Below are 57215 nucleotides of genomic sequence, written 5' to 3'. Positions count from 1 at the left end.
TTGGCCGCTGACGTTCGTGTCAAGCATGGCCGCCTGCTTGTTTCCTACCGGAGCGACACCATCGTGCTTGCGTGCCAGACGCTCGAGACCTAAATTGGCGAAATGCTTGATCATTCGTCTCGACAGCTGTCGCCGTCAAATATCCCAATGGATGCGCTAAGCGAAGTCCTACAAGACTTTCGCTTGAATGGGGTCAACTATGGGCGGTGCGAACTCCAACATCCATGGAGCATCGCCTTTTCGCACCAACAACTGCTTCGCTTTCACTTCGTCAGCCAAGGTCCGTGCTGGATCCATACCGAAGCCCAAGGATGGCAGGAGTTGCACGATGGTGATCTGGTGCTACTGCCGCAAGGTATCGCACATCGATTGGCCAGCGCGCCAGATGTTGAGGGCGACTCGCTCGAAAGCTGTCAGATAACAAGGTTGGGCAGCAACGTTTGCGAAGTGTTACGGGAAGGAACGGGTACGACCAGCACGCTGTTCTGCGGCTCCATGGCTTTGAGCGCATATGCCCTCAACCCTCTGATCGCCTTGATGCCGCCCATCATCAAGGGCTGCGATGTAGCCGGCAATGACCCGATCGTTGGTCCGCTGCTGGCGGCCATGACGGCAGAGGCTTCACAGCCTCAGATGGGCAGCGCTACTGTCCTGTCCCGCATGGCGGACTTGCTCGCAGCGCGGCTTATCCGCTGCTGGGTCAATTGCAGCGGAGCCTCGACCACCGGCTGGCTCGCCGCCATCCGCGACCCCCACCTCGGTCGTGTGTTGGCAGCTATGCACCGAGACCCAGGCCATAACTGGACCCTAGAAAGCCTCGCCAGTGTGGCAGGCCAGTCGCGCTCGATCTTTGCCGAGCGCTTCAGCGCTGTCTTAGGAGAGGGTGCGGCACACTATCTTGCCCGTCTGCGGATGCAGCTTGCCCGCGAATTGCTAGGTCAAAGCGGCATGTCGGTCGCCGAAGTTGCCTCCCGGTTAGGTTACGAATCCGAGGCATCCTTCGCGCGCGCCTTCAAGCGCATCACAAGCGTCTCGCCCGGCGTTGTGCGTCGCACAAGTTCCGGACGAATAGACATGGATTTCGGATTTTAAGACACATATCATCCCAATAAGTTCGTCTATGAAATCTCCGAACGCAGGAGATGACTCAATGACGGACACGAGATCACAACTAGACGACGCGGCGATAGACTTTCATACCGCCGAGCCAGCCGCGTGGAGCGTGGCTACTTGGTTCGCCGTTCTTTCGATGGCGGCTACCAGCTTTGCGCTGGTGTCAGCTGAGTTTTTGCCGGCAGGCCTGTTGACGCCAATGGCGCGCGATCTTAGCATTAGTGAGGGAACAGCCGGGCAGGTCGTGACCGCGACCGCTTCCATCGGCGCGGTGACCGCCTTGTTGAGCAATGTTCTCATCGGCAGAATGAACCGCAAGACCGTACTCGTTGGTCTCAGTGCGTTGGCAATTGGCTCTAACATACTTGCGGCGCTAGCGACTGATTTTTGGTTATTATTGTTGGGTCGAGCCGGATTGGGCATCGCGCTTAGCGGGTTCTGGGCGCTTTCGGTTGCCGTCGTGGCGAGGCTGGTGGGTGCGAATGCGACGGGTCGGGGGATGGCTATCGTCACCCTCGGGGTCTCGCTCGCCACCATAGCTGCACCGTCGGTGGGCGCTTTGATCAGCGACTGGCTGGGCTGGCGTAGCGCCATGGCTATGACAGCAGGGCTTGCGGCGCTTGCCATGCTGCTGCAGGTACTCAGCTTGCCGACGCTGCCCGCAAGCACAGGCAACAGTCTTGCCGATGTTTTTAGCCTGACAGGGCGGCGTGGCGTTCAACTCGGAATGCTTGCCATCCTTTTGCTGATGACGGGGCATTTTGCTGGTTCTGTTTATGTGCGTCCGTTCCTCGAAAAAGTGACGCTCCTGGAAACCGGGCCGATTGCCATGGCGCTGCTCGGGTTTGGTATCGCCGCCGTGATCGGAAATATTGCGGGCGGCCGAGTGGCCGACGTCAATATCCGCATGGCACTCGCCATTACGGCAGCACTAATGGCATTTGCGGCGCTCGCGCTGGTGCTTTGGGGCGTCCACATCGGCGCTGCCTTCGGTTTCGTTACGCTTTGGGGCTTCGCCTTCGGCATGGCGCCGGTGGTGCTGCCCACCAATCTTTCCCGCGGAGCACCCGACGCTCTGGAGGCAGCGGGGAGCCTGATGGTCGTCTCTTTTCAGGTTGCCATTAGTATCGGCGCGGTTTTCGGCGGCTATGTCGTCGATCATTACGGCGCCGTTGGGCCCTTGACCCTTACCTCCGCCCTGGCCGCATCGACCGTCGCTTTGGCGCTGACGCAGCCGCGCAGCTGATCTTCGCTGCCGGGTTGAGCAACCAGGCGCAATCGGCCTGACGATGGTGTTGAGACGCCTGTGCATCTCTAAGGCACCAGCTGGGCGCATGCCGGGGCCGAGTAGCGCTCCTGGCGCTCTGGAAATGAGGCCGCCGGCAATCGTCGGCGGCCTCGATCGTGTCAGGTTATAATGACGTCCTTACCTTCTGCCTTGAGGCGCGCGAGGCCGTCCTTCATCTGCTGCAGCTGTTCAGCCGAGTGGAGTTGCCAGTCCGCGACTTCGCCCACGACGCGAAGCGGTTCGCGAAAGCGATCTGACCGGGAAAACGTCTTGTCAGTCAGGTGTGCAAAGAGCGAAAGCCTACAGGAGCGGACCGGTCTCTTCGAGGAGGACATCCCTAGCGGGTGCCCGCGCCCGATTTCAGCCTTGCCACGGGTCGATTACGATCACGCCGGTATCACCGAAATCCTGAACATTACGCGTGACCATAGTTAAACCGTGAACCAGCGCGGTAGCGGCGATCAAAGCATCAGTCTCGTTGCGGCGGTCTGGAATATGTAAGTGGGCACAACTCGTCGCTATCGCGTCATCAATTGGCAGAACCCGCTCGGCGAATTCAGGGCGAACACGGCTATCCATCCATCCCCGCAAGCGAGAACCCTGGGCGGCGTCGCGACGCTGGATGGTTAATATCCCGCGCTCAATTTCCAGGATCGTAATCGCGGAAATGAACAAGTCATTGGAATCTTGCGCACCGACCCACTTCGTCACATTGGCATCTGCTTTACCGTCTCCAACTTTGCGCAGCTCGGAGACGACGTTTGTATCCAGCAGGTACTTCAAGACAGATCGACCTCGCGAGGTGCAATTTCGGCTCTCAGTGGCTCCCATTCGATCGTCGACAAACCAGGCATTGAAAGAGCCTCGACGAGATTCCGGCGCTTGCCGGTCAAGCGCTCGAATTCGCTGTACGTCATCAACACATGGGACGGCTTCCCGCGATCTGTAATAATTACAGGTCCTTTTTTGGCAGCCTTCTTTGCCCTACTGACGTCATGGTTCAATTCCCGGCTAGACAAACTTGTGGTGCTCATGGAATGTCTCCATGTAGGAACATACCTACATATATGATGTTATTGACTGTAGAGCAATATCCAAGATAGCCGCCTTGATGGGGATCGAGCCGGCCCAAGAGGTTGTTTTATATAACAAACATACACCACCATACGCACGCCGGGCAAAGCCGTCAAAGTATAACGTTTGAGAAAACTGCTACGCGACGCCGTACAGATCGCGGTACGCGGCATCGGCAATCCGGGCCTTAGTGCCGACCTGGGGCTTGAACGGCATTTCAGGGATGTCCAATCCGTGCTCGTCCATGCGCCGCAGGAAGATACATCCATTTCGATGCTAGGCCGGACCGCGTTCGATCGATGGAATCGGGAAGCCACCCCCTCGAGCTATCCGACCGGGCTCGCCGTGGTCAAAACAGCCTAACGAAACAGGAGCCTCACCCGATTACCGCCCTAGATCTCATGCCATTCTGATCGTTTGTGCATGCGGCATCCGCCCCTGGCTGCAACCTGCTTTGCATGACCGAGACGAACTCGCAGAAGGAATTTAGATGAGCAATGATCTGATCGTCGGCTACTCGGGCAATATCTCCCCCGTCGCGCACCAGGCGTTTCGCGGAGAGCCTAGCAGCTTCACTGGCGAAGCAGCCGGCCTGCAGCATACCGTCTTCGACGTCGGAGACCTCGGCACATCGCTGGCGGCCGCAAGGTCGGTGGCGGACCTCGATCCGGCCGCAAGAAAGGTGATCCAAACAATCGTCGAGGCCGAAGCCTCGTCATCGGTTCTCCAACCTAAACAGGGAATTACACGGGCCTGTTCAAGCATGTCTTCAATTTACGGGATGCAGCAGACTTGCGCGGTAAAACCCGTCATCCTGACGGGAGCCGGCGGGGGCGATCGACACTTGCTCGTTGTCGAGCATCAACTTCGCCCCCTATTCGCTTTCTTTGAGGCTTGTTCTGCCAACGGCAATCTACCCCTCGAGCCGCGATTTCACCGATGGCAAACCGTCAACGGCTATACTCGGTCGCGTAAACCAGGTGCTGGCGGAGGCCTCCATCCTCGTGCAGGCGCGCTCCGCAGCAGACGCAATTGCAGCGGAATAAGTACTCGGCCGGCAAGGGCCTGATCGCCGCCGGCTTCGTGGGGAAACTGAAATATCCTCTCTGGTGCAAAGTCAAAACGTCACTTTGCGCTGTGATCTGACCGGCTGGTCCGGGTTGCAAGGGACGGATCGGGGCGGGCGGATCGCTCGCCAATGGCGTTGCCAGTCAGGAGACCGCATCACTCTGCGGCAATGAGGCGATATTCCCGGCGTCGAACTCCGGCTCTCCCTGGAATGCGTTCCGGAGAAGACGTTGCCACGCGATTTGGAGAGGGAACGAGGACGCGAACCCCCTGCTGTTCATCACAGCTCGTCAAAAGGACCAAATCGCGCTTTGGACGTCGCCGCTGCTTCTCAATCTGGACGGAGTGTCTACATTGCTGCCTGCGCACGCATAGCCTCCATTGGCGAGAAAGTGATTGAAGAATAAATTGCAATATATACAATATGATAGTTAGCTTTCCGATAGTTAAAATTTAACTCCCGACAACACACGACATCAAAAACACGCGCTGATTCAACATGAGAAACGTGCGACTCTGCACCGAGCTTGAAGATGAGGTGCAGTCCTATTTTGAGGCTTCCGGCCCTCGAGCTGCCGTGACGAGTTCTCTACCCATGCAGCAATGTAAAGGGGCTACGACGTCCGTGCCAACAGCCAGGTTTGCGTGGAACAAACGCGGTGCCTACATCCGGTCTGGACATGAGCGGCCTGCCGGAAAAATACCATAGATGGGCTAATCGGCTTCGTGCCCTATCCCATCCGTAGGGAGCAAGGGCCTGCACCACCTGCCGATGATACAGTCGCGTGTCGGAAACCAGGCACAACCATCATGCAGAGGAGCGCAGCCATGAAACACTATGCCGGCCTCGATGTCTCGGTCAAAGAAACGAACGTCTGTATCGTCGATGAAAGTGGGAAGCTATTCCGTGAACGGAAGGTGGCATCTCACCCGGAGGACCTCGTCGCCATGCTGAGTGATCCGGAGTTCGGCTTGGAGAGGGTGGGCGTTGAGGCTGGCCCCTTGTCCCAATGGCTGTTTGAAGGACTGGCAAAGGCGGACTTGCCCGTCTTCTGTATCGAGACGCGCCATACCAAGGCATTCCTGGACGCCCTGCAACAGAACAAAAGCGACAGGAACGATGCACGCGGTATTGCCCATATGATGCGGGTCGGCCTGTTCAAGGACGTGCATGTGAAGACGCTCACCAGCCAGAAGCGCCGCGCCTTGCTAACGGCCCGATCGCTACTGCAGGAAAAGGCTATCGATCTGGAAAACGAAATGCGCGGGCTTCTGCGCAACTTCGGACTGAAGGTAGGTCATGCCTCGGGTGGCACCTTCGAGAGAAGGATACTTGAGCTTGTCGAAAACGACGCTGATCTGAGGGAGATCATGGAGCCACTGCTCGCCGGACGACGCAAGTTGCGAGAAGGGCTCGCAAGACTGGAAAAGAGGGTTCTAGCCGAGGCGAAGCAGGACGAGGTTTGCAGGAGGCTGATGACGGTGCCCGGCGTCGGTCCGATCGTCTCGCTGGCCTATGTTTCGACGATCGATATTCCCAGCAGGTTTCGTCATTCCCGATCGGTCGGAGCGATATTGGGCCTCACCCCTGTCCTGAAACAGTCCGGCGAAATGAGCCGGGTCGGCCACGTCTCTCTGCGCGGGGACGCGATGATGCGGCGACTGCTGTATGAGGCCGCCCAGTCGATGATGACGCGCGTGGTGAAATGGCGCTGGCTGAAGGCTTGGGCCATGAACATTGCCAAGCGGCATGGCAGCAAGAAGGCCAAGGTCGCGTTGGCCCGCCGTCTCGCTGTCGTCATGCACCGCATGTGGATTGACGGCTCGGAGTTTCGCTGGTCAAGGGAGGACACTGTCTCAACTGTTGCGGCATAACGATCAACCATAGAGCCGTTTAAGGTATTCGAATCCAAGCTTCCGCGTAGCAGCGGAAGACGTCCTTCGCGGACGACGGTGATGTGAGCTCGTGGCGGCGTTTATTCCGATGATCCGTCATCAGGATGCAGCATAGATTGGACCACATCATCTACTGGACCCCATCATGGGAGGGCCGAGTGCCGATCCCGGAGAGAAGCGCGGGCCGCGAAAAGACGTTAACGCTGCATGAGCCGGACGCAGATAACGCCGGCTCCTGTCGAGCAATGCTTTCGGCTGGAAAGCGCCACAAGCGGACAAACCAAAGAGCGTCGCTCCATGCCGCGGCAGGAGAAAATTGACGTGCAAGATCGCCTCGGCGGAGCGCCAAGGTTTTCCACGAACTGTTTGAAAGATCAGCCGACTAACCGGGTCGTTGAAAAGACCGACAGGAATTCAGCTTTTCACAAAGTCCGCCGCGCTGAGGGGAACAGGTCTGTAGCCGTCGACGTCGGCAATGTCATACTCCCGACCCAGCTCTGCCGCGACCAGGACACGCCCGGATTTCGACATCAGCGCAGGGTCCCGCCAAAGTCCGGCGATGACATGGCCGATGAACCTCGGGGACTCGGAGTTGGACAAGTCGAAATATTCGGCGTTCTGCATGACGGCTTCGGTGCGTACCAGCCCGGGATAGAGTGCGACGGCGGCGACTTTATGTGGACGCAGTTCATGTGCGAAGTCCGCGGCCATCTTGTCGGCGGCGGCTTTGGCCATGCCGTAGATCGTGTTGCCGTCGTAGAATTGAGCTGCCCAGAATGAAATATTGACGATCAGACCGCGCTGCGTCGAGATCATCGTCGGCGCCACTGCGCGCGACATCATGAAAGCCGCCCTCAGCGCGGTGCCGATCATTGCGTCCCACCGCCAGACGGGCTGCTCCCAGAAAGGGCGCGGCCAGGTAAAATCGCCATCCTCGACCATGTTTTCATAGCCGGGCCATGCATTGTTCACCAGAATGTCCAGCCTGTTGGCGGCCCTGATCTCTTCAGCCACGCGCTCGGTTTCGGCGTCGTTGCTGTGGTCGCAATGATGAACGACTAGTCGTCCGGGTAATGCCGCAGCCTCAAGCGCAAGGCCCTCCAGCGATCCCGCGCGTTTACCTCCCAGGCTTGCTTCCGCCTCGGAACGGGTCCTGCCGGTAACGTGGACCGTGGCTCCCTCGGCGAGCAGCGACAGCGCAATCCCGCGGCCGACACCGCGGCTTGCGCCCGTAACCAACGCGACGACATCTTTCATACTGGCTAGCCTCCCATACGATGGCTGTTGCAGGCAGGGGACATCGGAATTCTGCTGCGGGCAGAAAACGGATGCTTGCCGCATGAAACCCTAGGGAGCAGTCAAATACAATCTCGCGTAGTCTGCCCGATTAGGGCCGACTGCCGCCATGGCACAGATGCGCCAATTGCGGTCATTGCGACAACCCCATGCCCGGCCACCTGTCGCGTCCGCCCTACTCGAATCTCAGTGGTAGAGAATTTGTTTTCTTAATGGTCTTCAACATGATACTCGACTTTACCGAGAGCAACCCTCCCGCCTTATGAATTATCCGCTCAAGGAATTCGCTGAGGTGATCAAGGTCCTTCACCGTGATCTTCATCAGAAAGTCGGCGTCACCAGTCTGGGAATAGCATTCAAGGATTTCGGGCGCGTCTTCGATGAAGCGATGCAGCCTTCGATTTCCCTCTTCCGTATGAGAACTCAGACTGATCGTGGTGTAAGCGGTCACGGCCAGACCGAGCTTTTGGGCGCTTAGAACGCAGACCGACTTCTCGATGTACCCCTCCTGCCGCAACCGCTCCAGACGCCGAGCGCATTGCGAGCCCGAGAGCGCGACGCGCTCGGACAGTTCGGCGTTGGTGAGGTCGGCGTTATCTTGGACCGCTGAAAGGAGGCGGATGTCGAACTGATCGAGCATGATGAGGGTACTTCCTGCGCATAATCCGCGTAATTACCTTGAGAGTGCAAAAAATTCGCACAAAAAACAAGGTGGGCGCGTGGGAATGCGGCCCGTCCGCAGTTTGAAGGCGCTATTTTCAAGCCACTTTAACGACCAAAGCCGCTCAACGCGCCGACTACCTCAGGAGATACGAATGCTTTCACTCGACGTCGCAATCTCGTTCGCGGCCGCCGCTACGGTCTTGTGCTGGGTGCCCGGCCCGGACAATATATTCGTGTTGATCCAGTCCGCGATCTACGGCCGCACCGTCGGCATTTGCGTCACTTTGGGGCTGTGCGCAGGGCTCGTATTTCACACACTCGCGGTCGCGTTGGGCGTCGCCGCGATTTTTCAGATCTCCGAACTGGCCTTCAACGGATTGAAGTTTGTCGGTGCTTGTTATCTGGTCTACCTCGCATGGAAGGCATTCAGGGCGAGCCCTGAAAAACTCATCGAAGGCGAAAGCGGCTCCGTTTCTGCACGCGGCATGATCCTCCGGGGCATGGTGATGAACGTCACGAATCCCAAGGTCGCCATATTCTTCCTTGCGTTTCTGCCACAGTTCACGTCTCCGGCCAGCGGCAACGTGGTGCTCCAGATGTTGGCATTGGGCGCAATCTTCATTACCTGTGCTTTCTTCTCGTTCATGACTATCGCCCTTCTCTCCGGTTCGATCAGCACATGGCTCAAAGGCTCCGATAAACGACAGCTCGTCCTCAACCGCAGTGCAAGTGTTGTTTTCGTCGGCTTGGCCGCGAAGCTGGCGACGGCCCATGCATGAGATTAGAAGAGGTCGGCAAGCGGTTCGACGCGCATATGCGTGGGAGACCACTGTCCGTGTCCGCTTAGGCCGATTGCGGACGATAACTTGCCTCCGCGACTACTGATAGTCGGAAAAGAGCTTGACCTCAGCCCGTCGATTAGAGAAGCGCAGCCTTCTCCGGCGCTTGACCTCGCCCATCAAAGGTTGCACCCTCCGATCTTTAAACCTTTCGGAGATTCAATGGCCTCGCGAATTTTCTACGTCCTGGCTGTTCTGATTGCAGCAGGTGCGCTTCTCTGGTGGGCGTTGAACTGGTGATACACCCGAGGAACGCGAGCGAATCCGGATGGGTTTCGACAGAATCCGTGGGGGTATCCATACGCTACCCGTCGACGACTGGCCCCGCCAGCATCGCGAGGCTTTCTTCGGTCTGAGCGTTGACCTTAAACAGCAGCGACTGAGTATTCGTCCCGGAGCTTCATAGTCGTTTGCCGGCTGGTCGCAGATTTTCTGGCGACCGCTGAAAAACACATTTTCGTCGCCGGATCGTTGCACACTTGCTGCTTCTTCCTTTCGCTGAGGTCAGAAGTGACCGAGGGCCTTGCCTGCCGACTTGAAGGCTTTCTCGCGCGATTGGCCAGTTGCTAAGCTCAAGTGTTTTGGCACCCAGGAATTGCAGAGTATAAAGCTTCGAAGACACTACGCAGTGTCTCGCCTGCTTCCCTAGGACGGAAGGCCGTATAGCAGGCGCGACGAAAGTCGCAAAACTTGCTGGACCTTCCGCCGTTCCCATTGGACCGGCTTCTGGCGATCCTTTCTCCACCGCAAGATCGCGGATGCCGACCCATCTCCCAGCTAGGATCGCCAGTCCCGACGGCGGACTGCTCGATAGATCATTTTTGCGCATACCGTGGCGCCGCCTTCGTCGGCGCCAGCCGCTGCCTGGTTCTGTAAATCGGAGCCGATTTAAGGACGAAACCAGGCAGTGGTTCAAACTGTTACAGCGACGCTTGCGCGGCTGAAAAAGACGCACGGCGCCGCAATGGCAGCTTCAGGCAAATCAGGCCGGACGTTGGTCTGGAAAGAACCAGCCCGGCCACGGCAGCCACCGCAAAGGGGGGTGTGATGCTTGTGACATGTTATCGAACGAACAGGGGCGAAATTCCCTTAAGACGAATTGGGCAAGCTGCCGCGGCGATCATGGTTAGCACGGGGACGCCGACGCTGGCCGAGGCTCATGTCAAATGGTTTGCGCCGTATGACATAGCATCAGCCTCACGACCATTTGCAGAAACCTTGACGAGCATCTGGTTCTGGCTTGCCGTCGCGATCGCGATCCCGCTCTTCGCTGTCACCGTCGCCGTCGAGTGCACCGTCGTCGGCGATAGGATACTTATGGCTATGGACCGTCTGGCAGCACCCCTGTGGAACCGGGCTGACGACTTCGTTCGCGCCGCGACGGCAGCCTTCTTCATCGCCATCTTCGCTCTTGGCGGTGTCTATCTTACGCCTGACCTAAGAACGCGCTCGGAATGTGTCTCGTGGGCACAGTTGTTTATCGCAGCCGGCCTCTTCTCGCGCCGAACGATGTTGCTTTCCGCCATGGGGATACTCGCGCTCTGGGGTACGGCGCTTTATGAGTATCAGCTCTTTCATCTGCTCGACTATCTTGTGCTTGCCCTTGGCGTTGCCGGCTATCTCGTGTCGTTCTCGCTTGAGGGGTCTTCGTGGCAAGAACAGCGTTTCACCATTCTGCGCTTTGCGATCGCCATTACACTGATGCGCTCCAGCCTCGAAAAGTTCGCCTATCCGGACTGGTTTTATCCGCTGGCGCAGGACAAACCGTTCCTGACCTTCGGGATGCCGGCGGATGTATTTCTGCCGATGGCAGGTGTCGTCGAGTTTGTCCTCGGCCTCGGATTGATCTGGACACCTATCGTGCGGCGGTTTTCTGCCATAACACTGCTGATCATCTTCAATGCGGCCGTCATACCATTTGGACGACTGGACTTCGTTGGCCACGGTCTGATCACAATGATGCTGGTGGTTGCGGCGATCGACCCGTCTCGCGAGATCCAAATTGCGCCGGGTTTCCGACGAGCGATCGTCGGTGCACCCATCGGGTTCATTGCTGCCTTGGCGATCCTGGCGCCCACCTACTGGAATTTACATGCGGTTCTTTATGGTCGCGACACGCCGACGCAAATATCAGCGCACGCTGGACACCGCCTGGCGATATCAAAGTGACGGCCTTTGAACACACAAGGACGGGGGTCTTTCTTCTGTTCGCGACGGTGTCCGTGATTGCGGTCCTGACCGTGGTCGTGGCGAGCAATCCGATCCACACCTCATTGGCGTCGATGGCTTTTTTCCTACAGATCTCATTAATCTTCATCTTGCTCGAAGCGAGCCAAGCCATGATTGCGCAGCAAATACGACGACGTCCCATATTCCCGATGTCGGACTTTGGTCCCGCCCGATGGCGGCCTATGTCGCACACTTCGTTCAACCTAGGTCTATGTCTGGGGGACCGTAACATCCCTACGATACAGGCGGGTCGTAGTGCGAATGCCGGCAACCTCGCGCGTCGAGGAAAGGAGCCGACCGAGGAGGGGCAATGGACTACAGCGCATTCTTCAGCAACGCCCTGGATGGGCTCCGTCAGGAAGGGCGCTATCGCGTCTTCGCCGACATAGAAAGAGTGGCGGGCGCCTTTCCGCGTGCCCGCTATCACGACGGCGAGCGCGTGCGCGACGTCATCGTCTGGTGTTCCAACGACTATCTCGGCATGGGACAGAACGACAAGGTCCGGCAAGCCATGCATCGTTCGATCGATCTGTCAGGCACGGGCGCCGGTGGCACGCGCAACATCGCCGGCACCAATCATAGTCACGTCTTGCTGGAGCGCGAATTGGCCGACCTTCACGACAAGGAGGCCGCCCTGCTGTTCACGTCGGGCTATGTCTCCAACTGGGCGGCTCTGTCGACGCTGGCCGCGAAGCTGCCGAACTGCGTCGTATTGTCCGATGCCGGCAACCACGCCTCGATGATTGAAGGCATTCGCCATTCCCGCGCCGAGTACCGGATTTTCAAGCATAACTGCCCGGACGACCTGGCGCGCTGTCTGCGCGAGGTCGAACCCGACCGCGCAAAGCTGGTCGCCTTCGAGTCGGTCTATTCGATGGACGGAGACATCGCGCCGATTGCCGAACTGTGCGACGTTGCCGAGCAATATGACGCCATGACCTATCTGGATGAAGTCCACGCCGTCGGTCTCTACGGTCGGCGTGGCGCAGGGATCGCGGAACGCGACGGGGTCATGAATCGTCTGACAATCATCCAGGGCACGCTCGGCAAGGCATTTGGGGTCATTGGCGGATACATCGCCTCAAGCGCGCCCGTCATCGACTTCGTGCGCTCTTTCGCGTCCGGCTTCATCTTTACGACGGCGCTTCCGCCGATGCTGGCGGCCGGTGCGCTCGCCTCGGTGCGGCACCTGAAGGAAAGCCAATGGGAAAGAAAAGCGCAGCAGGATCGTGTTCGGTTGCTGCGCGAGCGTCTCGACGACCGGGGCATTCCCCACCGCGCCAATCCCAGCCACATCGTGCCGGTAATGGTTGGCGACCCCGTGAAATGCCGGACCGTCGCCAATCGGTTACTCGACGATTTCGACATCTATATCCAGCCAATCAACTATCCCACGGTTCCGCGCGGTACGGAAAGACTGCGCATCACCCCCTCCCCTCTTCACAGCCGTGGTGACATCGAACAACTCGTCGAAGCACTGGATGAGGTGTGGGAGCAGACCGGCCTTGCCCGGGCCCCAAGGACTCGCGTGAAAATGCCTCAGGCAGCGCCGGCACATGCTTGGCGCCCCAAGGAGCCGGCTATGTGCACGGCCTGCCGCCAGCTCCTGGCGATGAGCAGCGACCGCGCCATGCTGGAGGCTCACCCCCGGGCGTAGAGAGGTGTCGTCATGAACATCAGACGGCCATGGACGAACACATCGTCCCCGCCCGACAGTGGAGTACTTCGCCGCGCAACCTTGCTGCGAAAAGCCGCAACCGCGACCGCACTTGCGACAATTGTCGCGGCTATCCTCGTCAGCCCTCTTCTTGTCGGCAAGGGGGCGAGCTCACCGCCGCGTGCAGCGCCGGGTGCTGGCGGCGCACCGACCGTCACCGTCACCACGGTCGCCGCCGAACGCCGTCGTCTTGAAACGCGCACATTCGTCTCCGGGTCGCTCGTTGCGCGCGAGGAAGTGTCCGTCGGCACCGAAAGCCAACATGCCAAAATTGAAGCCGTCCTCGTGGACGAAGGCGACAAGGTGCGGGAAGGACAAGTACTCGCCATCCTGTCGTCGGACCTCGACGAAATCGCTGTCTCGATGAACGACGTTGAGATCGAACGGGCGAATGCGCTTCTACTGCAGAGCGAAAGCGCGATCGCTCTCGAAGAAGCCAATCTAGACCTGGCGCAGAAGGCGCTCGAAAGGACCCAGCCTCTGTCTCGTAGCGGCGTGATGTCGCTCGATGTCCTCGAGCAGCGTGAGGCCGACGTGAAAGTGGCCAACGCCAAGCTGCGAACGGCGCACCAAACGAAACGCGTTGCCGTTGCCGAACGCGCGATCGCCTATGTCAAACGCCGAGAACTAATGGCCCAACTCGAACGGACCCGCGTCAGGGCACCGGCCGCCGGCATCGTGACCGCGCGGATCGCAAGGCTCGGCGATATCGCCTCCAGTGACGCGCCGCTTTTCCGGCTTGTCAAGGAGGGCGTGATCGAGTTCGAGGCATTGGTGCCAATGCGTATCGTCGGGCGAATTCAGCCCCATTCGCCCGCCGTCGTCACCATCCAGGGGATGGGCACAACCGTCTCCGGCACGCTGCGACATGTCTCGCCGAGCGTCGATCCGTCCACCAGGATGGCGCGCCTTCGTCTTGCCCTTCCCCAATCCGAGGCCTTGAAAATCGGAGCGTTCGCCCGCGCCGAGCTTCCCTATATCGAAGGCACGTCGGTGGTCTTGCCGCTCACCGCAATCCACCAAGCGCCGGAGGGAGCACACGTGGATGTCGTGATTTCGGGCATCGTGGAGAGACGAAGCGTGGTGACAGGGGAGCGCACAGCAGAGCAGATCCAGGTTCTGTCAGGTCTGACTGAAGGGGAGCAGGTCGTGCTGCGCGCTGGCGAAATCGTCCAGGCAGGTACGCACGTGAGACCAGTGCCCGCCGCCTCCGTTCTTGCCTCGAACAGGTGAGGTCGCGCATGTCGTTCAACCTTTCCCGCTGGTCGATCGAACGCCCCGCCTATAGCATTGCGATCTTCGTTCTTCTGGTGGTGATGGGCCTTCTGTCGCTGCGCGCGTTGCCGATCAGCCGTTTCCCCGAAATGGAATCGCCTATCGTCAAGGTCGTGCTTCGGCAGCAGGCAGCATCCGCCAGCGATCTCGAATACGATGTTGCCCAGAAATGCGAAGATGTCTTGTTGAGACTAGACGGCATTCGCCGACTGGATACAGCCATCGAGGATGGCGCGGTCACGTTCAATCTAGAGTTCGACGCCGCCATTGATCCTCAGGTGGCGCTTGAACGGACCGATCGTGCAATGCTTTCGATGCGTGGCGACCTTCCCGCGGCGATCGAGGAACCGGCAATTGCGCTATCGAACCTGCGCGAGATCGCCGTTGCGACCTTCGCCGTGCGGTCGAACGCAATGTCTTTCCAAGCGCTCGACCGCGTTCTAGACGACGATGTCCTACGTCGATTCGAGCGAATTCGCGGCGTCGGCAAGGTCGTGCTGCGAGGCGGCGACGCCCGCGAGGTTCGGGTTTGGCTCGACCCTGACGAGATGCTCGCTCGCGGGCTATCCGCCGACGCTGTCGGCGTAGCACTTCGCACCGCCATTACCAACGCCTCGGCCGGCATTGTATCGGCCAACGAATTCGATCGACCAATAAGGACCGTATCGGCACTGACGAGTATTGCCGCGCTGGCCAGCGTCGCACTGCCGGATACCAACGGCGCCGGCTTGAGGCTTTCGGATGTTGCGCGCGTTGAGGATGGCTGGGTCGACGCCGGAGGCTTCGCCCAACTGGACGGCGAACCGATCCTGGCCCTGTCCTTCTTCACGGAGAAAGGCGCAAACGAGGTCGAAACATTCAACCGCATACGCACAGCGGTCGATGACTTGGCCAGCAAGGACACACGTCTGCAGTTCACGCTGCTGGACGAGAACGCCAGCTACACGCGCAACAATGCCGCAAGCACGATGCATGCCATGCTCGAAGGCGCCATCTGCACGATTGCGGTGCTGTTTTTCTTCTTGAGGGACTGGCGTTCCGTCATGATCGCCGCAATCAGCCTGCCGCTCGCGGTGATCCCGACCTTCTTCATCATGGACGCACTCGGTTTCTCGCTGAACCTCGTCTCGCTGCTCGGACTGACGTTGGCGATCGGTCTCCTTGTCGATGACACCATCGTCGAGATCGAGAATACGGCGCGGCACCTTGAAATGGGAAAGGCGCCGCATCAGGCAGTCATCGACGCGACGGAAGAGATCGGCAGCTCGGTTATCGCAATCTCATTGACGATCGTTGCCGTCTTCGCGCCGCTCGCCATGATCGGGGGCACGCCCGGTCAATATTTTCGCGAGTTCGGCATGACGGTGGCAGCGGCAACACTGGCATCTCTGCTGGTTGCCCGTCTTATAACGCCGCTGCTTGCCTCGAGATTGCTCCGGCCGAGTACGCCTGATCCAAGTACCCCTGCCTTGCCCACTGAAGGCCGCTATTCCAGGCTCCTCAGGTTCGCGACCGGCCGTCATCGCATTGCGCTTGGACGATCCCACGCCGACCGGCCTCCCCGATACGCCATAGCCATCGACATGTCCTTTGTCACGATCGGCCTGGGGATCGCATCGCTTGCATGGGCCGCCCTCTTCGTCCTTCCGGGCTTGGCACGTGGCTTCATTCCGGACGAGGATGGAACGCGGCTCAAATTTGCAATCGAGATGGCAGGCGGCACGAGCAATGCCGCAATGCGTGAGAAATCCAGCGAAATCACCAGATTGCTCGCCTCTGACAGCGAGGTCGTACATGTCTACGCCTATAGGGCTTCCGCGGCCCGACTGGCGAACCTGCAGTCGATCGCCGTCCAGCTCGCGCTGACAGACCCGGCCCACCGAGCGCGAACGCGCCAAGCCATCGCTTCTGACATCACCCGAAAATTGAGGTCCATCGCCGACATTCGCATCAGCCAGGTTAGCCTGACGGGGGGGCGACAGTTTTCTGTCTCGTTGCTGTCACAGGATGCGGTGGCGTTGGAGCGCGCGGGAGAGTGGCTCGCGTCCTCCATGGCGTCCATGCCTTCAATCCGTGACGTGACATCATCCGGCGCCACGCACAGGGCAGAGCTTCAGGTCATTCCCGACCTCGACCTTACCGCCGCTATGGGACTTAAGCTCGACTCGCTATCGAACGCATTGCGTGTCGCAACGATGGGCGACAGGGATCGGGCGCTCGGTTCCATCCAGATCGATGGCCGGAACGTTCCTGTTCGTGTTGAGGTCCGCAAATCAGGCGCCGACTTATCCCTCATTGAGCTCATGCCATTGCGCACCGCAGATGGAAAGGTGGTTCCGCTGGGGGCGGTTGCCCGCATCGTGGAAGGGTACGGGCCGGCGCTGATCCTGCGCCAGGACGGGCTGCGCCGCATCGAACTTAACGCCGATTTGGCCGAGACCGCCTCGCCCGGAACGGCACTTGCGCAACTGCAATCATGGATCGAGCGCCATCCGCTGCCGGCCGGTATACGCCTGCAAACTGCCGGGGAAACGCGCTCGATGGAAGACTTCTTCGCAAGCTTCGTTGAAGCGACTATTCTCGGATCGACCTTTGTTTTCGTCATTCTCTTCGTGCTTTTCGGCAGCCCGTTCCAGCCACTGACCATCCTCCTGTCCCTGCCGCTATCACTGTCTGGAGGGCTCGTCGCGCTGGCCGCAACCGGCCATGGCGTGACAATGCCGGTCTTGATCGGAGCCCTGATGCTCATGGGAATCGTTGCCAAGAACGCTATTTTGATCGTGGACCTGGCCAGTCGGATGATTGGCGCGGGCGCGCCGCCGCGCGATGCCGTCGTCCTGGCCGCCGAGCAGCGCCTTCGCCCGATTGTCATGACCACGGCTGCCATGGCCGCCGGCATGGTGCCTGTCGCGCTTGGGGTTGGCGATGGTGGTGCATTCCGTGCGCCCATGGCGATCTTCGTCATCGGCGGCCTGATCGCCTCGACGCTCTTGTCGCTGGTGTTCGTGCCCGCACTCTTCCTGCAGGTCCACAGGGTTGGCGCCCTGATCACCGGCCATTGCTTAGGCCAGCACCCACAGCGGCTGCAGCTTGACCAGCCGAACAACGATAAGCCGTAAGAAGGGTGACCTCAGGTCAACTCGGCCAAGGAGGCTTTTGGCAGCTGCTTGGCTGAGGTCGTGCTCTGACGGCCTTTTGATGTGCGATCGCTCTGAGGCGATGCAAATGGACGGCGGCGGCTGGATGTTTTGAGCGTGGCGGCCCAAAGAGATTTGGTACCACCCTTGTTCTTTGTTCAAATCATCAAATCGCAAAGGTCGCATCAGCAGTTCATTAGGCATTTTGCATCATCATGATGATCTTATTGGAGAAACTTCATGATGCGCACTTCAGTCATAGCCGTCTTCGCACTGCTGACCGCCATGTCGGCGGCCAACGCGGCCGAGCGGCTCCGGATTGCCACCGAGGGCGCCTATCCGCCCTTCAATCTCATCGACCAGAACGGAACGCTTAAAGGGTTCGACGTGGATATTGCCAAAGCGCTCTGCGAACAGCTCAAGAGCGAATGCACGTTCCAGACCGTCGAGTGGCCAAAGATCATCGACGGGCTTGAGGCAGACAAGTACGATTTGATCGTTGCCAGCATGGCCTACACAAAGGAACGCGCCGCACGCGTCGAATTTTCAGCCCCGTACTATCGATCCCACTCTGTGCTCGTTGGTAACGCGGACAAGTTCACAGATAGCTCGCCGACCGCGCTCACCGGTGTTCGTATCGCCGCCGCCGAGGGAACAATTCAGGCTGACTACGTGAAGCAGGCATACACTCAAAGCGTTCTCGTCTTGGCCAAGGATCAACCGTCGGCACAGCAGCTGCTTGAAGAGAACAAGGCTGATCTCTTGATTGGCGACGCCATCGAACTCCTGAGTTTCATGGAGACGGGGAAGGGTTCCGTATACGGATACGTCGGCGATCCGATTTCGAGCGAATTTCTACAAAGTTCCGCTCACATTGCTGCGCAAAAAGGCAACGTGGAACTGATCGCTCGAGTGAACGACGCCTTGAAGCAGATCAAGCTCAACGGGGTCTACGACAGAATCAACGACCAGTACTTCCCCTTCAGCATTTACTAGGGACGTAGACTTGAAGGAACCTAAGGCTGCTTTATCGTGGAACATCTCGCTTCGGTCTGCCGGAAGGATTTTGCTCGCAGTCGTCGTCGCATATTGCGCAGTGGCCGCGATAGGCGCAGCACTTTTGCTAACGCGAATTGAACACGAAGCGATCGAAACCCGCCAGAAGCAGATTCCTCTCATCCTCTCCCAGACACGCAACGCCGTTAAGATCGAAAGAATGTCTTCCCTCGTAAGGGCGGTCTTTCTCACCAACGATCGGCGTCTCGAGCGGCAACTTCAGCTTCAGATACAGGCCCTAGCTCAAGGTTTTGGTTTCGACGGCTCGCCAATCCTGATCGACGGTTCAAAGAAAGTTGCCGGTCTTGCCAAGTCGATCGTCTCCGCTCATCAGCAGCATCGCGATCAAGCGGCGGAACGGGCCGGCGGTCAGCAGGAGGCTAGCCAATCGCTCGCCGACCTCTCGGCCTACGAGGAGGCCATGCGGATCATCGAGAAGATGGCAAAGGAGACAAGTGACAACTCCGCTTTCGTCGGCGACGACATCGCGGCGGGAATACAACAACGCGCAGTAGAAGTCCGTTACCTGGTAATCGTCTTCCTCACTATCCCGGCAATCCTTGTGGCGATGCTGCTCGCTCTGGCCCGCAGGCATTTGACCGCCCCGATTGTCGCGGCCATCGTGAACCTCGACCGGATCGAGAAGGACCAAGCCTTAAAGGCCGCAACGGACCGGCCAAAACTCAAGGAGCTCGCGCTCATTGGCGATGCAGTCATGTCTTATGGAAGCACCGCGTCTGAACTTCGGCGAACCAACCTCGTGTTGCAAGTGCTGGCTGAAAAGGATCCGCTAACGGGCCTGGCGAACCGACGGATGTTCGAGAAATTTCTCGCGGCGTCGATCCTCAGGTCAACGTCGGAGACAGGAACCGCGATCTTGCTCATCGACATTGATCACTTCAAGGCCATCAACGATCGATTCGGGCATCCGACCGGAGACCGTTGTCTCAAATCGCTGTCAGACCTGCTGGCCAACATTCCGGATCTATCCAACCCGCTCGCGGCAAGGTTTGGTGGCGAAGAATTCGTGGTTGTCTACGATGCTCCCTGCGCCGATCATGCGGCAGAATACGCCCGCTTCCTCTGCAAGAAAATCGCCCAACTTGAAACAACGGGCGTTGACGGAAACACAATTCGTTTCACAGGCAGCGTGGGTGTCTCATTCACAACCTCCAGTGCGGACGATCCTTCGGACCTTCTGGAGAAAGCGGACCGCGCGCTCTATGCGGCAAAAAGGTCCGGACGAGATTGCGCTGTTGCTTATAGCGAGCTGTCGAATGACGCGACCGCGCGCAAATCGCATCTGAGGTCATAGAACAATCGCCTTTGCCGCGCCGGCGAAAGCTTCCGGCGGCAATATCCTCCAAGCATCGATGGGATAATGGATAATGTCTCTTTCACTACACATTTCGTTGCAGAAGCAAAAATGAGCTACTCCTCTCTGAACGCCTTCATCATCTGGTCTGAGAATGGTTTGAGGAGGTATGAGAGTGCGGTTCGTTCTGCGGTTTGGACGAAGACTTCGACAGGCATTCCGGGGATGAGTTTGTTGTCCTTGAAGACGACTATTCTACCCTCCACGATCCGCGTGTCGTCGCGGTGATCGCGCTGCTCACCGATGCCTCGAGCAAAAGAGATGTAGCCGTCGCGTGATTTTACATTTCTGTCAGCCGGTTTTGCAGTGGCGCTTACTCCGACTTAAGTCCCACTGGCAACTCAGCTTCAATCCTGTACTCTGCAGCCGTCCTGCCCCAAGGGGCGGGATAGGGGGGAGCCTTCGCCCCAGGAACAGGTGCAAACCGTCCCCCAACGAAGGTTCTCCTCTCAGTATCCCACCCTTGGGGAAGGAATGCTGGTTGTGGATCGTTCAGATACTCCTGCTAACAAGCCCCGTCACACTACATTTCCCCTATCAAGCCCGACACGCCGCCCCTTCGTTATCAGGTAGGTAGGAGCGCGAAGGTCGCAGCAAGGTGGGCTGTCGTTGACACCTTCACGGGATGGCCCGTTTACGCCCGAGGTATTCCTCTCGACGGACGGCCAGCACACGAAGTTGACGATCTGGTTCATGAACTGAACGAACCGGACTTGAAAGCTCGAGAGCGCCTCAATGTAGCCCGCCGCGAATTTTCGGAATTTTGACACGGACTTCCGGAATTGTCGAATTCGGCTAAAGGGCGGTTCAAAGCCCTTTTAAGGCGCGTTCTCCTGGATCTCATACACGGCTGCATTATCCTGCACTTCGGTATCTTGCTCAGTGCATCATCGCCAACGCCGCCGTGAAGAAATCCTCGCCTCCGAAGTTTCCCGATTTCAGCGCCAGCAGCATATCGTCCTGCGCATTGCCGATCGTGCGCAAGACCGGCACGCCAGGCGCGATCTCCGGGCCGATCAGAAATGCCGGAATGGCGAGCCTGTCGACGGCGGCACCCGAGGTTTCGCCGCCGGCAACGACCAGGCGCCGCACGCCTCTTGCCACCAGTTCGGCGGTGATGATCGAGGTTGCGGTTTCGATCGCATGGCCGGAGGCGTCGCGTCCGTATTGCGCTTGCAGCCGGGAAACGGTTTCCGGCGCAGCACTCGCGGCGACGACAACCGGACCGGCCGAGATGCGGTCTCCAGCCCACGAAATCGCTGCGGCAATCTCATCTGGACCGGCCAGCAGCCGCTCCGGGTCGAGCCGCAGAACCGGCATCGATCGTTCGGCGACCTCGAGCTGCCGGAGCGTCGCTCTGGAGCAACTGCCGGCGACGATCGCCGAAAGCCCGCCGACGGGGCGAATGGCGTTTGCCGTTACAGTGCCGCCGGCAGAGGCCCGACCTGAGCGGACGAGTGCGCGGGCAAGGCCAAGCCCGAGGCCCGACGCGCCGGTGGACACCGGCGTTTCCAGCGCGATCTCGCCGAGCGTCTCGAGATCGCGTTCGAAGACCGCATCGGCTATTGCCGACCTGACACCTGCCTCACGCAGGACCTCAAGCCGGGCTCTGAGCGTATCCGGTCCCGCCGCAATTGACGGCAGGTCGATCAGCCCGATTGATCCACGCGACTGCCTGGCCATCACGCGCACGAGATTGGCGTCGTGCATCGGATTGAGGGGGTGGTCTTTGAGCGGGCTTTCGTTCAGTGGCTGTCCGCCGACGAAGAGATGGCCGAGATAGACGGTGCGGCCCGTTTCCGGAAAGGCGGGCGTCACCAGCACCACGCCACCGCCCGCGGCATCGCTTAGCGCCTCGGTGACCGGACCGATATTGCCGGCATCGGTGGAATCGAAAGTCGAGCAGATCTTGTAGAGCACATGGGCCGAGCCGCGCCCGCGCAGCCATCGTTCCGCCTTAGTCGCGGCCGTTACGGCGTCCGAGGCAGGCACCGAGCGGATCTTCAGGGAAACAACGACCGCGTCGACGTCCGGCAGCGCCAGCGACGGATCGGGGATGCCGACCGTCTGCACCGTGCGCAGGCCGTTTTTCGTCAGCGTGTTGGCAAGGTCGGACGCGCCTGTATAGTCGTCCGCGATCGATCCGAGCAATATAGCCATCGTCTAACTCCGTGCAAAAGGTCTGAACCAGCCAAGACCGTCCAGTGTGTGGCCGCGCGGGATGTACTCGCAGCCGATGAAACCGTCATAGTCAAGGCGGTCGATTTCGCCGAACAGAAAGGGATAGTTGAGCTCCTCCCCGTCCGGCTCGTTGCGTGACGGTACGCTGGCAATCTGGATATGGCCGGTGATCGCCATGAGGCGACGCAAGGCCATGACCACGTCACCATGGATGATCTGGCGGTGATAGATGTCAAACTGGAGCTTCAGGTTCGGCAGGCCGAGGTCCGCGATCAGCCGCTTTGCGGCGCCGAAGTCATTGAGGAAATATCCCGGCATGTTTCGCCCATTGATCGGTTCAAGCAGGAGGTCGATGCCCTCCTCCGCAAGCCGCCCGGCAGCGTAGGCGACGGAGCGCCGGTAAGACGAGGCAGCGTCCTCGTCATGGGGATCGGCAAGACCGGCCATCAGATGCAACCGCTTCACGCCCGTCGCTGCCGCATAGTCGAGCGCCCGCTCCACATCCGACTTCAATGCTTCGAAGCGTCCTGGAAGCGCCGCGATACCCCGCTCGCCGGCGGCCCAGTCGCCCGGCGGCAGATTGAACAAGGCCTGCTGCAAATTGTTGCGGGCAAGCCGTTCGGCGATCGCCTCCGGCGGGGCTTCATAGGGAAAGAGATATTCGACGGCGCAAAAGCCGGCATCGGCCGCCGCGTCGAAGCGGTCGAGGAAGGGCCATTCGTTGAACATCATCGTCAGGTTGGCGGCGAAAACCGGCATGGTGAAGTTCCCTTTACAGGCTCTGCGGCTCTTTGGCGCCACCGGGCAATTGAGCGCCCGAGAGCTGGGCGTAGAGGCGCGCGAGCGAGGAATCGTCGTCACGCCCCATGCCAGCACCCGCAGCGGCCAGATACATCTGCAGGGCTGCGGCCGCCAGCGGCACCGGATAACGCTCGCAGCGGGCCATGTCCTGGACGATGCCGAGGTCCTTGACGAAAATCTCGATGCTGCTTAGCGGCGTATAGTCTCCGGCCAGCACATGCGGCACGCGGTTTTCGAACATCCAGGAATTGCCGGCCGAAGCCGTGATCACCTCGTAGACCTTGTTAAGATCGAGACCCTGCCTGGCGGCGAAGGTTATCGCTTCGCAGGCGGCCGCGATATGCACGCCGGCGAGAAGCTGGTTGATCATCTTGAAGGCAGCACCCGTTCCGGCCGCGTCGCCGAGTTCGTAGACCTTGCCGGCCATGGCGTCGAGACCCGGGCGGGCTGCGTCGAACGCCTGCATGGAGCCGGATGCCATGATCGTCAGGGCGCCGCTGGCCGCCTTGGCGGCACCACCCGAAATCGGTGCATCGAGATAATTGAGCCCAAGCGCCTCGGTCCGTTGCGACAGGTCGCGTGCGACGGCTGGATCCATGGTCGCCGAGGAGACGAAGACGGCACCGGGCTTCATCGTCTTCGCGACGCCTTCGGGGCCGAACAGGACGGCCTCGGTCTGCGCGCTGTTGACGACGACAGAAACAACGATATCGGCACCTTCTGCCGCGCCGGCGGGCGTGGCCGCGCCGCGGCCACCCTCGGCGACGAAGCGATCCACCGCCGCAGGCGTGATGTCGTAGCCGACGACGTCGAGACCTGCGCGTTTCATCGATCGGGCCATTCCAAGCCCCATGGAACCCAGACCTATGACGGCCGCGACAACGGCGGGGGCTGGGTTTTCAGCAAGCGGTGACATGACGATGTTCTCCAGTCTTGTAAGGGAAAAGCTGCCCCTCCGGATGCGGCCACCCGGAGGGGTCGAGATCTAGCGATTGACGGTTTGCGCAGGCACCATCAGCACGGCCAGCGAACCGATGATCAGCGCTGCTGCCAGCAAATACATGCCAGCGCTGTTGGTGCCGGTGAGGTCCTTCAGATAGCCGACCAGAAACGGCCCGAGGAACCCGGCGAGATTGCCAACCGAATTGATCCAGGCAATACCGGCCGCAGCCCCCGTACCAGCAAGAAAGGCGGTCGGAAGCGACCAGAAGAGTGGCGCGCAGCTGATGGCGCCTGCAGCGGCCAGCGAGAGGCAGACGATTGCGACCGTCGTGCTTGTCGCCGAAGTCGCCGCGACAAAGCCGCCGGCGGCGATGAGCGCGGGAATGACGAGGTGCCACCGGCGTTCGCGCAGCCGGTCGGCGGAGCGACCGAGCGCCAGCATGGCGACGAAGGTGCAGATATAGGGGATCGCAGAGATCAGTCCGATGTTCAGGTTTCCGGTGACGCCCGAGGCCTTGACGATGGTCGGCATCCAGAAATTCAGGCCGTATTGCCCGAGCACGAAGCAGAAATAGATCAGGCACATCAGCCAGACGCGGCGGTCCGTCAGGGTTCCGGCAATGCTGTGCGGGCTTGCGACCTTGGCCTTGTTCTCCGCCTCGATATTCGTCGTCAGCACCTGCTTTTCCTCATCGCTCAGCCATCTCGCGTCACCGATCTTATCATCAAGGTAGAAGAACGTGGCGACGCCGAAAAGAATGGCTGGAATGGCCTCGATGAGGAACATCCACTGCCAGCCGGAAAGGCCGTGCGTACCGTGGAAACTGTCCATCAAGAGGCCCGAAAGCGGATTGCCGAAAATGGCGGATATCGGGATCGCTGACATGAACGTCGTGATGATCCTGGCGCGGCGATGGGCCGGATACCAGGCGGTCAGATAGAGAATGATGCCGGGGAAAAATCCGGCTTCCGCAACGCCCAGCAGGAAACGCAGGACATAGAAGACGGTTTCCGACGAGGTGAACATGAAGGCGGCGGAAATGATGCCCCAGGTCACCATGATGCGGGCGATCCACACCCGCGCGCCGACCTTGTTCATGATGATGTTGCTCGGCACTTCGAACAGAAAATAGCCGATGAAGAAAATGCCTGCGCCGACGCCGTATGCGGCTTCCGACAGGCCGAGCTCGCTCGACATCTGCAGCTTGGCGAAACCGACATTGACGCGGTCGAGATAAGCGACCACGTAGCACAGCATCAAAAAGGGCACGATGCGCCAGAAGACCCTGCCATAGGCACGGTCTTCCACCGCCTGTGCGGCGTACACGCCATCGACTGGCGCCTGCGTCTGCAGCGTCATGATTTTCTCCTCCAATTGTTGCCGCGGTCTCAGTCGGTCCTCCCGCGGCACGCCAAGCCACTTTTGGCAGCGCTGCCATTTTCATTAATCCATTTTGGCAGCGCTGCCAACACAAAATTGGTAGCGCTGCCAAAAAAATCTTGCTTCTTGGCGGCAGCGGTGAAAAATGGGCGCCGATGCATCATCGCGCGGGCATACCCGCTGACGAGGAAGTCGTCACAGAGCTGGGTTCAAAAGTGACCATGGACTTCAAACATCAGGCGACGGTGACGCTGGCCGAGGTCGCCGAAGCAGCCGGTGTCGGCGAGAGCACGGTGTCGCGCGTGCTGCGCAACCACGGCTCGTTTTCCGGCAAGACGCGGGACCGGGTGATGGCTGCGGTCGAGCGGCTCGGCTATGTGCCGAACCGGATTGCGGGAACGCTGGCTTCGACCGGTTCGCGTCTTGTCGCCTTCGTCATTCCCTCATTGTCCAACATCGTCTTTCCCGATGTGCTGCGAGGCGCCAGCGCCGTTCTGGAGGAAAACCGGTATCAGGCAGTTTTCTCCGTCACTGATTATGATCCCGACAAGGAGGAAGCGCTCGCCGCCGCGATGCTTGCCTGGCGGCCGGCTGCGGTCATGCTGGCAGGATACGAGCACACCGAGGGCACGGTAAAGATGCTGCGCGCGAGCGGTTGCCGGATCGTGGAACTGCTCGATGTGGACGGCGATGCTCTCGACATGGCGGTCGGCTTCTCGAACCGCGCGGCCGGACGCGACAGTGCCGCCTTCCTGCTCAAGCGGGGCTATCGCCGGATCGGCTATGTCGGTCACGACCTGAACCGCGATACCCGCGCCGGCAAGCGGTTTTCCGGCTTTTGCGAAACGCTCGGCGCGCATGACGCGCCACTCGCCGACCACGAAATTCTGGCTGGAGCATCATCCGTGGAGAACGGCAGGCTGGGGCTGGAGCGGTTGCTCGCCCGCACGCCCGGTCTCGAAGCAGTCTATTTCTCGAATGATGACATGGCGCTCGGCGGTTATTTTCACTGCCTGGCGCGGGGGATTTCGATCCCCTCGCAGCTTGCCATTTTCGGCTACAACGGCCTCGATATCGGCCGGGCGACGCCGCAGCCGCTGTCGACCATCCGCACGCCGCGCGTGGCGACGGGACAGATGGCAGCGCAGCTCGTCGTCGCCAACGCACCACCCCAGGTCGTCGATCTCGGTTTCGAGCTGATCGAAGGGGCAACCGCCTGATTGGAGGAACTGTCATGTCCGACACGCGCCATCGTGAGGAAATCTGCCGCTACGGCCGCTCGCTGTTCGAGCGCGGGCTGACGCCCGGCTCGTCCGGCAATATTTCGTTGCGGCTGGAGGATGGCGGCTGGCTCGTCACGCCGACAAACGCCTCGCTCGGCTTCCTCGATCCGGCCCGCATCTCAAGGCTGGATGCCGAAGGCCGGCATCTTGCCGGCGACAAGCCGACCAAGGAAATTCCGCTTCACACGGCACTTTATGATACGCGCGGCAGCGCCCGCGCCATCGTCCATCTTCACTCCACCCACGCGGTGGCGCTGACCATGCTGCCGGAGATCGATCCGCGCGCCGCCCTGCCGCCGATGACCCCCTACTATCTCATGCGCGCCGGCCAGACGGCGCTCGTTCCCTACTATCGCCCCGGCGATCCGGCGGTGGCCGACGCAATCCGCGGGCTGGCGGGCAAATATTCGTCGGTGCTTCTGGCCAATCACGGACCGGTCGTCGCCGGCGACAGCCTGGAGGCGGCGGTATTCGCTACCGAGGAGCTGGAGGAGACGGCGAAGCTCTATCTGTTGCTGCGCAATCTCAACCCCCGCTACCTCAGCCCGGCGCAAGTGGCCGATCTTACCAAGACCTTCGGCCTCGACCTGCCGTCGCACCACGACCACGACCACGATTGAATACGTGATCGTACTTCAAGGTATTCATTCCTTCACCGCCCCGGTCATGGACGAGACGTAATAGTCGACGAAGAAGGAATAGAGGATCACCACCGGCAGCGAGCCGAACAGCGCACCCGCCATCAACGCTCCCCACTCGAACACGTCGCCGCGGACAAGTTCCGTCAGCACACCGACGGGCACGGTCTTGTTTTCCGAAGACTGGATGAAAGTCAGCGCATAGATGAACTCGTTCCAGGACAGCGTGAACGCAAAGATACCCGCCGATATCAATCCGGGGACGGCCAGCGGCAGGATGATCTTGATCAGAATCTGCCAGCGTGTCGCGCCATCCACCAGCGCGCTCTCCTCGAGCTCGAACGGGATCGACCTGAAATAGCCCATCAGCAGCCACGTGCAGAAGGGAATGAGGAAGGTCGGATAGGTAAAGATCAGCGCCAACTTGGTGTCGTAGATGCCGAACTTGAAGACGATGAAGGCGAGCGGAATGAAAAGGATCGAGGGCGGCACGAGGTAGGCGAGAAAGATCATCAGCCCCACCGGCCGCGAGCCCGAATACCGCACCCGCTCGATCGCGTAGGCCGCAAAGACCGAAGCTGCGAGCGACAGAAACGTCGCGCAGGTCGCAACCAGCATCGTGTTCCACAGCCAGCCCGGATAGGAGGTCTCAAACAGCAGGTACTTGATATGATCGAGCGTTGGGCCGACCACCCAGAAGGGGCTGTAGTTCGTATAGTCGGTCAGCTGCGAATTTGGCTTTATCGCCGTGATCGCCATCCAGTAGAACGGAAAGAGCAGCACGAAGACGAATACCGCCATCGGCAGATAAACCATCACGATCCGGCGCGGCAGGCGATTGAGATAGCTCATTCCTTGTACGTCATCGGTCAAAACGGCGTCTTCGGATTTAACGGTCGTGGCCATTGTCATTCTCCCCCAATCAATCCTGGCCGCCCTGCTGCCATTTGCGGCGCTGCAGGCCGAAGAAGCTGAACATGATAGCGGCAAGCAGGAAGGGGATCATCGCCACGGCGATCGCCGCCCCCTCGCCCAACTGTCCGCCGGGAATGCCGCGCTGGAAGGACAGCGTCGCCATCAGATGCGTCGCATTCACCGGCCCGCCCTTGGTGAGAACGTAGATGAGCTGGAAGTCGGTAAAGGTGAACAGCACCGAGAAGGTCATGACGACGGCAATGATCGGCGTCAGCATCGGCAGCGTGACGTAGCGGAAGCGCTGCCAGCTTGTCGCGCCGTCCAGCGATGCCGCCTCCTGCAGTGAAGCGGGAATGGTCTGCAAGCCGGCGAGCAGCGAAATGGCGACGAAGGGAATGCCGCGCCAGACATTGGCTGCGATCACCGAGGCCCGGGCATTCGTCGGATCGCCGAGGAAGTTGATCGGGCTGTCGATCACGCCGAGCTGCATCAGCGACCAGGAGATGATCGAGAATTGCGCATCGTAGATCCACCAGAAGGCCAGCGCCGAAAGCACCGTCGGAACGACCCAGGGCAAGAGCACGATCGCCCGAAAGAAGGATTTGAACGGCAGGTTCTCGTTCAAAAGCAGCGCCAGCCAGAGCCCGAAGACGAATTTCAGGATCGACGCGACGATGGTGTAGAGAAGCGTGTTGAAGACCGCGAGCCAGAAGACCGAGTCCTCGGCAAGGAAGATGTAATTTTCCAGCCCGATGAACACTCCGTCACGGCCGATGCGCGTATCGGTGAAGCCGAGCCAGACGCCCAGACCAAGCGGATAGGTCAGGAAGCAGACAAGGAAGACGGCGGCCGGCAGCATGAAGAGGAAGCCGATCATATTCTTGTTCTGCATGAGCGAAGCCATCGCCGATGGCGGCTTCCTGGACGATACTTTGGGCATCGGACATCTCCCGTATGACGAATTTGGGAATGGGGACCGGCGGCAGCATTTCCGCCGATCCCCTATCTTCGCGGCCTTGCGGGCCGCTGCCGGCTCAGACCCGGTAATAGCGGTTTGCTCGGCGCTCAGCCTCGACAATCGCCTCTTCCGGTGTCTTCTGCCCGGTGACGGCGGTCGCGAACATGTCGACCAGCACATAGTCGGCCATCACACCGGCGGACGCATAGCCGAGCGGCCCGGCATAGCCGTTGGGACGCAGCGTTTCGGAAGCGCGCGCATAGGGCGCGTGGATCGGGTCGGACGTCCAGACAGGATTGCTGGCGAAGGCCTTGAGCGGCTGGCAGCAATAGGCGCTGGAGCCCGTGATCCAGGCATTCATCTGGTCGGCCTCCATCATGAACTTGATGTAAGCCTTGGCGGCTTCTGGATATTTCGTGTGGTTGAACAAAAGCAGCGAACTCGTCTGATGCAGTTCGACGCTCTGGCCGACCGGGCCGACCGGGAAGTTGGTGGTGCGGATATCGGCCGCAAGTTCCGCCGTCGCCGGGTCCTTCTTCGCCGCATAATAGAGCGAGACGCCGTTGGCCGTCAGCGACACCTGGCCGGCGAGGAAGGCGCGGTTGTTGTTGATGTCGAGCCAGCTCTCGGTGCCCGGAATGAAGGTCTCGTACAGCGCCTTGGCATAGTTGATCGCCTTCAGCGTCTCGGGGCTGTTGATGACAACCTTGCCGCCTTCATCGACCATCTTGCCGCCATGGCTCCAGAGCAGCCAATGGGCATAGTTGTTGCCGTCGCCGACGGCTTTGCCGTGCGGGAACCCGGCGGGCGTTCCCTTGGCCTTCATGGCCTTGCAGAGTTCGAGGAAACCATCGGTATCCTTCGGAAACTCGCTGAAGCCGGCCGCCTTCATGTGGCTGTCACGGTAGCAGACGGCGTTGCCGATGGCCGTCAGCGGCATGGCGATGAACTTGTCGTCGCGCGTCGCATAGCCTTTCACGCCATCGTACCATCCGCCATATTTGCCGCCGAGATAGTTGGCGAGCTCGGTCAGATCGACAAGTTTGTCCGGGTATTGGTGGGCGTCGTCAAACCAGCACATCACCAGATCCGGCCCGGACCCGACATTCGCAGCGACCGCAGCCTTCGGGCGAATGTCCTCCCAGCTTTCCTTGTCGATGCGGACCGCAACCCCGGTCGCTTCCGTGAATTTTGCGGTATTGGCAAGCCATGCATCCTCATCGCCCTTGACGAAGGGTGTCCAGCGCAACAGCCTCAGGCTTGCACCTTCCTCCGGCTTGTAGGCCGGTTCCGCCGCTTGAGCGAAAGACGGACGGATGCCGAAAGGCGAAAGACCGGCCATGCCCGCGATCGCGGCAGATGCGGTAAGAAAATCACGTCTCTTGAAAGTCATCATGCTCCTCCTTCGTGGCACGGGACATATCCGTACCGGCACCCGCCGTCCCGTTTGGCGAATGCGGCGGCAATGGCTTCCGGCACGGCCGGAAAAGCCGGCCCCGAAACCGGATGCGCCAGGGCTCCTCTTCCCTCGCGCAGCCGCAAACGGGGCAGTATCAGTCGGTCAGCCGCGCTCCGGTTTCGGCATCGAACAGGTGAACGTGATTGGCATCGATCGACAAGTGGATTGCCTCTCCCGGCCTAACGTTCACGCGCTCGCGGAAAATGCAGGTGACGTCCGTTGCGCCGAAGCGCACGATCATCTGCGTTTCGTAGCCGGTGGGCTCGATAACCGCGACACTGGCGGCAAACCCGTTCGGGTCGAGCGACATATATTCCGGCCGCAGGCCGTAAATGAGATCGCGCCCCCTTCCCGCTAACGGCGGCCGGGCGACGGGCAGCGCCATCCCATCGGTTGCGATAAAGCTGTTCGGATTTTGCGGATCGAGCCTGCCCTTGATCATGTTCATCGCCGGCGAGCCGATAAAACCGGCGACGAAAAGATTGGCGGGGCTGTCATAAAGCTCAAGCGGGGAACCGATCTGCTCGACAATGCCGTCATGCATGACGACGATCTTGTCGGCCATCGTCATCGCCTCGATCTGGTCATGCGTGACGTAGACGGTCGTCGTCTTCAGCCGCTGGTGCAGTTCCTTGATCTCGGCGCGCATGGCTACGCGCAGTTTCGCATCGAGGTTCGACAGCGGTTCGTCGAAGAGAAACACCTGCGGATCGCGCACGATCGCCCTGCCCATGGCCACGCGCTGGCGCTGGCCGCCGGAGAGCTGGCGCGGATAGCGGTCAAGCAGCTTTGAAAGCCCCAAAATTCCCGCCGCTGTGCCGACGCGCTTGTCGATCTCGGATTTCGGCGAGCCGTTCAGCATTAGCGAGAAGGCCATATTGTCGGCGACCGTCATATGCGGGTAAAGCGCATAGTTCTGGAATACCATGGCGATATCCCGATCCTTGGGCGGCAGGGTATTGACGACCTTGTCGCCAATGCGGATTTGGCCCGCCGAAATGTTTTCAAGCCCGGCCAGCATTCGCAGAAGCGTCGATTTCCCGCACCCCGAGGGGCCGACAAGGATGACGAATTCGCCATCCTCGATTTCGATGTTCACGCCCTTGATGACGGGAAAGGCTCCGAATGATTTTCTGACATCGACGAAGTCAACGCCTGCCATATGCTTTCCTCCCTGTGAGTTTCATCTGAAATCGGCGGATTGTCCGGCGGCCTCCTCATGCCGTTCTTGGACCCCGTCCGGTTCCCTCTCGACTGCCCTTATCCTCGCCCCACCAACGGCATCTTCGTCGCCATGACCGTCATCGTCAGCACATTCGCCTCCAGCGGCAGGCTTGCCATGTAGACAACGGCCTTTGCGATATGCGCGACCGGGATCGTCGGCTCACTGGCGGTCTCGCCATTTGCCTGCAACACCCCGGAATTCATCTTCGACGTCATGTCGGTCGCGGCATTGCCGATATCGATCTGGCCGCAGGCGATGTCATATCTGCGCCCGTCGAGCGCGGTCGACTTGGTCAACCCCGTGATCGCATGCTTGGTTGCCGTGTAAGGTGCTGAGTTCGGCCGCGGCGTCTGGGCCGAAATCGAGCCGTTGTTGATGATCCGCCCGCCGCGCGGCACCTGCGCCTTCATCAGCCGGAATGCCTGCTGTGTGCAGAGAAAGGCACCCGTGAGATTTACGGCGACAATACCGCTCCATTGCTCGAAGGTCACATCCTCCAGCGACACTGGCGGCACGGTGGAACCGGCATTGTTGACCAAGAGGTCGAGCCGGCCGAACTGCGTGCGGATCGTTTCGAAAAGGCGCGCGACCGCAGCCGGGTCGCCGATATCTGCAACGATCGCCCGCACGGTTCCTCCCGTTTGCGCCGCTATTGTGCCAGCGGCTTTGTCGAGCACGTCGGCGCGCCGGCCGGTGATGACCACGGTATAACCCTCCGTGCTCAAGGCCTCGGCGACGCCGCGTCCGACGCCCGTGCCACCGCCCGTCACCAATGCGATCTTGCCTTCGCCGGATTTCAAAGCGCGAACCATCTCAAATATGTCCTGCGAGTTCGTCTTCGATATGGATCCTGATGATCTCGTCGAAGTTGGTTTCGGCTCTGAAGCCCAGTTCGCAAGCACGCCGTGCGTCGAAATCGGTCGCCCAGCCTGAAACAATCGAGTCGATAACCGGGTCAGGCTCACGGCGGATGAGCTTGACGGCCTTCTCACCAGCCACACGCCGAAGCGCCTCGATCTCTTCACCAACGAGGGCGGAAAGGCCAGGCATGGTCAGATTGCGTCTCGGGCCGATCGCGGACGTATCCATCCGCGCGGCATGAATGAAGAAACCGACCGCCGAACGCGGGCTTGCAAACCAGTGGCGCACGTTCTCGTCCACCGGCAACACTGCCTCCTGACCTGCCAGCGGCTCGCGGAGAATATTGGAAAAGAAGCCGGATGCCGCTTTGTTGGGTTTGCCGGGGCGGATGCAGATCGTCGGCAGGCGGATGCCGACACCATCGAAAATGCCGCGCCTCGAATAGTCGGCGAGAAGCAGTTCGCAGATCGCCTTTTGCGTGCCGTAGCTCGTCAGTGGCGTGGTGAAGAACTCATCGCCGATCTTTTCCGGAAAAGGCTTTCCAAAAACGGCGATCGATGAGGCAAAGATGACACGCGGGACATAGGGCTCCCGCAAACCCTCATGGCGGATCGCCTCGAACAGAGCCCGCGTTCCGTCAAGATTGACCTTGTAGCCCTTGTCGAAATCAGCCTCGGCCTCACCGGAAACGATCGCCGCGAGGTGGAAGATCACGCCTGGCCGCAAAGCGACGAGTTTCTCAGCCGCACCGTCTTTTGAAAGATCAAGCGCAAGTGTCGTTGCAGCGGCCGACAGCGCCTGCGGCACCGGCGGTTCGATGACATCAACCAGCGTCAGCTTGGAAATATCGTAGCCAAGCACGCCTGCCTTTGCGGCGAACTTCTCCACCAACTTTCGGCCAACCATCCCGGCCGCTCCAATCACCATGACATGCATACTCGGTGAACCTTTCTACCTGCTGCCGGCCAAGCCGGATCACGTTTTCGTCCTGCTCTTGCTCTTTTCCCGCTTCGGCTGCCCCGTTGCGCCAAGCAGTTCCTTCGTCGTGTCGTAGATCCGGGTGAGATGCTGTCGAAAGGCGCCAACCACCGCGTCCCGGTCGCGCCGCTCCAGTGCCTCCACGATCTCGGTGTGGTCGTCGTAGCTCGCATCTATGGCGCCCGGCCGTGACATCGCGCTGCGCCGGTGGTCCATCATGTAGGTGTAAAGATCGGTGACGAAATCGCAAAGCAGCGGGTTTCCGCAAGCCCGATAGATTCCGATATGGAATTCGCGGTCGCAGATCAGGAAGCGCATGGCGTCATCGCCACACAACTTCTGCGCTTCGAGCAGGCTTTTGAGCTTGCCCAGCGTCTCTTCATCAATCCGATCGGCAGCATCGCCGACGACCTTCAGCTCGATATGCAACCGGGCCGCATGAACATCGTCGAGATCGTAGCTGTCGATGGCGTTGGGCGATGCGATGGTAACGGTGAGATGACTGAGGTCGACATTGCAGACCCGCGTGCGGCTGCCCTGAGACACCTCGACGATGCCGCGCGCGGAAAGCGTCTGGATGGCACCGCGCACGGTCTCGCGGCTGACATGAAGCACGTTGGCGAGTTCCCGTTCACCCGGCAAGACGTCGCCAGGACGCAGCATGTTGGTGGCGATTAGCACCATCAGCTTGTCGGCGATGAGGTCACGAGCCGTGCGCCGGTCGAGACTTTGTCCGACCTTCGGCATCTGTGTGAGTATCGGGCTGCCGCTCATCGCCGTCATCACCTCTAACTGACCCACTGGTTGGTCCAGCAGATCAGTTGTCATGGAGCCGCGAAAATCATGTCCAGTCAATAGAGGTTCGTCGCTGCACTGCATCAAAAATCGGCTGTGCAACGGCGCCGTTGCTCACCTTGCGCCTCGGCATGTGGTCGACGAAGTCACGCTCGACGATCTGAGAGCGGCGCGAATGTTCTGCGACGCATTTTTGCAGTACCTGATTTCCCTTCCGCAAGAACTTCAAAATAGGCGCGCGCGGGCCAACTGCTTGGCGGCCGGAACCCTCTTCGCGTCGCCAGTTAGTCTCCTGCAGCGCATCCAGGTCCGCATCAGGCCCCGGCGGCGGGGAGCCGGCGCCGGGCTTTTGCTTGGTCTCGTCGTGGTAAAAAGAAAACCCGCCGGCCTTCGCGCCGACGGGCATGCTGCGCTCCTTAGACGCGGCCAACCCATTCGGGCTATTGATCACCACGAGATGGAACCCCATCTGCGGTTCGCACCGATATCAACCCTCGTGATCGCAAATGCCTATCTTTGAAAATACTGCACGAATAGACTGTGCAGACGCTTCCGGACGCCGCCTCGTTATTGTCGAACAACGAAAATTTCCGTCATCCCCGCCAGACGGGAAACCTCGGGCACCTGTCGTCGATTATATGACCGAAGACGGCCAAGTTGCGAATAAGATCGACGACGAGAACTTTCTCCTGCTCCTGACCGACGAAGTCTTCCATCGAACGTGAAGGCGCCGCAAGCGTTACCTTGTGGTACGCCCTTGGATGGTGACTACGGCGCGGCCCATTCCAGAGTCCAGCTCAGGCAAACCTCTGTATAGCTTCGCAAGGTGCGGTCAGCCGATAGGCTGTCGTCGCCTCATTGCCCTCCCATGAGGCGAGCAGCAGCGCCCGGTGTTCCTCCCCTTCACCGGGTCAGCGGACATCGAATCCGCGTTGACCGCCCCGGCTACACCCGAGGCGGTCTTTTTTGATTCCGATGTCTGCGTTTGACAACGCAAGAAAAAGCCGCCGCCCGAACGAGAGCAACGGCCGCATTGAGGGTGAACCGTTTTGGATCGTCGCTGAGTCGCAATCGTTGCGACCCTTCTGCTAACCTGCGAGCGCTACCGGCTAGAAGTCAAAATACAGGGTCACTCCCGACCGCCGCTGATAGCCGTAATAGTCAGGATAGCCGCCATAGTACCGAGGATAGCCATAGTACCTCGGATAACCGCGGTACCCGTAGTGGCGAGGGTAGCAGTTGCCGTAGTAACGGCAGGAGCGGTAGGCGTAGCGCCGGTTCCAATAGCGATCCGAACGCCAATAACCATGGTGCCGGTTGTTGATCTGCACGATATCGCCGGTTTGCGCTTGCTCGGATATCGACACGAACATCGGCGTGGCGTTTAGCGGCAGGGCGAAAAATGCAGCCAGGCTCATTGCTGCGAGGGCGGATAAGAGCTTCTTCATCATGAACTCCTCCTCGCCAACTACATAAAGCCATCAAGCCTGAACCGCCAATGAACGTTGCGTGTGCCGAGACTTGCGCTTTTCGCGGATGGGTTGCAGCCTGGCGGTCGGCCGCGTAGCAGAGTCAACCGGCCGGCGCGCTGCTTGCGTTGGCGCCGCTGGTGACCGCGCCGGCCATTGGTGACCTTGAAGAGAAAGACCGCATTTTCGGCGGGCAAGCGCGCATTTCGCGCCCTAAAAGTTTCTGGCGATCAAATCGAATAGTTCGTCGCGCCTGATGGTCGTAAAGCTCAGCCAGTCCATCGAGCCGCGTCCCGAGTTGCCGGAGCCCAAGTGGGACCAAGTCGCAACCGGGTCAGTAGCTGCACGACCGCTCGTTGCTCGGTCTGAACCCACCCGCACAGGCCGGATTCACGGACGTCCTCGGTTGGTATTGGTAATCAGGCGGGTTCGGATTTCGTGGTGTCGTCGTACAAGCTGAAATGATCGCGGTCAGACAAATGATCATTCCAGCTGCCGCAAATACGTGAAATCTGCTCATAGGGAATCTCCCCGCCGCGATGATTTGCGTCCTTGACGCGAAAATGCCGCACCATCAAGCAGATGCGAGGGCTATCACGAACACTTGACCGCCGCCCTCGCCCGCCTCACTGAGCCTTTCTGTCGCGGCCCACCAATCCGCATGCGTTCCGACACCACCCGACAGTTACAGCTCTCGGCGCTCCCCGCCGGCGGCATTGTTTTCAGCAGGAAGGGCGGCCGGCATCGAAGGGATCCTTCCTGCTCAACCTGACGAAGGCCGCAGGGTTGAGACTTCGGAACGCGGGGGTAAGTTCTCCCACTCAGTTTGATTAACAAGCTCTTGCCAATCAATGAACGCCCAAGAACTGCTTCAGCTCCGGCGTCTTCGGATCGGCAAACAACTCTTCCGGTGGACCGATCTCATGGACCTTGCCCTCATGCATGAAAAGGACGCGCGAGCAGACATCACGCGCGAATTTCATTTCATGCGTCACCATAAGCAGGGTCATGCCCTCGGCGGCAAGTTCGCGCACGACAGCCAGCACTTCGGAGACGAGTTCCGGGTCGAGCGCCGAGGTGATCTCGTCACAAAGCAGTGCGATCGGCTGCATGGCAAGCGCCCGCGCGATGGCGACGCGCTGCTGCTGGCCGCCTGAAAGCTGGTCGGGATAGGCATCGAACTTATGGCCAAGGCCGACGCGATCCAACATCTTGCGGGCGACCGCTTCGGCATCCGCCTTCGCCGTTTTCTTGACGACGGTTTGCGACAGCATGACGTTGCCGCCGGCTGACAGGTGCGGGAAGAGATTGAACTGCTGGAAGATCATGCCGACCTTCAGGCGCAACGCCTTCAAGTGCACCTCGTCGTCCAGAAGCTGGGCGCCGGCCACCGAGATCGAGCCTTGAGTGATGGTCTCAAGGCCGTTGATGCAGCGAAGCAGGGTCGATTTTCCCGAACCGCTCTTGCCGATGATGGCGATGACTTCGCCGGGCTCCACGTCCAGGTTGATGCCCTTCAGCACCTCGTTCGTGCCGTAGCTCTTGCGGACTTCAGTGATTTCGATGAGCGACATTGAGCTTCCTTTCGAGGATCTGGCTGCTCTTCGACAGAGGCCAGCAAAGCGCGAAATAGATGAGGGCGACGAACCCGTAGACGGTGAACGGCTGGAAGGTGGCGTTGGTGACGACGGTGCCTGCCTTGGACAATTCGACGAAGCCGATGATCGAGGTCAGCGCCGTTCCTTTGACGACCTGGACGGAGAAGCCGACCGTCGGCGGCACGGCGACCTTCAAGGCCTGTGGCAGGATGACGTAACGCATCTGCTGGAGCCAGCCCATGCCGAGGCTGGCGGAGGCTTCCCATTGGCCTTTCGCGACGGATTCGACGCAGCCGCGCCAGATTTCGGCGAGGAAGGCGGCAGTCCAGAAGATCAGAGCCAGACCGGCGGCAAGCCATGCCGGCACGTCGATGCCGAAAAGCCCAAGCCCAAAGAAGGCGATGAAGAGCTGCATCAGGAGCGGCGTGCCCTGGAAAAGCTCGATGTAGTATTTCGCAAAGGCCCTGAATGATTTCCGCTTGCTGATGCGCAGGAAGAGCAGCATCAGCCCGACCGCGCCGCCGCCGATAAAGGAGACGAGCGAGAGGAGAATGGTCCACCGCGTGGAAAGCAGCAGGTTGCGCAGGATGTCCCAGACGGTAAACTCGATCATCGCGTAAGTCTCCTCGGGAAGATGAACCCGCCAACGGCCGAAAGCACCTGCCTAAGCAGGATCGCCAGCGCCAGATAGATGGCGGTCGAGACGATATAGGCCTCGAAGGCCCGGAAGGTGCGCGACTGGATGAAGTTGGCGGCGAAGGTCAGGTCTTCGGCGGCGATCTGCGAGACGACCGAGGAACCGAGCATGACGATCACCACCTGCGAGGAGAGTGCCGGCCAGATACGCTGGAGCGAGGGCACGAGAACGACGTGGCGGAAGGTTTCGAACGGCGTCATGGCAAGGCTGGCGCCCGCCTCGAACTGTCCCTTCGGCGTCGCCTGGATGCCGGCGCGGATGATCTCGCAGCTATAGGCGCCGAGATTGACGATCATGGCGAGATTGGCAGCCGTCAGTTCGTTAAGCTGCAGGCCAAGCGACGGCAGGCCGAAGAAGATGAAGAAAAGCTGGATCAGGAACGGCGTATTGCGGATCAGCTCGACGTAGGCGGCGATCACGGGTTTCAGCCAGGCAGGTCCAAGCGCGCGTACCCAGGCGCAGAAAGTGCCGAGTGAAATGCCGAGCACACCGCCGATCGCGATAAGCTCGATGGTGATCAGTATGCCCTTGACGATCTGCGGGTAATACTGAAGCAGCCATCCGAATTCGAAATGGTAGCTCACGAAATTCTCCCTCTCTTCGATACCGGCGGTGACCTGGGTCATCCCACGTCTGGCGCGGGATGACCCTGAACGCGCGGTTCCTTAGAGGTCCTTCGGGAGGTCGGTACCGAGCCACTTCTGGGCGATGGCGTTCAGCGTGCCATCGGCCTTGGCGGTGGCGATGATGCCGTTCACCTTTTCCAGAAGCGCGGGCTGCTCCTTGCTGAGGCCGATGTAGCAGGGGGAGTTCTTGATGAGGAACTTCAGTTCCGGGCGCTTCGGCGGGTTCTTGGCGAGGATGGCGGCGGCAACGACGTTGCCGGTCGCAACGGTCTCGACCTGACCGGAGAGGAAGGCGGAGATCGTGCCGTTGTTGTCCTCGTAGCGCTTGATCGTGGTATCGGCCGGCGCGATCTTCGTCAGCTCGAGGTCTTCGACTGCGCCGCGGGTGACACCGACGGTCTTGCCGGAAAGGTCTTCCACCTTGGCGACGGAAAGATCGCCGGGCGCGAACACGCCGTTGAAGAACGGAGCATAGGCTGCCGAGAAATCGATGACCTTTTCACGGTCCGGATTCTTGCCAAGACTGGAAATGACGAGATCGACCTTGTTCGTCTGCAGGTAGGGAATGCGGTTGGCGCTGGTGACTGGCACGAGTTCGGTCTTAACACCGAGCTTTTCGGCGATCAGGTTGGCCACGTCGATATCGTAGCCCATCGGCGCCATGTCGGTGCCGACGCTGCCGAAAGGCGGGAAATCCTGCGGCACGGCGACGCGCAGCGTGCCACGCGCGGTGATGTCGGCGAGCGCATCGGCATGGGACGCGGAACCGAAGCCGACGGCGGCTGCGAGCGTTGCGATTGCGAAGAATGTTCTTCTTGTCAGCATGTGTTCATTTCTCCTTTGAGGTTGCGTTTTTTCGTGTGCCCGACGATTGGGCGGGTACGGTCCTGGGAGGGAGCGACAGGGAGTTGCGCAGTTCGGCGAGAGGGTCGGGGCGCGTCGTGAGATCCAGGCCGGTCTCCACCTCGTCCAGATGCTCGACGGAAAGCTCGGCGGCCCTGACGAAATCGCCGGCCTCCATCGCTTCGAAAATACGGCAGTGTCCCTCATGGGACTGCCCGGCGTGAAACTCCGACTGGTAGAGCATCGAGATTAGGATCGTGCGGGCGGTGAGGTCGCGCAGGATTTCGACAAGGATCGCATTGCCGGCCAGTTCGGCAATGCGGATATGGAAATCACCCATGAGGCAGGTGAGGCGCTGGCGGTCGCCGGCGGCCATCGCAGCCTTTTCCTCGTCCAAATGGGCGATAAGAACCTTCCGCCCCTCGTCCGTGAGCGCGCGCATGCCACGCAGCAGGCCCGACTCGATGGCGCGCCTTGCTTCATAGACAGTCATCGCCTCTTCGGCGGACGGCTCGACCACGAACCAGCCCCGTCGAGGGCTTACGGTGACGATGCCACGCGTTTCGAGCCGCATCATCGCCTCCCGCACCCGGGTTCGGGACACGCCGAAGACCGACGCCAGCTGGTTTTCGCTCAGCCGCGTGCCGGGCCTGATCCGGGCGGATAGAATGCCCGAGATGATGGCCTCTTCGATGTTGTTCTGCGTGGTCTCAGCTGTATGGCTATCTTGCATACAAGACGGGTAAGCAAGGTGTATGCCAGTCTAATGAAATTAATAATATCAACTCATTACAGAAGTGTTGGGGCGCATTCGCCTAGATCGTAGTCATATGTGTTGGGCCGCGGCCAAATTTTTGAACTTTTCGCTCCGTTATGCGCGACACAGCCGAAGGACACCAACAATGGAAGCTTTCTGACGCATTCATTTCGTGCCAGTCTCGCCTCCTCCGTTCAGATCGATGAGCGCTACACTCAAAAGCAGCTCGGCCGGCGATCGCGGAGATGGCGCGCAAACACCGTCGTCGGCGCGACCGCTTTCGGATCAATCTCACCACGGCGTCTGGCTTTGAAAAGCCCCTCTCCCCGACGGGTCGGAGCGATCAAGTTCGAGGCGCGCATCAATGAACTTATTGAAGGCAAGGTGGCCCTCGGCCGCCTCACGAAATTGAGCTAAAATGGTTGTATTCCGTGCATGAACCGGGCTCGAAATCCACGGCCTACGGTTTGACGTGCGAAGAGGGTGAAGGTCTCGGAATTACATGGGTGATCGACTAAGTTGGGATGATCTGCGGGTCGTCAAGGCTATCGGAGAATACGGCTCCCTCGCCGCGGCGGCAGCAAGCCTGGGCGTGAACAACTCCACGATGTTTCGACGCCTGTCACAAATTGAGGATGCGCTAAAGGTGGTGTTGTTTGACCGGCGGCGAAGCGGCTATATCGCGACTCACGCGGGCACTGAAGTCATAGCCCTTGCACGAAATATCGAGCTGGAGATAATTGGCGTTTCCACGCGGATTTCGGATCGCGAGGCCGGCCACGCCGGCGACCTTCGGATCACAACAAGCGATTCGCTAGCGTACAATCTCATAGTTCCCATTGTGGCGGCCTTTCGGACAGAAAGCCCCGGTATACGCGTTGAAGTTCTCATTGCGAACAATCCCTTCAATCTGGCCCGCGGTGAATCCGACATCGCAATTCGCGCGACCTCCGAACCTCCCGAGAACCTTTTTGGTCGAAAGGTGGCGACCATCGCCTGGGCAATGTACGGACGGCGATATGACGGATATGAGGAGCATCACGACGGGAAGGAAGCAGTAAGCCGGCACTGGACGTCCTACTCGGGCTCGCTCTCTCGCCTCAGGGCGGCCAAATGGATCGAACAGGCGGTTCCTTTTGAGAAGATTGTTTACAGAAGTGACTCGGTGGTGAGCATTGCGGCGGCGATCGAGGCCGGGATTGGAATCGGCTACCTGCCGTGCATGCTTGGCGACATTAACAAGAATTTGAAACGCCTGGGCAATGTTGAGCCAGATCTTTCAGATGAGCTTTGGGTACTCACGCATCCCGACATCCGACGGTCCGGACGGGTGTATGCGTTCACGGTGTTTTGCAACGAAGCAATCGCGAAGCAACGCAGCCTCATAGAAGGGGAAGTCCCTCGATAAAGGGGTATGTAGCGGGCTTCCATCCGTGAACATCGGATAGCCTGCTCAATTTCTGCCGCGCCAAAGGGATCGCACCTGCCACGACGGGCGGATCGCAAATTTGCAAACTAAGTCTTGCCAGAATGAAGCTTGAGTTATCCTCCCCTGCCGTGACAGGCTGTCTCTGGTTAGACCAGGAGGAGCAAAATGCAAACGGAAGCAAATAGCATTGTTGATCTGTCACGGAGAAGCATTGTCGGGGTTTCTGCTTTGGCTGCTGCCGCATTCACCGTGTCGGTCTCACCCGCCACGTCGCGAACAAAAAGCCAGAAGGTCGTAAAGAACTTCGGCGTTCCTTGGGAAGACGCCTACGGCTATGCGCAGGCTGTACAAGTCGGAGCCACGATCCACATATCCGGCCAGCTTAGCCATAACAATAAAGGCGAGATGGTAGCGCCGGCCCCCGTCGATGAAGGTGGAAAGGTTACGGATTTCTCGAACATGGGCGCACAGATGGAGCAATCATACGCCAACTGCGCCAAGGTCCTGGCGGCCTATGGGCTGACGCTCGATAGCGTCGTACAGGAAACGATCTATGTTCTGGATATGGACGCGGCTTTCAAAGTCGCGGGGCCTGTTCGCAAGACGGCGTTTGGATCTCCACAGCCGGCCGTTGCCAGCACAATACTCGTGACGCCGCGCCTCGCATTTCCCAGCCAACTGATCGAAATCAGCATGGTTGCCGTAACTGACTAGGCCAAAAAGGCCCATCTGACGCGACGCCTGTTTCCGAACATCCGGCCGCTGCAGGGGTGAGTACCCAACACCCTTCCGGCCAGCTCGCAAGAGTACCGGTTCACTTTCCCACCGACGCCATAAAGGAGGAATCTCATCATGAGTGCATGGTGCACCATGGGCACAGCTTGCGCCGCCCTCGTCATCGCCACCGCAGTGCCTGCGGTGGGGCATGGCCCCGGCGACGTTGTCACGCCTCACTTCGAGAAGGCGATTCCCAACATTCCAGGGAAAGCGCTGACGGCCCTCATCGTTGACTATCCGCCGGCTGGGGCATCGGACCCGCACACGCACGCGGATTCTGCGTTCATTTTCGCCTACGTCCTGTCCGGAGAGATCGAGTCCAAGGTCAATGACAGTCCGACGCGGACCTATCGTGCTGGTGAGAGCTGGTACGAGCCGCCGGCTGCCCGCCATCTCGTCAGCCGCAACGCCAGCAAGACCGAGCCCGCAAGGCTGCTCGCCGTGTTCGTCGTCGACACGGATGAAAAGGCCCTGACCACCCCCATCGAGTAAACCCGAAGAGGAACATCGCCATGAACATCTTTATTGCCGGCGCCACGGGCGCGGTAGGCCTCCCACTCGTGCGCGCGCTCCGCGCACAAGGGCACCAGGTAACCGGTATGACGAGGCCAGGTCCAGGCGTCGATCGTCTGCGCGAGCTTGGAGCGGAGGCGTCCACGGCCGATGCCTTCAACGCAACGCAGGTGCGTCGCGCGCTCGAAGCGGCGAAGCCGGAGGTCGTCATCGATCAGCTCACTTGGCTTCCCACAAGCCCGGCCGATATCATCAAAGCCATGCCCAACGACACCAGACTGCACCGCGAAGGCGGCGCCAATCTGCTCACGGCGTCAGAAGCAATCGGTGTCCGCCGCTTCATTATGCAATCGCGCGGCTTCTACCTTGATGCCCCCTCCGGGACGCTCGCAGACGAAACTGCAAAACTACGGCGCGACGCGCCGGGCGAGATCGGCGACAGCGCCCGCGCCTTTGACGATTACGAAAGCCGGGTCACCGGATCATCGATGCTGGCGGGCATTGCTCTCCGCTATGGTTTTTTCTACGGCCCAGGCACCTGGTATCGCCCCGACGGCGCGGTTGCGGATCAGGCTCGGAACCAGGAAGCAGTGATCATAGGAGACGGAAGCGCAGTATGGTCGTTCGTCCACATCGACGATGCGGTCGCTGCGACGGTCGCGTCGCTTACCGCTAAGCCTGGCGTCTACAACATCGTGGACGATGACCCGCTTCCGGTTTCCGAATGGCTCCCGGCCTTCGCGCGCTGGGTTGATGCGCCAGAACCACCGCGAGTCGGCGTCGATGACGCCTTAAAAACGGCCGGTGCGGAGGCGGTATACTATCACCTCTCTCTAACCGGCGCCTCCAACCGCAAGGCAAAGGCAAATCTCGGCTTTTCTCCGCGACCATTGCTCTGGAAATCCTGAGCGCAAAGCCTGCGAGAAGACACTGACGAGCCAGAAGCACCGGGCATTGCTGACCGCGCGCAAACTCTTGCAGGAAAAAGCCATCGCCATCGCGAATGACATTCGCGGATTGTTGCGCAAATTCGGTCTGAAAGTCGGATTGGTCGGCAAGGTCAAATTCGAGAAGCGGATCAATGAGCTGGTCGAAGACAGGCGCCTGATCTACACGAAATCATGCAGCCATTGTTGGCTGCACGCGAAGCCGCGCAAGTCGTGCTTGTAAACGTTAAGAAATGGTCGTGGCTAAAAGCGCGGGCGATGAATATCGCCAAACGCCGCGGCAGGCAAAAGGCGGTTGTCGCCTTGGCGCGACGGCTTGCGTGCATCGCATGTGGAGTGACGGAACCGAATTCTGCTGGACACGGGAGAGCTTGCCTGTTGCTGCGTAATTAACAACCAAGGTGACAAGAACCAAAGGAGACAAGAAGATTCCACTGCCGGTGGAAAGATGTCTTTCGCAGGACGACGGATGGGGTGAGTTCGCGCGGTTGTCTTGGTACGGTCGTTTATTGCGATCAGATCGCCGATTAGATTGTTCCGCCTCATTCTTCTGATCCCATAATGGGAGGGCCACGCAGGCCGAGCCCGGAGAGCAGCGCGATACTGCGAAGACGTCAATCGTCATAGCTACGGACAGTCAGAAGATGCTTGACCTCACCACGCCGAATAGAGAAGGACCTCCGCTCGCTGGCGCTGAGATTGATGTCGGTTTGTCAACGCCAAGGCCGGAAACTTGCACCAGGTTCCTTCCATTCGGAACCCGTCAGCGAACGGGTCTGCATCAAGGCGACCCGACGAGATGCTGCAGTCGGCGCCCCGAAAAACGACGTGCCCGAGGTCATCGAAGATGCTCGAGCCGCTCCGAACTGACCTGGTCTGAAACCTCCACAAGTGGGCGATTTGAAGCAAGCGTTACGCGATCAGTCTACAGGGCTTTTGGCAGGAACGTTTCCGATCGGTGCGCGTTGATTCTTTTATCTCGCGCTACCTGGCGCGGACAACGTGAGGGAGGTTACTACCATGAAAGTCGTCAATTGCATGACCACGGATGTTCAGATCACCGATCCGGAGCAGACATTGCAGGATGTCGCCTTAATGATGGGACGTCTCGATGCCGGCGTTCTCCCGGTGGGTGACAATGACCGGCTGGTCGGCATGATCACTGATCGCGACATCGCCATTCGTGGCGTGGCAGAGGGTAAAGGGCCGGACGCAAAGGTGCGTGACGTGATGAGCACCGATGTCAAATACTGCTTCGATGACGAAGATATCGAAGATGTCCTTCACAGCATGGGCGATCTTCGAGTGCGGCGCTTGCCGGTCCTGAACCGAAGCAAGCGGCTCGTCGGCATCATCTCGCTAGGCGATCTGGCTATGAAGGGCGAGACCATGGAAACAGGCAGGGCACTAAGCGGCATCTCGCAACGCGGCGGTGCACATTCACAGACAGCCCACTGACGGTCCGCGTGGCACGATAGCAAAACGGCCGGCAGGCCCGCGGCCATCTGCTTACCCAATGCTTGCACCATTGCCTTTGGGCGCAAGGCCGCTGCAATGACGCACATAAGGACGCCTGGCACAGCTCTTTTTGTCATGCGTCCAAATGCCACCCGGAAACGACGCTACCGGCTTGACCTGACGACCAAATGAGAACAAAATAAGAACATTCAATGGAGGTTGTCATGAGCCATACCGAACAGGTTATTGCAAACGCTTTGGCAGTTGTTGCAGCCAGCCGTGCGGAACGTGAACGCGATGCCGAACGCCGTAAGCGCGTTTTTGGCAAGATCGACATCGGCCGCCCGCTGCCTTCGATCAAAGGTCAGCAACTCAGCCTGGACCTGCACTGATGCTGCCCATGACAAAGGAAGACGTCGACTTCGAAGTGCAGGCGGCACTCGCTTGGCACGACGACGACGTAAATGCGACCATTGCGACGCTGCTCGAGGACATCAGGCATCTGCGTCACCAGCTCGCCTTGACTGAGGGCGTCATCAGCCGTGGCATGACGCGTGGCTGGAAGCCGGAGTTCGAACGGAAATAGGCATGCGTCACCGCCGTGGCATCAATCTGGCGTTGCCTGTAGACTATGCCGTCAACCTTGATCGCGAAACACTCGGATCGTTACCGGAAATGTTCGTGCTCGTGGCCGCCTGTCCTTTATGCCTGAAGAGCACGCCGCTCGATCGATGGGAGCTTGGCAGGCGGATAGGCAAACACGTAACCCTTGCCACCTTGGCCAGGAGACTGAAATGCTCCGGCTGCGGGAACCATGCCGGCAACGGATTACTTGTAGGGCAGCTGCCGCGAGACTGACAGGGGTTGGCAGTCGAACTTCGCATCCGCGTCAATCATTCGCAGAAGATGCAGATACGAAGCTCTGGTATGGGGTCGGGTCGATCCTGCCCTGCGCGACGCTCTCGAGCACACAGCGAGAACAGCGGCTGTGCTACAGACGTTCGCCTCGCGTCAACGGTCATCTCTTGTGCTGGTATCAGTGTGAGCCCGGCCGGGCGGCCCCTTCCTTTCGCTTTCAAGATGCCTGATCAGGCTTTGCGCGAGCGGCGTCAGTTTCGTATCGCTTCGGGTGCAGAGCGACAAACGACGCACCGCCCAATCGTCTGACAGCCGCTTGACGGAGATCGGCATCGATTTCCGGCAGCGGCGTGCGGCCGTCTCGGGAACGATGCCGACGCCGACACCGGCACTTGCCATCCGGCAGATATCGTCGAATCCGCGCAGCTGGATGCGCGGCCTGGTCCGCAGACCGATGCGCGCCGCCTGCGCGTTAAGGTGGTCCTGCAAGGCGCCTTCGGTCAGTCCGATGAACGGCTGACCGCGAAGGTCGGCAAGCCGGACTTGTCGCATGGCCGCAAGACTATGGTCTCGCGCCGCCACTACGACAAGTCGGTCCGTCACGAAGGGGCGCAGCGTCAGCCCGGTTGTGTCGACCAAATCCGAGAGCACGCCGATTTCGGCAAAGCCGAGCGCAATGCCGCGGGCGACGTCGGCGCTTTGGCGTTCCTTGACGACAATGTCGGCGTGCGGATGGGTAGCCAGCCAGGGCGCGAGCCGTAGGGGCAAGAACTCGGCGACCGCCGCTGTATTGGCGAAGACGCGGACGGTGCCGCGCACCGCCTTGGCGAGCTGACCCATCTCACCATGCATCCGAGCCATCTGGGAGAGGACCAGCCGCGCATGGTGCAGCAGCGCCTCGCCGGCTTCTGTCAGCGTCACCCCTCGCCGGCCGCGGTCCAGCAGCCTCAGCCTGCTCGACGCCTCCATCTCGCGCAGGCGTTCGCTGGCGGCTGGCAGCGACAGGCCGGCCTCGGCCGCGCCATGGGTGATGCTCCCGGCCTCGGCGACGGCAAGAAACAGGCGCAGGTCGGTGAAATCGAAACGCATGGCGGCAGGATACTCGGGCGCCAGGCTTCGGTCCAGCCGAAGGCTGACTGCGGCACTTCCGCATTGTCTGTGGGACGGCCGTCGCTATGACTGGTGCATGATCGATCTTTCCTTCCCCATTCTGCTTGCGATTGCCGCGACCTTCTTCGTAGCTGGCATTGTCAAGGGCGTGACCGGCATGGGATTGCCGACCATGGCGATGGGAGTGCTTGGAGCCCTGCTCTCGCCCTTGGCGGCCGCCGGCCTGCTGATCGTCCCGTCCTTCCTGACCAACGTCTGGCAGCTTCTAGCCGGACCCGCCTTCGGTCCGCTCGTCCGCCGACTCTGGCTGATGATGCTGGCAATCTGCGCGGGCACGATACTGGGCATGACATGGCTGACCAGTGGCGGAACCCGGGCGACCACACCCGCACTCGGCGCCGCGCTGGTCACTTATGCCGGCTATTCCTTGCTGGCGCGGCGGATCCGCGTGCCCCTGCATTGGGAGCCATGGCTTTCGCCCCTGATCGGCGCCGTGACCGGTGTCGTTACGGGCGGCACCGGGGTCTTCGTCATCCCGGCCGTGCCTTACCTGCAGGCACTCAGCCTGCCGCGGGACGATCTGGTGCAGGCACTCGGACTGTCCTTCACGGTGTCAACCGTTGCACTCGCGGCAGGTCTTGGCGTACATGGCGCATTCGAGCTGCAGGGACTGGCGCTTTCGGTGCTCGCTGTTGGGCCCGCGCTCGCAGGCATGTGGACTGGCCAGGCGCTGCGCGGGCTGATCAGCGCGGCTGCCTTTCGACGCCTGTTCCTTGTCTGCTTGCTGCTGCTGGGAGCGGAAATGTCACTAAGACCATTCGTGTAAACGAACTCGAAGCACCGATTCGGGCGAGAAAGCGCGCACTTGGGGGTCGTCCACTTCGCCAATGTGCAGCCTGTGTTCGGCCATGTACCCTCCGCCAAAGCCAATGGGGATGGCCTGCTGATCGAATGCAGCAAATAGGAAGCCGGCATTGAAATATTGCTGCAATTCGTCATCACTGCTGGCCGTCGCGTCACCAGTAACAGCGTCCGCTGGCGAGACGACACCGCTGCTTCGGCGCGCCGGCGAAGCGCTGATATCCGCTGGCGACGCATCGCTGGCGGGCCGATAGCGGTAAGAATTCGCCGTTTTCACCGCGCTTGGATTGCTCTCGATTGGTCATCCCTGTCGTCTCCTCCCTGCTTTCCGACTGCATCCACGCTGGAGCGGTTGCCGAGTGGGACTTTTACCGACTGCATAGCGCCGCCTTGGGGTCGGTTCCGGCTGAGGGCGAAATGAGACCCTAAGCGACTCCAGCCGCTCGCGGGCAGGAATTCGATTGCTGGATAATCGCCTGGAGAGCAAAGCCGGCCCTACGCGCAGACGTAACGCACCATCGCCGCTCGTGCATAAGACAGGCGAGCGTGCGGTTGGCAAGTAACGGCACTTGCATCTGGATCCCTATTTCCCGGCTCCAGTGATGGCTCGTAGCTGCCGCAGCAGATCTTTGATCTGCGGATTGTCCGGCTGCAGCCGGCTGAGCGTTTCGACTGGTCGCAGCGTCTCGTCGAAGCGCTGGAGTTTGAGCCCGAACTGGATCGCCGTGCCGAGCAGGCTGACATCGCTGCTGCCCGATATCGCCGCCGCAAAGAGCATGTCGAATGCCTCAGCGGTTCTGCCGGCGTCGTCAAGCGCGATCGCCAGAGTTGTGCGGAAGCGCGAATTGGCCGGCTCCAGCCGCGACGCCTCCCGGAATTCCTGTAGGGCCCTTGCTCGCTCCTGCGTCCGCACCAGCGACAGCCCGTGACCATAGCGCAATTCTGCGCTGTCCGGCAGAGCTGCGATCGCGTCGGCATAGGCGCGCTCGGACTGTGCATCGTCGCCCCGACTGCGGTAGAATTCCGCAAGATTGGCATACCCATCGACGGTAGGCATAAACGCAGAACATTCAAACCACCAAGACACAACGCATCTAGAGGGGGAAATGCCCACGCTTCCCGCATCCTGCAGCGTGAACTCATAGACGAAGGTTTCGCCGGTGCTGATCGGCGGCTGCGTCAGACCGGGCATGCCATCCATGACGTTGGGCGCACTCAGACCAGATCGCATGCCTCCGGTCTTCCGTCCACGGACGGACAGGACTAAGACCTGGCATCATCAGCCAATACGCCGCAGCTGCTCAAGGCTCGCGCCCAGTTTCACTCACGCTACACTCATTGTTGACGCCTTCACCGGCTTGCCACCTATGCCATTGGGCAAGACTTCGGTTCGTCAATAATCGACGGGGTCTCTGATTATGGGGCAAGTCATGCAATGGCCGCCGCCACGTCCGCGTCCGAGCTCAGCGCCAGTAATGGTGATGACCTCGATGCCTTCCTTGCGAAGCAAGGTGTTCGTATAGGTGTTGCGGTCATAGGCATAGACGACGCCCGGTGCCGCGCAGACGAGATTGGCGCCGCTGTCCCACTGGGTGCGCTCGCGCACATAGTCGTTGCCACCCGTTTCGACGACCCGCAGCTTCTTGAGTCCCAGAGCGTCACGTACCGTCTCGACAAAGCTACCCTTGTCCTTGTGCAGTTCGACACCGCCCTTGCCGTCCGGCCGGTAAGAAAAGGCATCGATGCCATTGACAATATCGGGATAGAGCAGCACGCAGTCTCGGTCTGCGAAGGTAAACACAGTGTCGAGATGCATGGCGGCGCGCAGCTTCGGCATGGCGGCGACGATCACGCGCTCGGCCGCCCCCTTCTCGAACAGCGCGGCCGCGACCTGGCTGATTGCCTGGCGCGACGTGCGCTCGCTCATGCCGATCAGGACGTTGCCCTTGCCAATGGGCATAACGTCGCCACCCTCGAGCGTGGCAAGGCCCCAGTCCTTGGTCGGATCGCCCCACCAGACGTTGACTTTGCCGGCGAAATCCGGATGGAACTTGTAAATTGCGGTGGTGAGGATGGTTTCTTCGTGACGCGCTGGCCAGTAGAGCGCGTTCAGCGTGACGCCGCCGTAGATCCAGCAGGTCGTGTCACGCGTGTAGAGCGTGTTCGGTAGCGGCGGCAGCAGGTATTCATTGACGCCGGCTGCATCGCGAATAAGAGCCAGCTGCTCGCCACCGATTGCCTCGGGGAACTCGTAGGTCGAGAGACCGCCGATCAGCGTTTCGGCAAGATCACGGTCAGACAGCCCTTCGAGATAGGAGCGCACTTCGTCCAGCAGGCCGAGACCAATCTGGTTGGGGGCGACCTGTTGGTCGAGAATCCACTTCTTGGCTTCGGGCACGGCGACTGTCTGGGCCAGGAGATTGTGCATTTCCACGACCTCGATACCGCGGTCGCGCATCTTGTTCATGAAGTCGAAATGGTCGCGCTTGGCATTGTCGACCCAGAGCACATCGTCAAACAGCAGCGCGTCGCAATTGGTCGGTGTCAGCCGCTGGTGGGCACGCCCGGGAGCGCACACCAGCACCTTGCGCAGCTGCCCAACTTCGGAATGGACGCCAAGTGCCTGAGGGGTGGAACTTGCAGAAGACATGCTCTTCCTCCTTTTCAGATTGTCAGGTATCCAGTGGCCAAAGCAATGATCGCGACAATGCAACCTATAACGGCTGCGGCGAAGATTACCCAGTCTACGGCTGTGTTGAAGATCTGCTTGCCCTGCTCCCGCCGCGCCCAGAAGTAGAGAACTGTCCCGGGCGCATAAAGAAGAGCCGATAGCAGGACGAATTTCATGCCGCCTGCAACGATCATGAAGATCGTGTAGATGGCGGCAATGCTCGCGATGATAAGATCCCGGTTGCGTTCCGCCGGCCTGACATCATAGGTCAGTCGCCGCTTCGCCAACAGAAAGCCGAATGCGGCTACAAAAAGATACGGGATTAGTGACATGGCGCTGGTCAGGTTCAGCATGAGCGCGAAGGCATCCCGGGACCAGTAGGTGCTGATGACGAAAAGCTGGACGATGCCATTGGTCAGCCAAAGGGCCGCGGCTGGAACCTTGTTTTGGTTTTCCGTGCCAAACAGTCGGGGCATGTCGTTCGTGCGTGCGGCGATGTACAGCACTTCGGCGCACACCAGCGACCAGGCAAGATAGGCACCCAGCACCGAAACGATGACGCCGACGCTGATAAAAACCGCACCCCAGGGGCCGACCACGGCGGCAAGCACGCCCGCCATCGAGGGTTGGCCCATAGCGGCGATCTCGGGGCGCTGGAGCACAGCATAGGGCAGCAGCGTAACGAGGACCATCAGCGCGGACACGCCGATGAAACCCATGATCGTGGCCGTGCCGACGTCGGCGCGCGTCTGCGCGTAGCGGGAGTAGTTGCTGGCGCCCTCGATACCGATGAAGACGAACACGGTTGCCAGCATCGTCGCCCGAACCTGCTCCAGGAGCGAGGCTTCGGGCATGCCTTCGCCACCCCAGAAGTTCAGCCGGAACAGGTCAAGCTTGAAAAAGACGAAGAGGATGATGATGAAGGCGATGATCGGCACAACTTTTGCGACCGTCACAACAGTGTTGATGAGGGCCGCCTGCTGAATGCCCTTCAGGATCATGAAGTGGAACAGCCAGATACCAATCGACGCGACGGCGATCGCGACCACCGTGTTGCCGTCGCCGAAGACCGGGAAGAAGCCGCCGAGTGTTGATTTGATCAGGACCCAGTAGGAGACGTTGCCGATGCAGCTGCCGATCCAGTAGCCGAAGGCTGAGAGAAAGCCCGGATAGTCGCCGAAGCCTTCCTTGGCATAGGCATAAACGCCAGCATCAAGGTCGGGCTTGCGTTCGGCAAGTGCCTGGAAAACACGCGCCAGCATGTACATGCCACCACCGGCAATGCACCAGGCGATGATCGCGCCAAAAGGACCCGTTGCCATACCAAAGGTACGTGGCAGAGAGAAAATTCCGGCTCCTACCATAGAGCCGACCACCATTGCGGTGAGAGAGAATAGTGAGAACTTCTGCTGCGAGTCTGCCATTTGAGAAAAACCTCTCAGTTCAAGCATTATCTCTGTTCAGCTGTCAGTTTGATGTAAGGCTTTTGCATCCTTTGCAGGGCGCGGTTTTGCCCTTAAGGGTTGTCTCAGGCTATATCCTAATTCCCCCGTTTGCAATTTCGAATATAGCCGCGGCTGCACTTAGAAATAGCAGAGCGAAGGCGGCCTTTTCCCAATGGTTAAAGACTCCCTTGCGTTGCTCCCTTCTCGCCAAGGCAAAAAGAACCGTACCGGGACCATAGAGAAGAGTGGTGAGAAGCAGATGCTTCGCGCCAGCTGCATAGATCAGACCACTCGTGTAGATCAGTGCCAGCAACGATTGCATAAATTCTGTTCGACGGGGGCTTCGTCCTATTTCTTTGAAAGGTATCTGACTCCAACTGAGTTTGACGCCATAGGCTGCAACAAAAAAATACGGGATCAATATCATTGAACTCGTCATCGCTACCGCCAATGTGAAGGCGTATTGCGTGAAAAGCGTAACGATAAGAAATAGCTGAACCAGAATATTTGTGAGCCAAAGCGCATTGGCAGGCACCCCCCGACTGTTTTCTCTTGAAAGAAAACGAGGCATCGTCTCGTATTTTGACGCGGAGTATAAAATCTCTGCGGCGAGCAGAACCCAGGCGAGGTATGCGCCAGCGACAGAGATGATCAACCCCAGGCTGACGAACATGGCGCCCCACGGGCCAACTGCCGCTGCAAGGACACCTGCCATGGATGGATTGCGAAGTTGGCCAAGCTCAGCGGGCGATAATATGCCGTACGACAGCAATGTGACGGCTAGCATCAAGCCCAAGACAAGCAGAAATCCGCCTACCGTGGCGATCCCCACGTCTGACCTGCTCTTGGCATATCGCGAATAAACGCTTGCACCCTCGATGCCGACGAAGACGAATACTGTGACCAGCATGGTGCTGCGCACTTGTTCAGCGATTGCAGTAAAGGTGCGATCACCACTTCCCCAAAATCCGCTGCTGAAGGCCTCCCATTTGAAGGCGAGGAGCACCAGGACGATGAAAACCATGATTGGAATGAGCTTTGCGGCTGTTACGACAGCGTTTAAAGCTGCAGCTTGGCGGATGCCTTGAAGAATGAGCCAGTGCATTCCCCAGAGCAGGCATGAAGAGGTCGCTACTGCAATGACCGTATTTCCATCTCCGAAAATTGGAAAGAACAACCCGAGGGTCGATTTTATGAGAACAAAATACGATACGTTCCCTAAAAGAGCAGCACTCCAATAACCGAGCGCCGACAGGAAGCCGGCGTAGTTGCCAAATCCCTCCTTGGCGTAAGCATAAATACCCGCGTCAAGGTCCGGTCGCCGCTCTGAAAGGGTTTGGAACACGAAAGCGACCATCAGCATCCCGACACCGGCAATTGTCCAAGCAATCATCGCACCCAGCGGTCCGGTCGCCCTGCCGAAGGCTTGAGGCAGGGAGAAAATTCCCGCGCCGACCATGGAACCAACCACGATTCCCATCAGTGTCCAGGCGGAAAACTTGGTCTCATGAGAAGAACTGGACATGCTTGCTCCAATGAGAACACAAGGGGCAAAACGCCTTCAACTGGCAACTAGCCGCGCCAGCGCCGGTTGCGGCAACCGGAAGGACCACTGCGCACCTGGTTGCCATTCGCAAAGCCATTTTATCCATCAGTCGCCGAACCAGGCCCCGAGGCTCTATTTCTGCGTGTATGCATATTGCGCGGCACCTAAAAAAATCAAATGCCTTGTCAGACAGTTCTTCGACAAACCTTCAGATCAGGTGTCGCCGCACCATGTATTCCAATCAGTCGCAGCCGGTTGGCCTTTGCTCTGCTACCGCCCCAACGGGCCTCGGCCGTATTTTTCTGAACGAGGATACCACTCGACGCGGAATGGACAGGGATGCCGAGTTAATGGTACTGGATGCCAACAGCCAATAGTGATTTCGTTTTCCGAAACTGACCTGCGAGTAAGCCGCTTTCCGGGGACGAGACGACATGATCGCCGTGCTATTGAGTTTGCGTTACGTGATGGCGCTGGCATCTGTCGGCGTCATCGCGGCGTCTTTCCTGATGTTTTGGGAAGGCCTTCTCACAATCTGGGACGCGTTCGCTTACATCCGAACTGATCCGGACCAAGCCGTCGTTACTGCAGTCCTGCAGGGTACGGACAAGCTGTTGTTCGGTATCGTGCTGGTAATTTTCGGCTGCGCGATCACGGTAGGATTCGTGATTGACCCGTCTTCGCCCTGGCGAAAGAAATTGCCGGAATGGATGGTGATTGAAGGCATCGCCGAGCTTAAGAATCTTTTCTTTCAGATGATTATTCTCTATCTCGTCGTCCACTTCGTGACGTTGGTTGCGGAGACTGCCGATACTATGCCGCAATGGAACGCGCTGGTCTTGCCTGTCGCTATTGTCTTATTGGCCGCAGCAATGAAAATAATCGCGACCGTTTCCTCGCACCCGCGTCCGGCCGCGTTTAAGACAGATGCGGCGAGCGGCGATGTCACATCACGGTCTTAAGGTCGCCTTTCAGTCGTTCCTTATCGCGCCGGGATGACGGACTGTTGGCGAAAACGGACTGCGGGTTCGCCGTCACGCCTGCTCGGCTTCAACACATCCGTAGCGAGCACGCGCCATCAGAGCCAATCGCTGTGAGCTTCATCGGAGGAGCAAGTCCGGCGGGCTTCTCGATCACCCAATCAATCGATCAAGACTGGCCACTGTCCTCGACGGCGGTTAGCGCCTCGTCCGGCATCGTTGTGACCCGGAGTTCTTTTGTTGTAGTAGAGCCAGACGGCATGGGCGATGATCTGAGCTGGGAAACGGTGACGTTTGTGGCTGACGGCAGGCTCAATCATGCCATGCGTTCTAGCCCACAAATACTGACGCCACGTTTATGTGACAATACCCTTCACTCGCCTCCGGCCGTGAAACCAAAATCTTCTAGACTGGACGTCGCGAGTCAATTCAGATGGAGATCATTGCCGGATCGTGCGACGCAGCGCGCTTCAGAACGAACGATCTAAACACTTAGAATGGGGAAACCGCGATCGATGCTGGATGTACTTCGTAGCAAAGGCAATTCGCTGGTGCTTGCATTCGTTTCAGGATTTGCAGATGCGCTGTTTTTCATTCATCTAGGCGGGCTTTTTGTCGGCCTGGTTACAGGCAATGTTGTCCTCATCGGATTGGGACTCGTCGGTCACGAGCAAGGCGGTCTGCGAGGATTGCAATTGATGACATTTCCGCTGTTTATGGTCGGTGCAGGTATCGCAGCGATTATGGTGGCCCGTATCAAACCCCTGCAAAGGGCAACCGTCTGGACGCTAATCGCGGCGGCTTGCGCGTTTGCGATTTCGGCTGTTCTGGCAATCGCCAATACCGGATTTGATGCCGCCTGTGCCCTATTCGCTGTTGTTGCTATGGGAATGCTGACGGCGATCGAACGGCTGGACAGCGGACTTGGCCCGCCGTTTTCGCTGATGACCGGCAACATCGCTGGTCTGGCCGTGGCTGCTGCTCGTCGGCTGATTGGCTACCCTGAGAAACCTGACGAGTGGAACCAGTCACTGACATCAATGGTTTTGGTTTTTGGCTTCGTCGCCGGATGCGCTGCGGGGGCGTTTGCCCAGGTTACCGTCGGCGTCGTTGGAATGCTCGTCCCTTCGGCGCTCTTGGGGCTGATCAGTATCCTCTATGCACGCCGGAGCGCGCAGAAGCCGACATAGACTGACCGTTTCAGCTCGCTCGAGGCCAACGTCCGTGAAGCAAAACGCGCGGGCGACATTCTTGGCCGTATGCGCGCCTATCTCTGGCGCAGAGGCGCGGATGGAGACCGTGGCGCTCGCCGACGCGCTTCTTCGAAGCGGACCTGGCACAACGAGGCATCGCGCTGAATATCGCGATCGCCGACCGGTCCCGCATGGTGGCAATCGATGTCATCTCGTTCCAGCAGATCATCCACAATCTGATCCGCAATGCCGCAGAAGCCCTCTATGATAGGCCCGAGCCCCGCATCAATTTGTGGACCGGATCGGAAGGTCAAGACGCCATCATTGCTGTCGCTGATAACGGTCCTGGGATCGATCCGGCTGCCTTGAACCGCATTTTCGAGCCATTCTTTACCACCAAGCCGGATCGGCAAAGCGTCCCCGTAAAAGAAGGAAAGGCTGATGAAAGCCAGCCTTCTCTCATGCTCATGCAGGCCGCATGAACGAATTTGATCTGCGCGTTTGGATACCGAGCTGCCAATGTCCCGGAGGCAGCCTGACGCGTTCGGCTAACCTCCAAGGATGGTCATGTCACTTTGCGTCGGCCGCCCCAATGTCCAACTCATCGCCGCCGCTAGCCACGGGCGGTCTTGCCTACGCCGCTTTGCTGGGCCAGAAGCGCGATTTCCACACGGTTCCGCAGCCCAAGCTTGGCGAGCAGTCGCGAGACGTGAAACTTGACGGTCTTTATCTGGACGCCGGTGGCCTCGGCGATCTGCCGGTTCGTCTGGCCTTTTCCGATCAGCGCGAAGACCGTGGCTTCCTTTGCGGAGAGTTTTGCGACCAAGCTGTCGGTCTTCCGGCCTGCCGAGACATTGCGGATTACGTCGTAAAGCCGCATGCCAATGAGCCGATGGGACAGGCCTTCGGCCTCTCCCCAGGGGAGGCCTTCGGCCTCTCCCGCCCATGGCAGCAAGCATGACAGCAGGACCATGACCGCAGGACCATGACGACA

General features: G+C 59.6%; 54 protein-coding genes and 4 pseudogenes. 28 read left to right on the top strand and 30 right to left on the bottom strand.

Annotated features, from left to right (window positions below):
- Positions 1 to 102: 102 nt before the first annotated feature.
- Both FHT71_RS19240 and FHT71_RS19235 read left to right on the top strand, forming a co-directional pair.
- The gene (locus tag FHT71_RS19240) at positions 103 to 1092 is read left to right on the top strand and encodes an AraC family transcriptional regulator (RefSeq protein WP_165933152.1); all 990 of its coding nucleotides are present in this window, start codon (positions 103 to 105) and stop codon (positions 1090 to 1092) included.
- A gap of 58 nt (positions 1093 to 1150) precedes the next feature.
- Positions 1151 to 2359, top strand: coding sequence for an MFS transporter (locus FHT71_RS19235; RefSeq protein ID WP_132592771.1), 1209 nt, complete (start codon positions 1151 to 1153; stop codon positions 2357 to 2359).
- Between the two features lie 402 nt (positions 2360 to 2761).
- Here FHT71_RS19235 and FHT71_RS19225 read toward each other — a convergent pair whose 3' ends face one another.
- A complete protein-coding gene (locus FHT71_RS19225; RefSeq protein WP_183721481.1) occupies positions 2762 to 3184 on the bottom strand; it encodes a type II toxin-antitoxin system VapC family toxin in 423 nt (140 codons plus the stop codon).
- Positions 3181 to 3435 carry a type II toxin-antitoxin system Phd/YefM family antitoxin gene (locus FHT71_RS19220; RefSeq protein WP_183721479.1) on the bottom strand — a complete coding sequence of 85 codons (255 nt, stop codon included), beginning with the start codon at positions 3433 to 3435 and terminating at the stop codon, positions 3181 to 3183. The genes FHT71_RS19225 and FHT71_RS19220 overlap by 4 nt, the downstream gene beginning before the upstream one ends.
- Positions 3436 to 3613: 178 nt before the next feature.
- Between FHT71_RS19220 and FHT71_RS31810 the strand changes: the two are divergent.
- From FHT71_RS31810 to FHT71_RS19215, 3 genes and pseudogenes are all read left to right on the top strand, one after another.
- Positions 3614 to 3838, top strand: a pseudogene (locus FHT71_RS31810) (acyl-CoA dehydrogenase); the annotation flags it as partial.
- A gap of 127 nt (positions 3839 to 3965) precedes the next feature.
- A pseudogene (locus FHT71_RS31805) lies at positions 3966 to 4521 on the top strand (NAD(P)H-dependent oxidoreductase).
- 850 nt (positions 4522 to 5371) lie between these two features.
- Positions 5372 to 6418, top strand: coding sequence for an IS110 family transposase (locus FHT71_RS19215; RefSeq protein ID WP_183721476.1), 1047 nt, complete (start codon positions 5372 to 5374; stop codon positions 6416 to 6418).
- Between the two features lie 435 nt (positions 6419 to 6853).
- Here FHT71_RS19215 and FHT71_RS19210 read toward each other — a convergent pair whose 3' ends face one another.
- Positions 6854 to 7696, bottom strand: coding sequence for an SDR family NAD(P)-dependent oxidoreductase (locus FHT71_RS19210; RefSeq protein ID WP_132592672.1), 843 nt, complete (start codon positions 7694 to 7696; stop codon positions 6854 to 6856).
- A 214-nt stretch (positions 7697 to 7910) separates the two neighbouring features.
- Positions 7911 to 8375: an Lrp/AsnC family transcriptional regulator gene (locus FHT71_RS19205; RefSeq protein WP_132592674.1), complete on the bottom strand. Its 465-nt coding sequence runs from the start codon at positions 8373 to 8375 to the stop codon at positions 7911 to 7913.
- Between the two features lie 85 nt (positions 8376 to 8460).
- On the opposite strand from FHT71_RS19205, the gene FHT71_RS19200 reads away from it, so the two are divergent.
- The 7 genes from FHT71_RS19200 (at position 8461) to FHT71_RS19170 (ending at position 19966) form a co-directional block, all read left to right on the top strand.
- Positions 8461 to 9177, top strand: coding sequence for a LysE family translocator (locus FHT71_RS19200; RefSeq protein WP_246718037.1), 717 nt, complete (start codon positions 8461 to 8463; stop codon positions 9175 to 9177).
- A gap of 1278 nt (positions 9178 to 10455) precedes the next feature.
- The gene (locus tag FHT71_RS19195) at positions 10456 to 11406 is read left to right on the top strand and encodes a DoxX family membrane protein (protein ID WP_246718036.1); all 951 of its coding nucleotides are present in this window, start codon (positions 10456 to 10458) and stop codon (positions 11404 to 11406) included.
- 370 nt (positions 11407 to 11776) lie between these two features.
- Positions 11777 to 13123, top strand: a complete 1347-nt coding sequence (hemA, locus tag FHT71_RS19190) for a 5-aminolevulinate synthase (RefSeq protein ID WP_132592680.1) — start codon at positions 11777 to 11779, stop codon at positions 13121 to 13123.
- A gap of 12 nt (positions 13124 to 13135) precedes the next feature.
- Positions 13136 to 14416 (top strand): efflux RND transporter periplasmic adaptor subunit, encoded by a 1281-nt coding sequence (locus FHT71_RS19185; protein ID WP_183721470.1) that lies wholly within the window; start codon positions 13136 to 13138, stop codon positions 14414 to 14416.
- An 8-nt stretch (positions 14417 to 14424) separates the two neighbouring features.
- A complete protein-coding gene (locus FHT71_RS19180; protein WP_183721467.1) occupies positions 14425 to 17577 on the top strand; it encodes an efflux RND transporter permease subunit in 3153 nt (1050 codons plus the stop codon).
- Between the two features lie 258 nt (positions 17578 to 17835).
- The gene (locus tag FHT71_RS19175; RefSeq protein ID WP_132592686.1) at positions 17836 to 18591 is read left to right on the top strand and encodes a transporter substrate-binding domain-containing protein; all 756 of its coding nucleotides are present in this window, start codon (positions 17836 to 17838) and stop codon (positions 18589 to 18591) included.
- A 220-nt stretch (positions 18592 to 18811) separates the two neighbouring features.
- The gene (locus tag FHT71_RS19170; RefSeq protein ID WP_246718034.1) at positions 18812 to 19966 is read left to right on the top strand and encodes a GGDEF domain-containing protein; all 1155 of its coding nucleotides are present in this window, start codon (positions 18812 to 18814) and stop codon (positions 19964 to 19966) included.
- Between the two features lie 939 nt (positions 19967 to 20905).
- Here the strand turns inward: FHT71_RS19170 and otnK are convergent.
- The 4 genes from otnK to FHT71_RS19150 form a co-directional block, all read right to left on the bottom strand.
- Positions 20906 to 22186, bottom strand: a complete 1281-nt coding sequence (gene otnK, locus FHT71_RS19165; protein WP_183721462.1) for a 3-oxo-tetronate kinase — start codon at positions 22184 to 22186, stop codon at positions 20906 to 20908.
- A 3-nt stretch (positions 22187 to 22189) separates the two neighbouring features.
- Entirely contained in the window at positions 22190 to 22966 is a 777-nt protein-coding gene (gene otnI / locus FHT71_RS19160) for a 2-oxo-tetronate isomerase (RefSeq protein WP_183721459.1), read from the bottom strand.
- A 13-nt stretch (positions 22967 to 22979) separates the two neighbouring features.
- A complete protein-coding gene (gene ltnD / locus FHT71_RS19155; protein WP_183721456.1) occupies positions 22980 to 23924 on the bottom strand; it encodes an L-threonate dehydrogenase in 945 nt (314 codons plus the stop codon).
- A 69-nt stretch (positions 23925 to 23993) separates the two neighbouring features.
- Positions 23994 to 25310, bottom strand: coding sequence for an MFS transporter (locus FHT71_RS19150; RefSeq protein ID WP_183721453.1), 1317 nt, complete (start codon positions 25308 to 25310; stop codon positions 23994 to 23996).
- Positions 25311 to 25552: 242 nt separating this feature from the next.
- Here FHT71_RS19150 and FHT71_RS19145 point away from each other — a divergent pair, with 242 nt between their 5' ends.
- Together FHT71_RS19145 and FHT71_RS19140 are read left to right on the top strand one after the other, a co-directional pair.
- Entirely contained in the window at positions 25553 to 26551 is a 999-nt protein-coding gene (locus FHT71_RS19145) for a LacI family DNA-binding transcriptional regulator (RefSeq protein ID WP_183721450.1), read from the top strand.
- A 14-nt stretch (positions 26552 to 26565) separates the two neighbouring features.
- Positions 26566 to 27234 carry an aldolase gene (locus tag FHT71_RS19140; RefSeq protein WP_183721447.1) on the top strand — a complete coding sequence of 223 codons (669 nt, stop codon included), beginning with the start codon at positions 26566 to 26568 and terminating at the stop codon, positions 27232 to 27234.
- A gap of 24 nt (positions 27235 to 27258) precedes the next feature.
- Here the strand turns inward: FHT71_RS19140 and FHT71_RS19135 are convergent, their stop codons facing one another.
- The 15 genes from FHT71_RS19135 to FHT71_RS19070 all read right to left on the bottom strand — a co-directional run bounded on the left by FHT71_RS19135 (position 27259) and on the right by FHT71_RS19070 (position 40409).
- Complete coding sequence (locus tag FHT71_RS19135; protein WP_007799699.1) at positions 27259 to 28158, bottom strand: carbohydrate ABC transporter permease; 900 nt, start codon at positions 28156 to 28158, stop codon at positions 27259 to 27261.
- Between the two features lie 16 nt (positions 28159 to 28174).
- Positions 28175 to 29107 carry a sugar ABC transporter permease gene (locus tag FHT71_RS19130; protein WP_183721444.1) on the bottom strand — a complete coding sequence of 311 codons (933 nt, stop codon included), beginning with the start codon at positions 29105 to 29107 and terminating at the stop codon, positions 28175 to 28177.
- A gap of 94 nt (positions 29108 to 29201) precedes the next feature.
- The gene (locus FHT71_RS19125; protein WP_132592777.1) at positions 29202 to 30518 is read right to left on the bottom strand and encodes an ABC transporter substrate-binding protein; all 1317 of its coding nucleotides are present in this window, start codon (positions 30516 to 30518) and stop codon (positions 29202 to 29204) included.
- Between the two features lie 160 nt (positions 30519 to 30678).
- A complete protein-coding gene (gene ugpC / locus FHT71_RS19120) occupies positions 30679 to 31746 on the bottom strand; it encodes a sn-glycerol-3-phosphate ABC transporter ATP-binding protein UgpC (protein WP_132592702.1) in 1068 nt (355 codons plus the stop codon).
- Between the two features lie 98 nt (positions 31747 to 31844).
- Entirely contained in the window at positions 31845 to 32621 is a 777-nt protein-coding gene (locus tag FHT71_RS19115) for an SDR family oxidoreductase (protein WP_183721441.1), read from the bottom strand.
- Position 32622: 1 nt separating this feature from the next.
- Positions 32623 to 33606, bottom strand: a complete 984-nt coding sequence (denD, locus tag FHT71_RS19110) for a D-erythronate dehydrogenase (protein WP_183721439.1) — start codon at positions 33604 to 33606, stop codon at positions 32623 to 32625.
- A gap of 39 nt (positions 33607 to 33645) precedes the next feature.
- Positions 33646 to 34422: a FadR/GntR family transcriptional regulator gene (locus tag FHT71_RS19105; protein ID WP_183721556.1), complete on the bottom strand. Its 777-nt coding sequence runs from the start codon at positions 34420 to 34422 to the stop codon at positions 33646 to 33648.
- Between the two features lie 67 nt (positions 34423 to 34489).
- Positions 34490 to 34849, bottom strand: a complete 360-nt coding sequence (locus FHT71_RS19100) for a hypothetical protein (protein WP_183721436.1) — start codon at positions 34847 to 34849, stop codon at positions 34490 to 34492.
- A 703-nt stretch (positions 34850 to 35552) separates the two neighbouring features.
- Positions 35553 to 35891: a hypothetical protein gene (locus FHT71_RS19095; RefSeq protein WP_246718050.1), complete on the bottom strand. Its 339-nt coding sequence runs from the start codon at positions 35889 to 35891 to the stop codon at positions 35553 to 35555.
- Positions 35892 to 36246: 355 nt separating this feature from the next.
- Positions 36247 to 36432 (bottom strand): hypothetical protein, encoded by a 186-nt coding sequence (locus FHT71_RS31795; RefSeq protein WP_246699521.1) that lies wholly within the window; start codon positions 36430 to 36432, stop codon positions 36247 to 36249.
- Between the two features lie 328 nt (positions 36433 to 36760).
- Positions 36761 to 37486, bottom strand: a complete 726-nt coding sequence (locus FHT71_RS19090) for an amino acid ABC transporter ATP-binding protein (RefSeq protein WP_132592714.1) — start codon at positions 37484 to 37486, stop codon at positions 36761 to 36763.
- Positions 37464 to 38123, bottom strand: coding sequence for an amino acid ABC transporter permease (locus FHT71_RS19085; protein ID WP_132592716.1), 660 nt, complete (start codon positions 38121 to 38123; stop codon positions 37464 to 37466). Before FHT71_RS19085 ends, FHT71_RS19090 begins: the two co-directional genes overlap by 23 nt.
- Positions 38120 to 38791: an amino acid ABC transporter permease gene (locus FHT71_RS19080; RefSeq protein WP_037083812.1), complete on the bottom strand. Its 672-nt coding sequence runs from the start codon at positions 38789 to 38791 to the stop codon at positions 38120 to 38122. The genes FHT71_RS19085 and FHT71_RS19080 overlap by 4 nt, the downstream gene beginning before the upstream one ends.
- Before the next feature lie 81 nt (positions 38792 to 38872).
- Positions 38873 to 39658 (bottom strand): transporter substrate-binding domain-containing protein, encoded by a 786-nt coding sequence (locus FHT71_RS19075; RefSeq protein ID WP_132592718.1) that lies wholly within the window; start codon positions 39656 to 39658, stop codon positions 38873 to 38875.
- Between the two features lie 4 nt (positions 39659 to 39662).
- A complete protein-coding gene (locus FHT71_RS19070) occupies positions 39663 to 40409 on the bottom strand; it encodes a GntR family transcriptional regulator (protein ID WP_183721431.1) in 747 nt (248 codons plus the stop codon).
- A gap of 186 nt (positions 40410 to 40595) precedes the next feature.
- Between FHT71_RS19070 and FHT71_RS31790 the strand changes: the two are divergent.
- The 10 genes and pseudogenes from FHT71_RS31790 to FHT71_RS19030 all read left to right on the top strand — a co-directional run.
- Positions 40596 to 40801, top strand: a pseudogene (locus FHT71_RS31790) (hypothetical protein); the annotation flags it as partial.
- Between the two features lie 134 nt (positions 40802 to 40935).
- Complete coding sequence (locus FHT71_RS19065; protein ID WP_183721428.1) at positions 40936 to 41841, top strand: LysR family transcriptional regulator; 906 nt, start codon at positions 40936 to 40938, stop codon at positions 41839 to 41841.
- A gap of 186 nt (positions 41842 to 42027) precedes the next feature.
- On the top strand, positions 42028 to 42576 hold the full coding sequence (locus FHT71_RS19060) for a Rid family hydrolase (RefSeq protein ID WP_183721425.1): 549 nt from the start codon (positions 42028 to 42030) through the stop codon (positions 42574 to 42576).
- Between the two features lie 138 nt (positions 42577 to 42714).
- The gene (locus FHT71_RS19055; protein WP_183721422.1) at positions 42715 to 43131 is read left to right on the top strand and encodes a cupin domain-containing protein; all 417 of its coding nucleotides are present in this window, start codon (positions 42715 to 42717) and stop codon (positions 43129 to 43131) included.
- A gap of 20 nt (positions 43132 to 43151) precedes the next feature.
- On the top strand, positions 43152 to 44060 hold the full coding sequence (locus FHT71_RS19050) for an NAD(P)-dependent oxidoreductase (RefSeq protein ID WP_183721420.1): 909 nt from the start codon (positions 43152 to 43154) through the stop codon (positions 44058 to 44060).
- A gap of 46 nt (positions 44061 to 44106) precedes the next feature.
- The gene (locus FHT71_RS31785) at positions 44107 to 44322 is read left to right on the top strand and encodes a hypothetical protein (RefSeq protein ID WP_246718057.1); all 216 of its coding nucleotides are present in this window, start codon (positions 44107 to 44109) and stop codon (positions 44320 to 44322) included.
- Positions 44298 to 44488, top strand: a pseudogene (locus tag FHT71_RS31780) (IS110 family transposase); the annotation flags it as partial. The gene FHT71_RS31785 and the pseudogene FHT71_RS31780, both read left to right, overlap by 25 nt.
- Before the next feature lie 631 nt (positions 44489 to 45119).
- On the top strand, positions 45120 to 45557 hold the full coding sequence (locus tag FHT71_RS19040; RefSeq protein ID WP_132592730.1) for a CBS domain-containing protein: 438 nt from the start codon (positions 45120 to 45122) through the stop codon (positions 45555 to 45557).
- A 224-nt stretch (positions 45558 to 45781) separates the two neighbouring features.
- The gene (locus tag FHT71_RS19035) at positions 45782 to 45949 is read left to right on the top strand and encodes a hypothetical protein (protein ID WP_007799735.1); all 168 of its coding nucleotides are present in this window, start codon (positions 45782 to 45784) and stop codon (positions 45947 to 45949) included.
- Positions 45949 to 46143 (top strand): hypothetical protein, encoded by a 195-nt coding sequence (locus FHT71_RS19030; protein ID WP_183721417.1) that lies wholly within the window; start codon positions 45949 to 45951, stop codon positions 46141 to 46143. Before FHT71_RS19035 ends, FHT71_RS19030 begins: the two co-directional genes overlap by 1 nt.
- A gap of 425 nt (positions 46144 to 46568) precedes the next feature.
- On the opposite strand, the gene FHT71_RS19025 is transcribed toward FHT71_RS19030, so the two are convergent.
- A complete protein-coding gene (locus tag FHT71_RS19025; RefSeq protein ID WP_183721414.1) occupies positions 46569 to 47504 on the bottom strand; it encodes a LysR family transcriptional regulator in 936 nt (311 codons plus the stop codon).
- 97 nt (positions 47505 to 47601) lie between these two features.
- Here FHT71_RS19025 and FHT71_RS19020 point away from each other — a divergent pair, with 97 nt between their 5' ends.
- Positions 47602 to 48351 carry a sulfite exporter TauE/SafE family protein gene (locus tag FHT71_RS19020; protein WP_183721411.1) on the top strand — a complete coding sequence of 250 codons (750 nt, stop codon included), beginning with the start codon at positions 47602 to 47604 and terminating at the stop codon, positions 48349 to 48351.
- On the opposite strand, the gene FHT71_RS19015 is transcribed toward FHT71_RS19020, so the two are convergent.
- From FHT71_RS19015 to FHT71_RS18995, 5 genes are all read right to left on the bottom strand, one after another.
- Entirely contained in the window at positions 48334 to 48663 is a 330-nt protein-coding gene (locus FHT71_RS19015; RefSeq protein WP_183721408.1) for a hypothetical protein, read from the bottom strand. The genes FHT71_RS19020 and FHT71_RS19015 overlap by 18 nt on opposite strands.
- Positions 48664 to 48969: 306 nt before the next feature.
- Complete coding sequence (locus tag FHT71_RS19010) at positions 48970 to 49617, bottom strand: multicopper oxidase domain-containing protein (RefSeq protein WP_183721405.1); 648 nt, start codon at positions 49615 to 49617, stop codon at positions 48970 to 48972.
- Between the two features lie 162 nt (positions 49618 to 49779).
- Positions 49780 to 51036, bottom strand: a complete 1257-nt coding sequence (arcA, locus tag FHT71_RS19005; protein WP_007799745.1) for an arginine deiminase — start codon at positions 51034 to 51036, stop codon at positions 49780 to 49782.
- Between the two features lie 14 nt (positions 51037 to 51050).
- On the bottom strand, positions 51051 to 52481 hold the full coding sequence (locus FHT71_RS19000) for a basic amino acid/polyamine antiporter (protein WP_132592749.1): 1431 nt from the start codon (positions 52479 to 52481) through the stop codon (positions 51051 to 51053).
- A 109-nt stretch (positions 52482 to 52590) separates the two neighbouring features.
- Positions 52591 to 54027 carry a basic amino acid/polyamine antiporter gene (locus FHT71_RS18995; RefSeq protein ID WP_183721401.1) on the bottom strand — a complete coding sequence of 479 codons (1437 nt, stop codon included), beginning with the start codon at positions 54025 to 54027 and terminating at the stop codon, positions 52591 to 52593.
- 455 nt (positions 54028 to 54482) lie between these two features.
- On the opposite strand from FHT71_RS18995, the gene FHT71_RS18990 reads away from it, so the two are divergent.
- The 3 genes from FHT71_RS18990 to FHT71_RS18980 all read left to right on the top strand — a co-directional run bounded on the left by FHT71_RS18990 (position 54483) and on the right by FHT71_RS18980 (position 56703).
- Positions 54483 to 55010, top strand: coding sequence for a YqhA family protein (locus FHT71_RS18990; protein ID WP_183721398.1), 528 nt, complete (start codon positions 54483 to 54485; stop codon positions 55008 to 55010).
- A gap of 533 nt (positions 55011 to 55543) precedes the next feature.
- A complete protein-coding gene (locus FHT71_RS18985) occupies positions 55544 to 56218 on the top strand; it encodes a YoaK family protein (RefSeq protein WP_183721396.1) in 675 nt (224 codons plus the stop codon).
- Between the two features lie 194 nt (positions 56219 to 56412).
- Positions 56413 to 56703, top strand: a complete 291-nt coding sequence (locus FHT71_RS18980; RefSeq protein ID WP_183721393.1) for an ATP-binding protein — start codon at positions 56413 to 56415, stop codon at positions 56701 to 56703.
- 131 nt (positions 56704 to 56834) lie between these two features.
- Here the strand turns inward: FHT71_RS18980 and FHT71_RS18975 are convergent.
- Positions 56835 to 57215 (bottom strand): helix-turn-helix transcriptional regulator (locus tag FHT71_RS18975; protein ID WP_246718032.1); only part of this gene is annotated, 381 nt, incomplete at its 5' end.

It is taken from the genome of Rhizobium sp. BK060, assembly GCF_014193145.1.
GTDB lineage: Bacteria > Pseudomonadota > Alphaproteobacteria > Rhizobiales > Rhizobiaceae > Rhizobium.
Note: the sequence above shows the minus strand (reverse complement) of the source record. Positions and strands in the feature narration are given on the sequence as shown.

Coding starts and splice junctions, on each gene's coding strand:
- FHT71_RS19240 (WP_165933152.1), top strand. CDS start 103: ATGCTTGATCATTCGTCTCGACAGCTGTCGCCGTCAAATATCCCAATG.
- FHT71_RS19235 (WP_132592771.1), top strand. CDS start 1,151: ATGACGGACACGAGATCACAACTAGACGACGCGGCGATAGACTTTCAT.
- FHT71_RS19220 (WP_183721479.1), bottom strand. CDS start 3,435: ATGAGCACCACAAGTTTGTCTAGCCGGGAATTGAACCATGACGTCAGT.
- FHT71_RS19215 (WP_183721476.1), top strand. CDS start 5,372: ATGAAACACTATGCCGGCCTCGATGTCTCGGTCAAAGAAACGAACGTC.
- FHT71_RS19210 (WP_132592672.1), bottom strand. CDS start 7,696: ATGAAAGATGTCGTCGCGTTGGTTACGGGCGCAAGCCGCGGTGTCGGC.
- FHT71_RS19205 (WP_132592674.1), bottom strand. CDS start 8,375: ATGCTCGATCAGTTCGACATCCGCCTCCTTTCAGCGGTCCAAGATAAC.
- FHT71_RS19200 (WP_246718037.1), top strand. CDS start 8,461: ATGCGGCCCGTCCGCAGTTTGAAGGCGCTATTTTCAAGCCACTTTAAC.
- hemA (WP_132592680.1), top strand. CDS start 11,777: ATGGACTACAGCGCATTCTTCAGCAACGCCCTGGATGGGCTCCGTCAG.
- FHT71_RS19185 (WP_183721470.1), top strand. CDS start 13,136: ATGAACATCAGACGGCCATGGACGAACACATCGTCCCCGCCCGACAGT.
- FHT71_RS19180 (WP_183721467.1), top strand. CDS start 14,425: ATGTCGTTCAACCTTTCCCGCTGGTCGATCGAACGCCCCGCCTATAGC.
- FHT71_RS19175 (WP_132592686.1), top strand. CDS start 17,836: ATGATGCGCACTTCAGTCATAGCCGTCTTCGCACTGCTGACCGCCATG.
- FHT71_RS19170 (WP_246718034.1), top strand. CDS start 18,812: ATGTCTTCCCTCGTAAGGGCGGTCTTTCTCACCAACGATCGGCGTCTC.
- otnK (WP_183721462.1), bottom strand. CDS start 22,186: ATGGCTATATTGCTCGGATCGATCGCGGACGACTATACAGGCGCGTCC.
- otnI (WP_183721459.1), bottom strand. CDS start 22,966: ATGCCGGTTTTCGCCGCCAACCTGACGATGATGTTCAACGAATGGCCC.
- ltnD (WP_183721456.1), bottom strand. CDS start 23,924: ATGTCACCGCTTGCTGAAAACCCAGCCCCCGCCGTTGTCGCGGCCGTC.
- FHT71_RS19150 (WP_183721453.1), bottom strand. CDS start 25,310: ATGACGCTGCAGACGCAGGCGCCAGTCGATGGCGTGTACGCCGCACAG.
- FHT71_RS19145 (WP_183721450.1), top strand. CDS start 25,553: ATGGACTTCAAACATCAGGCGACGGTGACGCTGGCCGAGGTCGCCGAA.
- FHT71_RS19140 (WP_183721447.1), top strand. CDS start 26,566: ATGTCCGACACGCGCCATCGTGAGGAAATCTGCCGCTACGGCCGCTCG.
- FHT71_RS19135 (WP_007799699.1), bottom strand. CDS start 28,158: ATGGCCACGACCGTTAAATCCGAAGACGCCGTTTTGACCGATGACGTA.
- FHT71_RS19130 (WP_183721444.1), bottom strand. CDS start 29,107: ATGCCCAAAGTATCGTCCAGGAAGCCGCCATCGGCGATGGCTTCGCTC.
- FHT71_RS19125 (WP_132592777.1), bottom strand. CDS start 30,518: ATGACTTTCAAGAGACGTGATTTTCTTACCGCATCTGCCGCGATCGCG.
- ugpC (WP_132592702.1), bottom strand. CDS start 31,746: ATGGCAGGCGTTGACTTCGTCGATGTCAGAAAATCATTCGGAGCCTTT.
- FHT71_RS19115 (WP_183721441.1), bottom strand. CDS start 32,621: ATGGTTCGCGCTTTGAAATCCGGCGAAGGCAAGATCGCATTGGTGACG.
- denD (WP_183721439.1), bottom strand. CDS start 33,606: ATGCATGTCATGGTGATTGGAGCGGCCGGGATGGTTGGCCGAAAGTTG.
- FHT71_RS19105 (WP_183721556.1), bottom strand. CDS start 34,422: ATGAGCGGCAGCCCGATACTCACACAGATGCCGAAGGTCGGACAAAGT.
- FHT71_RS19100 (WP_183721436.1), bottom strand. CDS start 34,849: ATGCCCGTCGGCGCGAAGGCCGGCGGGTTTTCTTTTTACCACGACGAG.
- FHT71_RS19095 (WP_246718050.1), bottom strand. CDS start 35,891: ATGAAGAAGCTCTTATCCGCCCTCGCAGCAATGAGCCTGGCTGCATTT.
- FHT71_RS31795 (WP_246699521.1), bottom strand. CDS start 36,432: ATGAGCAGATTTCACGTATTTGCGGCAGCTGGAATGATCATTTGTCTG.
- FHT71_RS19090 (WP_132592714.1), bottom strand. CDS start 37,486: ATGTCGCTCATCGAAATCACTGAAGTCCGCAAGAGCTACGGCACGAAC.
- FHT71_RS19085 (WP_132592716.1), bottom strand. CDS start 38,123: ATGATCGAGTTTACCGTCTGGGACATCCTGCGCAACCTGCTGCTTTCC.
- FHT71_RS19075 (WP_132592718.1), bottom strand. CDS start 39,658: ATGCTGACAAGAAGAACATTCTTCGCAATCGCAACGCTCGCAGCCGCC.
- FHT71_RS19070 (WP_183721431.1), bottom strand. CDS start 40,409: ATGCAAGATAGCCATACAGCTGAGACCACGCAGAACAACATCGAAGAG.
- FHT71_RS19065 (WP_183721428.1), top strand. CDS start 40,936: ATGGGTGATCGACTAAGTTGGGATGATCTGCGGGTCGTCAAGGCTATC.
- FHT71_RS19060 (WP_183721425.1), top strand. CDS start 42,028: ATGCAAACGGAAGCAAATAGCATTGTTGATCTGTCACGGAGAAGCATT.
- FHT71_RS19055 (WP_183721422.1), top strand. CDS start 42,715: ATGAGTGCATGGTGCACCATGGGCACAGCTTGCGCCGCCCTCGTCATC.
- FHT71_RS19050 (WP_183721420.1), top strand. CDS start 43,152: ATGAACATCTTTATTGCCGGCGCCACGGGCGCGGTAGGCCTCCCACTC.
- FHT71_RS19040 (WP_132592730.1), top strand. CDS start 45,120: ATGAAAGTCGTCAATTGCATGACCACGGATGTTCAGATCACCGATCCG.
- FHT71_RS19035 (WP_007799735.1), top strand. CDS start 45,782: ATGAGCCATACCGAACAGGTTATTGCAAACGCTTTGGCAGTTGTTGCA.
- FHT71_RS19030 (WP_183721417.1), top strand. CDS start 45,949: ATGCTGCCCATGACAAAGGAAGACGTCGACTTCGAAGTGCAGGCGGCA.
- FHT71_RS19025 (WP_183721414.1), bottom strand. CDS start 47,504: ATGCGTTTCGATTTCACCGACCTGCGCCTGTTTCTTGCCGTCGCCGAG.
- FHT71_RS19020 (WP_183721411.1), top strand. CDS start 47,602: ATGATCGATCTTTCCTTCCCCATTCTGCTTGCGATTGCCGCGACCTTC.
- FHT71_RS19010 (WP_183721405.1), bottom strand. CDS start 49,617: ATGCGATCTGGTCTGAGTGCGCCCAACGTCATGGATGGCATGCCCGGT.
- arcA (WP_007799745.1), bottom strand. CDS start 51,036: ATGTCTTCTGCAAGTTCCACCCCTCAGGCACTTGGCGTCCATTCCGAA.
- FHT71_RS19000 (WP_132592749.1), bottom strand. CDS start 52,481: ATGGCAGACTCGCAGCAGAAGTTCTCACTATTCTCTCTCACCGCAATG.
- FHT71_RS18995 (WP_183721401.1), bottom strand. CDS start 54,027: ATGTCCAGTTCTTCTCATGAGACCAAGTTTTCCGCCTGGACACTGATG.
- FHT71_RS18990 (WP_183721398.1), top strand. CDS start 54,483: ATGATCGCCGTGCTATTGAGTTTGCGTTACGTGATGGCGCTGGCATCT.
- FHT71_RS18985 (WP_183721396.1), top strand. CDS start 55,544: ATGCTGGATGTACTTCGTAGCAAAGGCAATTCGCTGGTGCTTGCATTC.
- FHT71_RS18980 (WP_183721393.1), top strand. CDS start 56,413: ATGGTGGCAATCGATGTCATCTCGTTCCAGCAGATCATCCACAATCTG.